The organism is Micromonospora sp. SD12 (genome assembly GCF_052068495.1).
In the GTDB taxonomy this organism is placed as follows: Bacteria; Actinomycetota; Actinomycetes; order Mycobacteriales; family Micromonosporaceae; genus Micromonospora; species Micromonospora echinofusca.
Genome location: NZ_JBQHDF010000004.1, coordinates 341,478 through 397,645, shown reverse-complemented (window position 1 = coordinate 397,645; position 56,168 = coordinate 341,478). Strand labels below are relative to the sequence as shown.

Sequence of the window (56,168 nt, the reverse complement as noted above, 5' to 3'; positions counted from 1 at the left end):
CTCGTCGAGCGCCTGCTCACCGCCCTCGTCGCGAACGGGCACTGCCTGCTGGAGGGCGTGCCCGGGGTGGCCAAGACGCTGGCCGCGCAGACCCTGGCCACCGTGGTGGGCGGCACCTTCTCCCGGATCCAGTTCACCCCGGACCTGGTCCCCTCCGACATCGTCGGCACCAGGATCTACCGGGCCTCGCGCGAGGACTTCGACATCGAGCTGGGCCCGGTCATGGCGAACCTGGTGCTCGCCGACGAGATCAACCGGGCCCCGGCCAAGGTGCAGTCCGCCCTGCTGGAGGCGATGGCCGAGCGTCAGGTCTCGATCGGCGGGCACAGCTACGCCGTACCGGACCCGTTCCTGGTGCTGGCCACCCAGAACCCGATCGAGTCGGAGGGGGTCTACCAGCTGCCGGAGGCGCAGCGCGACCGCTTCCTCATGAAGATCGTCGTCGACTACCCGAGCGACGCCGACGAACTCGCCATCCTCTACCGGATGAGCGCCGACCGGCCCGTCCCCCGGCGGGTGCTCGACCCGCAGCGGCTGCGCGAACTCCAGGCCCGCGCCGCCCACGTCTTCGTGCACCACGCGATCGCCGAGTACGTCGTCCGGCTGATCTTCGCCACCCGTGACCCCGGCCGGTTCGGTCTGCCCGAGATCGCCCCGCTGCTCGCGTACGGGGCCAGCCCCCGGGCCACCCTCGGCCTGGTCCGCGCCGCGCGGGCGCAGGCGCTGCTGCGTGGCCGCGAGTACGTGCTCCCCGAGGACGTGCGGGAACTGGCGGCGGACGTGCTCGCCCACCGGCTGGTGCTCTCCTTCGACGCGGTCGCCGACGGGGTGGCCGCCGAGGCGGTGGTCCGGCGGCTCGTGGAGGCCGTACCGCCGCCCCGCGTCGCGGCCGGCCACCCGGAACACGCGGCAGACCTGGCGGCGGCATGAGGTGGCGCGGGAGCGCGCCGACCGGCGTGCCGACCGCACCGGGACTGGCCGACCTCACCTCCGACCGGCGCCTGCGCCGGCTGGAACTGACCGTCACCCGCCGGCTCGACGGGCTGCTGCACGGCCGCTACCGTGGCCTGCTGCCCGGGCCGGGCAGCGAGACCGCCGGTAGCCGGGAGTACCGGCCCGGTGAGGACGAGGTGCGCCGGATGGACTGGGCGGTGACCGCCCGCACCACGGTCCCGCACGTACGTGAGGTCGACGCCGACCGGGAGCTGACCACCTGGCTGCTGGTCGACGCGAGCCCCAGCATGGAGTACGGCACCGCCGAGCTGGACAAGCGCGAGCTGGCCGTGGCGGCCGTGGCGGCGATCGGCTTCCTGACCGCCGGCGTGGGCAACCGCCTCGGCGCGCAGGTGCTCGGCCCGGACGGGCTGCGCCGGTTCCCGCCCCGCAGCGGGCGCACCCACCTGCTCGGGCTGCTCCGGGCCCTGCTGACCGCCCCGCGCGTCGGCGGGCACGACGGCGACGACCCGCCGCCTGCGGGCGGCGACCTGGCCGACGGGCTGGCCGCCGTGCACCGGGTGGCGCTGCGCCGTGGCCTCGTCGTGGTGGTCTCGGACTTCCTCGACGCACTGCCCGACGACCCCGGGCGGGCACCGTCCTGGGAGGCGCCCCTGCGCCGCCTCGCCGTGCGGCACCAGGTGCTCGCCGTCGAGGTGACCGATCCCCGGGAGCTGGAGCTGCCCGACGTCGGCCTGGTCACCCTGGTCGACCCGGAGACCGGGCGGCGGCGCGAGGTCTGGACCGGCGACCGCGCGCTGCGCGAGCGCTACGCCGCCGCGGCGAGCGCCCAGCGCGAGCAGGTACGCCAGGCGCTGCGCCGCAGCGGGGCCACGCACCTGCCGCTGCGTACCGACCGGGACTGGGGCGCCGACATCGTGCGGCACGTGCACGCCCAGCGGCGGCTCGCGGCGGCCCCGGCCCGGGCGGCCCGGGGAGGTGCGGCGTGATCTGGCAGTCGCCCGTCCGGCTCTGGCTGCTGCTCGGGGTGCTCGCCCTGGCCGTGGGCTACCTGCTGATGCAGCGCCGACGCAGCCGGTACGCCGTCCGCTTCACCAACCTGCGGCTGCTCGACCGGGTCGCGCCGCACCGCCCCGCCTGGCGGCGGCACGTGCCGGCCGGGCTCTTCCTGGCCATGCTGGCGCTGCTGGTGGTGGGCTTCGCCCGACCCACGGCGGAGGTGCGGGTGCCCCGCGAACGGGCCACCGTGATGGTCGCCGTCGACGTCTCCACCTCGATGCTCGCCGGCGACGTGGAACCGGACCGGCTCAGTGCCGCCAAGGAGTCCGCCCGGCGCTTCGTCGACGGCCTGCCGGACGAGTTCAACGTCGGGCTGGTCGCGTTCGCCGGCAGCGCGGCGGTGCTGGTGCCGCCGAGCACCGACCGGGAGGGGCTGCACGAGGGCATCGAGCGGCTGGTCGAGGGGGCCACCGGGGTGCAGGGCACCGCCATCGGGGAGGCCATCAGCACCTCGCTCGGCGCCGTGAAGGGCTTCGACAGCCAGGCGGCGAAGGACCCGCCGCCGGCCCGGATCATCCTGCTCTCCGACGGGGCGAACACCTCCGGCATGGACCCGATGGAGGCGGCGTCCGAGGCGATCGACATGAAGGTGCCGGTGCACACCATCTCGTTCGGCACCCCCAGCGGCACCGTGGACCGGGGCGGCCGGCCGATCCAGGTGCCCGTCGACGGGCAGACCCTGCGCGCGGTCGCCGAGGAGACCGGGGGCGGGTTCCACGAGGCCAGCACCAGCGACGAGCTGCGCGCCGTCTACGACGACATCGGCACCTCGGTCGGCTACCGCACCGAACGGCAGGACGTCTCGGCCCGGTTCATCGGCCTCGGGCTGATGTTCGCCATGGGCGCCGCGGCCGGCTCGATGCGCTGGTTCGCCCGGCTGCCCTGATCCCGTACGGCCACCGTCGAGAAGGACACGTGAGGAGCGTACGCATGGCAGTGCAGACCGGGCTGGGCGAACCGCGCGGCCCCTGGTTCATCTCGCCGGAGCTGGATCTCCACGGGCGGCCCCGGTGGGACGGGGCCGGACCGGACGGCGGTCCGGCCCGACGGCGCCCGGGGGGGCTGGCGCTGGCGGCGCTGGCGGTGGTGGCCCTCTCGACCGTCTCCGGGGCGGTGGCCGGCGGCGTCGTGGCCGGACGCGACACCGCACCCGGCCCGGCGGCGGCCTCGGCGGCCCCCGTCCCGGCGGAGCTGGTGACCGCGGCCGGCAAGACCGTGCCGGGCGTGGTGTCGGTGCTGGTGGGCGGGGCGGGCGGCGCCTCGGCCACCGGCTCCGGCTTCGCCGTCGACGACCAGCAGCACATCATCACCAACGACCACATCCTGGCCAAGGGGCGCGGCGGCTCGGTGACCGTGGAGCTGCCCGACGGGCGGCGGTTCGCCGCCGAGGTGGTCGGGCGGGAGCCGCGCAGCGACCTCGCCGTGCTCCGGGTGCCGCCGTCGGCCGGCCTGGCGGCGCTGCCGCTGGCCAAGCCGGGCGCCACGCGGGTGGGGGAGCCGGTGCTGGCGGTCGGCTCGCCGCTGGGGCTGCCCGGCACCGTCACCGCCGGGATCGTCAGCGCCCTGGACCGGCAGGTGCGCCTCGGCGACAACCGGCACACCGCCGTGCAGACCGACGCCTCGATCAACCCAGGCAACTCGGGCGGCCCGCTCGTCAACGCGCGCGGCGAGGTGGTCGGGGTGAACACGGCCATCGCCACGATCGACGGCAACGGCTCGATCGGCATCGGCTTCGCCATTCCCATCGAGCAGGTGCAGCAGACCGCCGACACGATCATCGGCAAGGGCGGCTGAGCTGCGTACGAGCCGCGCCGGCGGGCTGGGAATGTGAAAACTGTCGGATACCCGGCCCGGAATGATCGGCCAATGGAAATATTACGCTGAGTATGGATACTGGCGTGGGTGGAGCGTCCTGAAATCGTGGCCCTCCTGCTGGTGGGCCTGCTGATCGGAACCGGTGTGGGGTCGGCGTACGCCCGGGCACGACGCGGGTGGGCCGACTACCAGACAGTGAGGAAGACCGTGCCCGGCGCCCGGCGCGCCGCGTGGCTGCTGATCAAGGTGGCCACCACGAAGATCGGGATCATCGCCCTGCTGCTGGTGGGCGCGGTCGCGTACGCCGCCGCCGGCCCGGACGACGACCCCGCCGCACCGGGGCGGACCCCCGGCCCGTCCGCCACCCCGAGCGAGCGGCAGGGGCGTTAGCCTCGGGGAGTGGACGACGGACTGCGGGTGACCGACCGATGGACCGTGCCCGCCGCCGAGCTGCGGGAACGCTTCTCCCGGTCGTCCGGGCCCGGTGGGCAGGGCGTCAACACCACCGACTCGCGGGTGGAGCTGAGCTACGACCTGGCCGCCTCGCCCGGCGTGCCCGAGCCGCTGCGGGCGCGCGCCCTGCAACGCCTCGCCGGCCGGCTGGTCGACGGCGTGCTGACCGTCACCGCCAGCGAGCACCGGGCGCAGCTGGCCAACCGGGAGGCCGCCCGGGAACGACTCGCCGCGCTGCTGCGCGAGGCCGCCGCCCCGCCGCCCCCGCCCCGCCGGCCCACCCGCCCCTCGCGCGGCGCGAAGGAGCGCCGTCTGGCCGAGAAGAAGCGCCGGTCGCAGCGCAAGCGCGACCGCCGCGTCGACGGCGACTAGGCGTGTCTCAGAAGCGGTGGGGCTGATCGCACTTCTGGCGGCTCTCTGGCAGGCAGGGCTGTGCCGCCGTCGTCGAGATCCGGCGCAGCCAGTCACGGCTCATGAAGCAGACGGTAGCCGGGTGGGCCCGCTCACCCGTCGGTCGTCGACAGCAGCCGGTCGCACTCGGCGACCAGTCGCGCCCGCAGCGGCGCGGCACGCTGCGCGAACTCGCGCTGCCGCGCGACGTACTCGGCCTTGCCCTCAGGAGTCTCGATGGCTACTGCCGGTTCCCCGTAGGAGGAGAAGTCGTACGGGGACGCCTGCATGTCGAGCAGCCGGATGTCCCTCGCCAACTCGAAGCAGTCGAGCGCCAGATCCCCCGGAACCGCAGGGCCCAGCTTGGTTGCCCACTTGTGGCAGTCCATCGAGGCATGCAGGCAGCCCGGCTGGTCAAGCTCTACCTGGCTCTCCCTCGTTGGTTGGAGCCGGTTGAGGCCAACCGCGTCAGGGGTGAAGAACCGGAACGCGTCGAAGTGCGTGCAGCGGATCTGGTGAGACTCGACCACCGCGTCAGTTCCCTCTTGCCCAAGTCGCAAGGGGAGTGGATGCCGATGCTCACGTTGGCGGTACACCATCGCCCACTCATGCAGGCCGAAGCAGCCAGTGAAGGCTGGTCGTGACGAGATGGCGGACAACAGTCGATGGATGAAGCGCACCGACTCGGCCCGGTCGGCGAGGAACGCTGCGACGTCGAAGCTCACGATCCCGTCCGCGTCCGTGGCATACCAACGCCACTGCCGGTGCGGGGCAGAGCCGTGCGGTCCCGGTTCCAAGGAGACGCCCACGCCGGGGTGCCACCGTCGGAGCACGGAGGGGCGGGTGCCGTAGTAGTCGTACAAGAAGTCATCGATCGCGTGGCGTTCCCTCGTGGCCTTGCGGGCGCGGTGGCCTGCGGTAAGGGAGTCGGCGCGCTTCTCGTGAGCTTCCAGGAGGGGAAGCCAGCTTGCGGCGGGGATGCTGGTCAACGGTCCGGACCCTTGTCGTCCCGCTCGTGCGCCCGGCGCCGGGCCTGCCAGCGCGCCGCGTCGAGCACGGCGGTCGGGGCGAGGGGGGCGGTCACGGACCCCAGGGTACGACCGCCGCCCCGCGCCCGGTCAGGGCACGTCCACCCGGACCCCGGCGGAGAACACCCCGCTGCGCAGCTCCAACTGCTGCGGTGGCGCCTTCCCGTCGACGGTGAAGACCAGCGGCAGCACCGCCCGGCTACCGGCGGCCATCGGCTGGGCGAAGACGTCCCGGCCCTGGTTGGCCGCCCGGGTCGCCTGCTCGTCGGTGCTGACGAAGTTGCCGTCGGGCAGGTACGCCCGTTGCAACCGGCCGTGCCAGCTCTGCTGCTCGGGGGTGAGGTTGCGCACCCCGACCGTGGCCTGGCACTGCCGGGCCGCCGTGCCGGGCTCGCACGCCACCCGGTACACGGTGAACTCGAACGCCGACTCGCGCAGCGGCTCGCCCACCACCCCGTTGATCCCACGGCCGACCCACGCGCCGCTGGTCGGCTGGCTGTCGGGGTCGACGGAGGCGACCTTGCGGGTGGCCGTCCAGGCGGCGGTGCCCAGCGTGCCCGCGAGCACCACGGCGGCCACCGGGACGATCAACCAGACGGACGGCTTGCGGCGCAGCTGCTCCGGGCGCGGTGCGGCCGGGCGCGGGTAGACCGTCCCCGGCCCCTCGTCGGTCAGGGCCGCCGCGACCGGGCGCCGGCGTCGGCGCCACGTCCATGCCCCGCCCACCGCGAGCACCGCCACCGTGGCGAGCCCCGCCAGCAGCACCGGCGTCCGGCGCCACGGCGGCGCCTCGGTCCGCTCGGGCGCCGCGGCCGGCGCGGCCGCGCTCCAGGTCGCGGTCGCGCAGTCGTACGGCCGGCTGCCGTCGCGGGCGAACGCGCAGGCCGGCGCGGTCAGCGGCCGGGCCGGGGCGGCGGTGGTGAGCGCCGTGCCCAGGGTGGTGGTGCTGCGGGCGGGCAGCTTCAGCTGCCAGGTCACCTCGGTGGCCGACTGCCCGGCGCCGCGGGTGGCCCGGCCCCCGTCGGTGATGGCGGTCGCCGAGGCGCCGGGCGGCAGCTCCTGCCGGACCGTGGTGTCCACCGGCGTACCGCCGCTGTTGCGGACCTGGATGCGGTAGCGCGGCGCCGGCGTGTTCTCCGGCACCACCGCGACCGTGACCGGCGGTTTCGCCACCGGCGGGGCGGCCCGGGTCGGGGTGGGCACCGCCGGGGGCGCCGACGGCATCGCCGGCTCCGGCGTCGGTGCGACCACCGGTGGTGGTGGCGCGGCCGCCGCTGGTGGGGCCGCCGCGGGCAGTGCCGGCACGGCGGCGAGAATGCCGAGGCAGTGTACGAACACTGCGAGGGCCCTGTGGTGTCGTGTCGATGCAGGCATACGAACGAACCTCCGGAGCCGACGCTAGGGGCGCGGCGACGCCGGGCGGGTACGAAGTCGTGAACTCGGCCCGGCCGGGCGGCCGGCGGCGTATGGTGCACCGCCCGGCGTCCGGGGCAGGTGCTCCCGGCCTCCGGGTGCGCCGGTGGCCCGGGCCGTCAGGGTGTGCCGGTGCTCGGTCCGCGCGCCTCGTCGCGGCCTCGGCCGGGGCGCGGTTCGCCGGGGCTAGATTGGCCTGGTGCGTATCGCTCGTTTTGCTCATGCCAAGGGAATGTCGTTCGGGGTCGTCGAGGGCGAGCCGGAGGCGGGCCCGCAGGGTCTGACCGTCGCCGAGATCGAGGGCCACCCGTTCGGCCAGATCACCTTCAGCGGCGCCCGTTGGGCGCTGTCGGACGTCCGCCTGCTCTCGCCGATCCTGCCCAGCAAGGTCGTCTGCGTCGGCCGCAACTACGCCGAGCACGCCGCCGAGCACGGCAGCGAGGTGCCCAAGGAGCCGCTGCTCTTCCTCAAGCCGTCCACCTCCGTGATCGGCCCCCGGGACGCGATCCGGCTGCCGATCTTCTCGAAGCAGGTCGAGCACGAGGCCGAGCTGGCGGTGGTGATCGGCGCGCCGGGCGCCCGACGGGCCGACCGGGCCGCCGCGGAGCGGGCCATCTTCGGCTACACCTGCGCCAACGACGTCACCGCCCGGGACCTCCAGCGTTCCGACGGCCAGTGGACCCGGGCCAAGGGCTTCGACTCGTTCTGCCCGATCGGGCCGTGGATCACCACCGGGCTCGACGTCCGCGACGTGGAGATCCGCTGTGAGGTGGGTCGCAACCCGGAGGAGATGGAGGTCCGCCAGATCGGCCGGACCCGCGACATGGTCTTCGACGTGCCGGCGCTCGTGTCGTACGTCTCGCACGTGATGACGCTGCTCCCCGGCGACGTGGTGCTCACCGGCACGCCCGCCGGGGTTAGCCCGCTCCTGGACGGGGATACGGTCACCGTGCGGATCGAGGGGATCGGGGACCTGACCAACCCGGTGGTGCCCGTCGCCTGATCCGCGTCGAGGCCCTGTTTCCGCAGTTCAGGGGCGGTTTGGGGGGGCTCGATTTGGCCCGCTGGCGCCGGGAGGGTAAAGTTTGATCCCGGCACCGCAAGGGGCCAATGGGGTATGGGGTAATTGGCAGCCCGACTGATTCTGGTTCAGTTAGTCTAGGTTCGAGTCCTGGTACCCCAGCGCAGCCGAGGTTCGCGAGAGTCTCGGGCGCTGGATCTCGTAGGAGACGGCTCCGGTTCCCGACAGGGGATCGGGGTTCTCTCTGATAGAGTCCAGCGGCACCGCCCGACAGGGTGGTGCCGCGAGCAGGTTCTGGCCCCGTCGTCTAGCGGCCCAGGACGCCGCCCTCTCAAGGCGGTAGCGCCGGTTCGAATCCGGTCGGGGCTACATCTCGAACGGCCCGTTCCACTCCGGTGGGGCGGGCCGTTTCGCATGTCCCGCGCCCACGCCTCCACGATCTCCCGCGCCGGCGCCTCCCCGGGTGGCGCGACGGGGCGGGAGATCGCGCCGCTCCCGACCGGCCCGGCCGCCCCGATTTCCGTCTCCCGAGGGGACGCCGCTAGACTACAGCGGCACCGCTCGCAAGGGTGGTGGAAGCAGTGAAGTCTTGGCCCCGTCGTCTAGCGGCCCAGGACGCCGCCCTCTCAAGGCGGTAGCGCCGGTTCGAATCCGGTCGGGGCTACACCTCGAACGGCCCGTTCCACTCCGGTGGAACGGGCCGTTCGGCATTCCACCCCGCCCACCCCGCCCGGGGCTGCGCCCCCGGCCTGACCACGCCGCTGTCGGTCGTGTCGACCAAGAAGTTCGCGTCCGATCCGGCGTCGAACCCGGTCGCGAACTTCTTGATCGACACGCGGCCGACAGGGGCCGACGCGGGGCCGATGGGAGGGCGGGGCGGTGGGGGCTCAGAGGCCGGAGAGGCGTTGGCCGGCTCGGACCACGGCCATCGCGTGGCGTTCGCCGGGGCGGCGTCCGAGGCGCTCGATGGGGCCGGAGATGCTGATCGCGGCGATGACCCGACCGGTGCGGTCGCGGATCGGCGCCGAGACGCTCGCCACACCGGCCTCGCGTTCGGCGACGCTCTGCGCCCAGCCGCGACGGCGTACCTCGGCGAGGGTGCGGCCGGTGAACTTCGACCGGGGCAGCAGCGGCATCACCGCCTCGGGCGGCTCCCAGGCGAGCAGGATCTGCGCCGCCGAGCCGGCCGTCATCGGCAGCACCGAGCCGACCGGCACGGTGTCGCGCAGGCCGCTGGCCCGCTCGGCGGCGGCCACGCAGATGCGCTCGTCGGCGCGGCGCAGGTAGAGCTGGGCGCTTTCGCCCGTCGCGTCCCGCAGCGCCGCGAGCAGCGGCTCCGCCGCCGTCAGGAGCACGTCCGGCGCCGCGTTGGCGAGCTCACCCAGGCGCGGGCCGGGACGCCAGCGCCCCTGGGTGTCCCGGACCAGCATCCGGTGGATCTCCAGCGCCTGCGCCAGCCGGTGCGCGGTGGCCCGGGGCAGCTTGGTGCGTTCAACGAGTTCGGCCAGGCTGGCGCCGTCGACGCAGGCGGCCAGGATGACCACCGCCTTGTCGAGAACGCCGACACCGCTCATACTGTGTCCCACAAGCCGAAACTTACCTCCCAGAATTTAGGATGTCCAGATGGTGGGAGTCACTACTACCGAGCCGAGGACCCTGGCCGAGAAGGTCTGGGACGCGCACGTCGTACGGTCCGCCGAGGGCGAGCCCGATCTGCTCTTCATCGACCTGCACCTGCTGCACGAGGTGACGAGCCCGCAGGCCTTCGACGGGCTGCGCCTCGCCGGGCGCCGCGTGCGCCGCACCGACCTCACGCTCGCGACGGAGGACCACAACACCCCGACGGGGTACGCCGACCCGTCGTTCCGGCAGCGGCGCGGCGACCTGCTCACCATCGCCGACCCCACCTCGCGTACGCAGATCGAGACGCTGCGGCGCAACTGCGCCGAGTTCGGCGTGCGGCTGCACCCGCTGGGCGACGAGAACCAGGGCATCGTGCACGTCATCGGCCCGCAACTCGGTGTCACCCAGCCCGGCATGACCATCGTCTGCGGCGACTCGCACACGGCCACCCACGGCGCGTTCGGCGCGCTCGCGTTCGGCATCGGCACGAGTGAGGTCGAGCACGTGCTGGCCACCCAGACGCTGCCGCAGGCCCGGCCGAAGACGATGGCGGTGAACGTGACGGGGCGGCTCGCCCCGGGGGTCACCGCCAAGGACCTGATCCTCGCGCTGATCGCCCAGGTCGGCACGGGCGGCGGGCGCGGGCACATCGTCGAGTACCGCGGCGAGGCGATCCGGTCGCTGTCCATGGAGGGGCGGATGACGATCGCCAACATGTCCATCGAGTGGGGCGCCAAGGCCGGCATGATCGCGCCGGACGAGACCACCTTCGCGTACCTGAAGGGGCGGCCCAACGCGCCGAAGGGCGCCGACTGGGACGCGGCGGTCGAGTGGTGGCGGACCCTGCCCACGGACGAGGGCGCGACCTTCGACGCCGAGGTGACCCTGGACGCCGGCGCCGTCACCCCGTTCGTCACCTGGGGCACCAACCCCGGTCAGGGCGCGCCGCTGGGCGCGGTGGTGCCCACGCCGGAGGAGTTCGGCACCGAGGCCGAGCGGACGGCCGCCCGGCGCGCGCTGGAGTACATGGACCTGCGCCCCGGCACCCCGCTGCGGGACCTCGCGGTCGACGTGGTCTTCGTCGGCTCCTGCACCAACGGCCGGCTGGAGGACCTGCGGGCCGCCGCCGACGTGCTGCGCGGCAGCCGGGTCGCCGACGGGGTGCGCATGCTGGTCGTGCCCGGTTCCGCCGCCGTGCGCGAGGCGGCGGAGGCGGAGGGCCTGGACAAGGTCTTCACCGACGCAGGCGCCGAGTGGCGCTTCGCCGGCTGCTCCATGTGCCTGGGGATGAACCCCGACACGCTCTCGCCGGGCCAGCGCTCCGCCTCCACCTCCAACCGCAACTTCGAGGGCCGCCAGGGCCGGGGCGGACGCACCCACCTGGTCTCCCCGCCGGTCGCCGCCGCCACCGCCGTGGCGGGCCGGCTGGCCGCTCCCGCCGACCTGTAGAAGGGCACCCAGATGGAGAGGTTCACCACCCACACGGGCACCGCCGTGCCGCTGCGGCGGTCCAACGTGGACACCGATCAGATCATCCCCGCCGTGTACCTCAAGCGGGTGACCCGGACCGGTTTCGCGGACGGCTTGTTCAGCGCCTGGCGCGAGGACCCGGAATTCGTCCTCAACGATCACGCCCATTCGGGTGCGTCGATTCTTGTGGCCGGTCCGGAGTTCGGCACGGGCTCCTCCCGGGAGCACGCCGTCTGGGCGCTGCGCGACTGGGGCTTCCGCGCCGTGATCTCGCCCCGCTTCGGCGACATCTTCCGCGGCAACGCCCTCAAGGAGGGGCTGCTCCCGGTCGAGCTGGAATTGAAGACGGTCGAGGAGATCTGGGACCGGGTGGAGGCCGACCCGAGCACTCCGGTGACGGTCGACCTGACCGCCCGCGAGGTGCGTCTCGGGGATGCCACCTGGTCGTTCCCGATGGACGACTTCAGCCGCTGGCGGTTGCTGGAGGGCTTGGACGACATTGGACTCACCCTCCGCCACGAGGCGCAGATCAGTGCCTTCGAGGCCGCCCGGCCGCCGTTCCTGCCCTCGGTCGCATAGCCGTACGCCCGATCCCACAGCGGTTTCCGCCCCCACCGGTCTCGCCGGTGGGGGCGAATCCGTTACGACACAAGGGCTTTTTTCGACCGAATGTTTGTGTCCCGGCAGCACAGGGCATACGGTGCGCGCAGAATGGCTCGCGTCGAGTCAGTTGCACAATCGGGAGGAAGTCGTGAACAAGGCCGAGCTCATCGAGGCGCTCGCCGTTCGCCTGGGGGACCGGAAGACGGCGACGGCCGCGCTCGACGCGGTCCTCGCTGAGGTCCAGGCGGCGGTCACCAAGGGCGAGAAGGTGGCGATCACCGGATTCGGAGCGTTCGAAAAGCGTGTCCGGGGTGCCCGAACAGCGCGCAACCCGCGTACCGGCGAGGCGGTGAAGGTCAAGAAGACATCCGTCCCGACCTTCCGTCCCGGCGCCGGGTTCAAGGAGATGGTGGCCAGCGGCAAGGTGCCGAAGGCCACGGCGGCGGCGAAGAAGACCACGGCGGCCGCCGCCAAGACCACGACCGCCGCCAAGAGCACGGCGGCGGCCAAGACGACGGGGGCCAAGGCCACCGGGGCGAAGGCCACCGGAGCCAAGGCGACCGGGGCGAAGGCCACCGGGACCAAGGCGGCGGGCGCGAAGGCGACCGGGGCCAAGGCGACCACGGCGGCCAAGAAGGCCCCCGCGGCGAAGGCGACCAAGACCACCGCGGCGAAGAAGACCGCGACCACCAAGGCCGCCCCGGCGAAGAAGACCACCGCGGCGACGAAGGCCACGGCGGCGAAGAAGACCGCCACGACGGCGAGCAAGAGCGCGGCGGCCAAGAAGACCGCCGCGAAGAAGGCCCCGGCCAAGAAGGCCGCGACCAAGCGCTGAGCCCAGCGGTACGGCAAGGGCGTCCACCGGCCGGTGGACGCCCTTCGTCGTGTCCGCCCCCGACGCGTCGACGGCTTCGGCGGCACCGTCGTACTGCGGCACCGTTGACCGGGACCGTGCCCCGCCCGCAGAATCGCCGCACCCCTTCCGGTCGGCGAAAGGCAGCCCCCGGTGCGCTACCGCCATTTCCCCACCGTCACCCTCGCCCTCGGCGTCGTGCTCCTGGTCGACGTCCTGCGCGTCTTCCTGCCAGCGGTCATCACCATCTTCGGGCAGGCCGCCTCGACCCCCGCCGAACTGCTGGGGGCCTTCGCGTTCGGCTGGTTCCTGCTGGCCCTGGCCGCGCCCGCGCTGATCCGCCGGGTCGGCGCCCGCCCCGTCACGCTCGCCGCCGCGCTGCTGCTGGTCGTGGCCCGCCTCGCCGTCAACGGCCAGCCGGGCGGGCCACTCCAGCTCTGGCTCGCCACGGCCGGGCTGCTCGCCGGGCTGGTCTGGCTCGCCGGCGCCGCCGCCACCACCGACCGCCCCGTCCCCGGGCTGGCCCTCGGGCTGGCGGTCGGCGCCCTGCTGCACACGGCGCTGGACACGTACCGCTCGGCGTTCTTCGGGGACTGGCCGGCGTGGCTCGCCGCCGTCGCGGTCGCCGGCCTCTTCCTGGCCGGGCAGGCGCGGCCCGCGTCGGCAGCCGGCCCGGGCGGCGTACGGAGCTGGCTGCTGGCCGGGCCGGCGCTGCTGCTCGCCGGCATGGTGGCGCTCTCCCCGGCGGTCGCCCGGACGGCGACGTCGTACCAGTTCGGGCTCCTGCGCTCGGACCCCGCCGACGCGGTGGGGGTGGCCACGGTGCCGCTGTTCGGCGTCGCCCCGCTCGCCGTGGCGGTCGGCGGTTTCCTGCTCGCCGCGCTGGCGTCGCCCCGGCAGGGGGCCTGGCGGTGGCTCGGGCCGGTGGCGCTGGTCGCCGGGGCCGTCCTCGTCGCCCTCGAACGCGGGGAACTGCTGCTGCCGGCCGTCCTGCTCAGTGCCGTCGGCCTCGGCGCGTGCCTGGCGTCGGCCGGCGCGGCCGACGGCGGGACCCGGGGCGGCACCGACGCCACCGGCGCCCCGGGGCCCGACGGCGGCGGGCAGGACCCGGTCCAGGACGGCGGCGGGCAGGACCCGGCGCGGGCGGCCGGGCGGCGCGGGTACGCGGCCGTCGCCGGGATGCTCGTCTTCGCCGTCGCGGCGGTGGCCTACTACGCCGCGTACGACCTCGGCCACCCCAACGCGGGGGTGCCGGTGACGGTGGCGGTGCTGGTCGCCGCCGTCGCGCTGGCGACCCGGCCCGCCCCTTCGCGTGACCCCGCCCGGGCGGGTGGCGGGCCCGGTCGTCCGGCCCCGGGCCCGCTCCGCCCGTCGCTGCCGCCGGTGTGGACGGCCGCCTCGGCCGCCGTACTGACGCTGCTGGCGGCGGTGGCCAGCGACGAGCTGCTGTCCGCCAGCAACCGGGACGGGCCGCCGGAGACGGTGCGGGTGGTGGCGTACAACGTCCGGATGGGGTTCGGCATCCACGGCCGCTTCGACCCGGACGCGCTGGCGCGCGCCGCCGCGGGGGCCGACGTCGTGGCACTCAGCGAGGTGGACCGGGGCTGGCTGCTCAACGGCGGGCACGACACGCTCGACCTGCTGGCCGAGCGGCTGGACATGCCGTACGTCTTCGCGCCGGCCGCCGATCCGCTCTGGGGCGACGCCGTGCTGAGCCGGTGGCCCCTGGACGCGGCGCGGACCCGGCCGCTGCCGGCGGTCGGCGCGCCCACCGGGGCGCAGGCGCTCGGGATCACGGTCGACTTCAGCGAGGACGTCCGCCTCGCGGTGGTCGCCACCCACCTGCAACCGCCGCCCGGCGAGGATCCGGTGGTCCAGGCCCGGGCGGTCGCCGACTTCGCCGTGCGGTACGCGGCCGGCCGGCCCCTGGTGGTCGCCGGCGACCTGAACACCGAGCCGGGCGACCCGGCGTTCGCGGAGTTCACCCGGGCGGGTCTGGTCGACGCGCTGGCCGCCGCCCGTCCCCTGCCGACCAGCCCGGCCGACGCCCCGCGCCAGCAGATCGACCACGTCTTCGTCACTCCCGACCTGACGGCCGGCGAGGCGGCGGCCCCGCCCGGGACGGCCAGCGACCACCTGCCGGTCGCGGTGACCCTGACCCTGCCCCGGGGCTGACCCGCCCGCACGCGCCCGCGTCCGTGCCGTCCCGGGGCGGACCGGCCGGGTGACCCGCCTCCGCGTCGTCCCCGTCGGAGGCGGTCGAGGGCGGCCTGATCCGCGTCAGAGGCGGTCGAGGGCGAGCAGCCGGTCGCCCGCGAAGGCGAGCAGCCAGCCGTCGCCCTTCGGCGTGGTGAGGTCGTCCGACCGCCCGCTGAGGCGGGCCAGGGCGCCCGGGATCACCTTGCCCTGGCTGCACACCCCGGCGGGCTCCCCGGTGGCCGCCAGCGCGGCCAGGCGGGCGGCGGCGGCCAGCGTGCACTCGTCGGGGTGCTGGCCGGGGCGCGGCTCGTCCAGGTCGCCGTCGACCTCGATCGGCAGGTCGAGCAGCGCCGCCGCCGGGTCGAGGGTCTGTACGCAGCGGCGGGCCGACGCCGACAGCAGGCGTACCGGGCGGGACAGCGCCACCAGCGGGGCGAGCGCGTGGGCCTGCGCCCAGCCCTGCGCGTCGAGCGGCCGGGCGGTGTCGGGGCCGGACCAGGTGGCCCGCTTGCCGGCGTGGGCGTGCCGGACCAGCGTCACCGTCCCGGTGACCGTCGGCAGGGCCGCGAACGCGGCCAGCACCTCGGCGTCGTGCGGGTAGCTGACCAGCCGGACCGCCTCGTCGACGTCCAGCCAACGCACGTCGTCGACCTCGGTGGCGGGCTGGAAGCCGCCGGTGGCCGCCGCCCGCATCGACCAGTAGTCGACCACCTTCGGGCGGCCCTCGCTGCGGTAGCGCACGGTCGGCAGCCGCACCTGCGGCACCGCCCGGACGTCGGCCTCCTCGGCCACCTCCCGGACGGCGGCGAGCAGCGGATGCTCGCCGCGTTCCAGCTTGCCCTTGGGCAGCGACCAGTCGCCGTAGCGGGGCCGGTGCACCAGGCAGACCAACACCCCGCCGCGCGCGCGCCCGTCGGCCGGCCCGGGGTCGTCGGCGGGACGCCACACGACACCGCCCGCCGCCCGGATCGGCGGCCCCGCGTCGCCGCCCGCGGTCGGCCAGCTCCGACCGGGGCCGGCCGCGTCCCGCTCATCCAGCATCTGGTCAGCCTATGCGCGTACGGGTCAGCCCGCCGTGCCACCGACACGACGCAGCAACAACTCCTGGAGGTGGACCCGCGGCTCGTCGGCCGTGCCGGTACGCCGGCTCCAGGTGCCGTCCGGCGCCAGCTCGAAGGCGTCCACGTCCGGGCTCATCGCGGCGGTCAGCACGTGGTCCAGCTCGGCGCGGGCGACCGGGTCGCTCACCCGCACCAGCGCCTCGACCCGGCGGTCCAGGTTGCGGTGCATCAGGTCGGCCGAGCCCATCCAGAACTCGGCGTCGCCGTCGTTGCCGAACCGGAAGATCCGGGAGTGCTCCAGGAACCGGCCCAGGATCGAGCGGACCCGGATGTTCTCCGACAGGCCGGGCACCCCCGGGCGCAGCGTGCACATGCCCCGGATCACCAGGTCGACGTGGACGCCGGCGCGGGAGGCCCGGTAGAGCGCGTCGGTGATCTCCTCGTCGACCAGCGAGTTCACCTTGATCTGCACGAGCCCGGGCATGCCCAGCCGGACGTGCGCGATCTCCCGCTCGATGCGCTCGATGAGCCCGCTGCGGATGCCCTGCGGCGCCACCAGCAGCCGCCGGTACGCGGTCTGCCGGCTGTAGCCGGTCAGCACGTTGAACAGGTCGGTCAGGTCGGCGCCGATCTCCGGGTCGGCGGTGAGCATGCCGAAGTCCTCGTAGAGCCGGGCGGTCTTCGGGTGGTAGTTGCCGGTGCCGATGTGGCAGTAGCGGCGGATCTGGTTGCCCTCCTGACGTACGACCAGGGCGGTCTTGCAGTGTGTCTTGAGCCCGACCAGGCCGTAGACGACGTGACAGCCGGCGCGCTCCAGCGTGCGCGCCCAGCCGATGTTGGCCACCTCGTCGAAGCGCGCCTTCAGCTCGACGAGCACCACCACCTGCTTGCCGGCGGCCGCCGCGTCGACGAGCGCGTCCACGATGGGGGAGTCGCCGCTGGTGCGGTAGAGGGTCTGCTTGATGGCAAGCACGTCCGGATCCGCGGCGGCCTGCTCGATGAAGCGCTGCACGCTGGTGGCGAACGAGTGGTACGGGTGGTGGACCAGGATGTCCCCGTCGCGCAGGGTCGCGAAGACGCTGCGGGGCACCTCGCCCTCGGTGAGCCGGGGGTGGGTGGCCGGCACGAACGGCCGGTCCTTCAGGTCCGGCCGGTCCGCCTCGTTGTAGAGCTGCCAGAGCGCGGAGAGGTCGAGCAGGCCGGGCACCCGCAGCACCTCCTGGTCGTGCATGTCCAGCTCGCGGACGAGCAGTTCCAGCACGTGCTCGGAGACCGAGGTGGCCACCTCCAGCCGCACGGGCGGGCCGAACCGGCGCCGGGCCAGCTCCCGCTCCAGCGCCTGGAGCAGGTCCTCGTCGCGGTCCTCGTCGACCTCCACCTCGGCGTTGCGGGTGACCCGGAACAGGTGGCACTCGACCACCTGCATGCCGGAGAAGAGCTGCCCCAGGTGCACCGAGATCAGGTCCTCCACCGGCAGCATCCGCAGGCCCGGCAGGTCACGGTGCACCCGGACGAAGCGGGGCACGTTGTTCGGCACCTTGACCCGGGCGAAGAACTCCGAGCCGCCGTCGGGGTCGCGGACCGCCACCGCGAGGTTGAGCGACCGCCCCGAGATGTACGGGAAGGGGTGCGCCGGGTCCACCGCCAACGGGGTCAGCACCGGGAAGATCTGCTCCCGGAAGTACGCGCGCAGCCGCTCCCGTTCGGGGTCGTCCAGGTCGGCCCAGCGCAGGATCCGGATGTCCTCGGCGGCCAGCTTCGGCAGCACGTCGTCGGTGAAGCAGGCCGAGTGCCGGGCCACCAGCGTCGCGGCCTTGCCGGCGACCAGCTCCAACTGGGTACGCAGCGGCATCCGGTCGCCGCCGCGTACCGGCAGGCCGGCCTGGAGCCGGCGCTTGAGCCCCGCGACCCGCACCATGTAGAACTCGTCGAGGTTGCTGGCGAAGATCGCCAGGAACTTGGCCCGCTCCAGCAGCGGTGTGCGCGGGTCCTCGGCGAGCGCCAGCACCCGGGCGTTGAAGTCGAGCCAGGAGAGCTCCCGGTTGAGGAAGCGGTCCTCCGGCAGCGGCTCCGGCGGGGGCGGCCCGTCGACGAGGTCGGGCGTCGGCGCCTCGGCGGGCGGCGCCGCGTCCAGCACCTCCTCCAGCCCGGCGGAGGCGGCCGCGCCGCCGGTACCGGCGGCGTCGGCCGTGCCGGTCGCGGCGGGCGTTTCCCCCGGGGTCGCGGCGGGCGCCTCCGCCGGGGTGGCGGCGGCCGGGTCGGCGTGGAACCGGCCGTCGGCGCCGCGGGACCGGGCGCCGTTGCGGGGTGCGGCGGGGTCGGTGTGCGGGCGGTTGGCGGAGGGCTTGCGAGGGGTGCTCACCCGCCCATAATCACCCGGATGCGGTTAACGCAAAATGAACTTCGGCCAGCCGCTCAGGCCATCGTCGGCAATGTCACCCGGACCACCTCACCGGCGGCGTCGGTCTCGACGCGCAACCGCTGACCGAGGCGGAGCAGCCGCAGCCCGGAGGCGTCGAACGCCCGGGCCGGGAAGGCCAGCTCGGTGCCGTCGTCGAGGAGCAGCGTCCCGCTGCGGGTCGCCGCGTCGTAGGTGGCCACCGTGCCCTGCATGCCCCGCACGCTACACGCCCCTCAGGCCGCGCAGCCGGCGGCGGCCAGGGCGGCCGTACGGGGCCCCAGCCCGAGCCGGGCCGCCGCGGCCAGGTCGTCGGCGGTGTCCACGTCCCGGCGCAGGCTCGGCCAGTCCCCGGTGAGGGCGAGCGCCCCGCTCGCGGCGTGCGCGGCGGCCGAGCCGACCCCGAAGCGGGGATCCAGGGCCACGCCCGGCGGCGCGGCCAGCAGCACGGTGCCCCGGCCGGGGGCGTCGGCCACGAACCGGCGTACGCCCCGGGGCGCCGCCTGCGCCGCCCGCAGCGCCGCCGCCAGCTCGGCCGGGCGCAGCGCGGGCAGGTCGGCGGTCAGCCCGGCCACCCAGCCGCCGCCCGCGGCCGACGCGCCGTGCCGGAAGGCGGCGTTCAGCCCGGCGTCGGGGGCGTCGGGCAGCGCGCGGGCGCCCGCCCGGCGGGCGGCCTCGGCCACGCGGGCGTCGTCGGTGACGACGAGGACCCCGGCGACCGCCGGGCAGGCCCGCACCGCGGCGACCGTGTCGGCGGCCAGGGCCAGCGCCAACTCCTCGTGCGGTACGGCCGGCAGCGCCCCCCGCAGCCGGCTCTTCGCGGCGGCGAGGCGCTTCACCGGGACCACCACGGTCCACCTCGGCTGACTCACACCGCCATCCTGCCAGCCACACGGCGGTACCCTCTCTGGCCGGACCCGGGTCGAGCAGGCATGATTTCCGCTGCGGGGCGTCACCGGGTGCGGATCCGGTGCGGGGCGGGGCGGCACGAGGAGGCGCGGGTGGCACGGCCGAGGCTGGGGTTCTGGCAATGGTTCGCCGTGGTGCTGGTCAAACCGGTGATGACCGTCTGGACCCGGCGCACCTGGCGCGGCATGGAGCACCTGCGCGGCGACGGCGGTGTGATCATCGTGCCGAACCACATCTCGCACGCCGACCCGCTCGTCGCGGCCCACTTCGTCTACGACTCCGGCCGTTGGCCGCAGTTCCTCGGCAAGGCCAGCGTGTTCCGGGTCCCGGTGATCGGCTGGATCCTGCACCGGTGCCGGCAGATCCCGGTCGAGCGCAACACCGTGGAGGCGGTGCGGTCGCTGGACCACCTCGTCGCCGCGCTCGACCAGGGCGGCGCCGTGGTGATCTACCCGGAGGGCACCATCACCCGCGATCCGGAGCTGTGGCCGATGAAGGGCAAGACCGGTGCCGCCCGGCTCGCGCTCGCCACCGGGGCGCCGGTGGTCCCGCTCGTCATGTGGGGCCCGGAGCGGATGTTCGACCCGCGCCGGTCCCGACTGGACCCGCGCCCCCGGATCCCGGTGACCGTGGTCGCCGGGCCCCCCGTCGACCTGGGCCGGTGGGCCGGGTCGACTCCGACGAAGGCCGTCCTCGAGGAGATGACCGACACCATCATGCTGCGCCTTCGTGACATGCTCACCGAGATCCGGGGCGGCACCCCGCCCCCACTGTGGGAACGCCCGGCCCGTCCCGCCGGCGAGCGGCGGCGGCCGGGGGCGGCGGCGTGAGCGGGCACGTCGCGGTCCTGGGGGCCGGCTCGTGGGGCACCGCGTTCGCCAAGATCCTGGCCGACGCCGGCCGGGACGTCACCGTCTGGGCCCGCCGCCAGGCGGTCGCCGACACGATCCGGGCCGAGCGGCGCAACCCGGAGTACCTGCCGGACGTGCTGCTGCCGTCGCGGGTCACGGCGACGGGCGACGCCGCCGAGGCGATCACCGGCGCCGAGCAGGTGGTGCTGGCGGTGCCGTCGCAGACGCTGCGCGGCAACCTGGCCGAGTGGACCGCGCACCTGCATCCGGACGCCACCCTGGTGTCGCTGATGAAGGGCATCGAGCTGGGCACCACCAGGCGGATGAGCGAGGTGATCGTGGAGACCGCCGGAGTCGCCGCCGACCGCGTGGTGGTGGTCTCCGGCCCCAACCTGGCCCCGGAGATCGCCGCCGAGCAGCCCGCCGCCACCGTGGTCGCCTGCACCGACGCCGACCGGGCCACGCTGGTGCAGCGCTCGATCACCACGCCCTACTTCCGCCCGTACACCAACGACGACGTCATCGGCTGCGAGCTGGGCGGCGCGGTGAAGAACGTGATCGCCCTGGCGTACGGCATCGCCGTGGCGATGGGCTTCGGCGACAACACCCGGGCCATGCTGGTCACCCGGGGACTGGCCGAGACGGCCCGGCTCGGCGTCGCCCTGGGCGCCGACCCGCTCACCTTCGCCGGCCTGGCCGGGATGGGAGACCTCGTCGCCTCCTGCTCGTCGCCGATGGCCCGCAACCGCACCTTCGGCGAGCACCTCGGCCGGGGCGCGACCCTGGAGGAGGCCCGCATCGCGACCCGGCAGACCGCCGAGGGCGTCAAGAGCGCGCTGGCCCTGCGCGACCTGGCCCGCGCGCACGCGGTGGAGATGCCGATCACCGAGCAGGTCGAGCTGGTCTGCCACGAGGGCATGGACCCGCGACTCGCCGTCGAGGCCCTGATGAGCCGCACCACCAAGCCGGAGTGAGGGACATGACCGAAGACCGGGACGGCACCCGCTGCGTCCGCGCCGGCCTGCCCGAGCCGGCCCCCGGCCAGCCGTTCCTGCCCGGGCCGGTGTTCGCCGCGCCGTACCACCTGGACCCGTGGGCGGGGCCGGCGGCGGCGCCCGACGGCTACGGCCGGCCGGACAACCCCACCCGGCGGCTGCTGGAGGCGGCGGTCGGGGAGCTGGAGGGCGGCGACTGCCGGGTCTTCGCCAGCGGGCAGGCCGCGATCACCGGGCTGCTGTTGACGGTGCTGCGGCCGGGCGACACCGTGGTGCTGCCGTCGGACGGCTACTTCTCCGTCCGGGCCTTCGCCGCCGACACGCTGGAGGGCATCGGCGTACGGGTGCTCCTCGCCCCGACCGCCGGCCCGCACCCGGCGTTCGACGGCGTACGCCTGGTGCTGCTGGAGACCCCGGCCAACCCGGGCCTGGACGTCGCGGACGTGGCGGCGCTGGCCGCCCGGGCGCGCGCCGCCGGCGCCCTGGTCGCGGTCGACAACACCACGGCCACGCCGCTCGGGCAGCGTCCGCTGGACCTGGGCGCCGACGTCGTGGTGGCCTCCGGGACGAAGGCCCTGACGGGGCACTCCGACCTGCTGATCGGCTACGTGGCGACGCGCTCGGCCGAGCTGCGCGACGCGGTCACCGCCTGGCGGAACGCCACCGGGGCGGTGCCCGGCGCGTTCGACGCCTGGCTCGCCCACCGGTCGCTGGCCACCCTGGATCTGCGGCTCGCCCGGCAGACCGCCAACGCGCGGGCCCTCGCCGAGCTGCTCGCGGGGCGCGACGACGTGACCGGCGTGCGCTGGCCGGGGCTGCCCGGCGATCCGGCCCACCCGGTGGCGTCGGTCCAGATGCGACGGATTCCCGGGGTGCTCTGCTTCGACCTCGGCGACGCCGGGCGGGTGGCGCGGTTCCTCGACGCGGCCCGGCTCGTGGCCGCCGCCACCTCCTTCGGCGGCCTGCACACCACGGCGGACCGGCGGGCCCAGTGGGGCGACGACACCCCGCCCGGCTTCGTCCGGCTCTCCTGCGGCGTCGAGGATCCCGCCGACCTGGTCGCCGACGTGGCCGCCGCGCTGGACGCCAGCCGCTGACACCCCGCGCCGGGCCCGGAGGTCCTCCATGACCGTCTTCTCCTTCCGCCCCGACCGGCCCGCCCTCGTGCACCGGCTGCGCGCCGCGGGCTGCGTCTACGCCGAGGACGAGGCGGAGCTGCTGATCGCCGCCGCCGACTCGGCCGAGGCGCTGGCCGACCTGGTCGAGCGCCGGGTCGCCGGGCTGCCGCTGGAGCACGTGCTCGGCTGGGCCGAGTTCTGCGGCGAACGGATCGCCGTCGACCCCGGCGTGTTCGTGCCGCGTGCGCGTACCGCCCTGCTGGTCGACGCCGCCGTCGCGGTGACCGGGCCGGCGGCGGCCGTCGTGGACCTGTGCTGCGGTTCCGGCGCCACCACCGTGGCCCTGGCCCGCCGGCTCGCGCCGCGCTGGCTGGCCGCCGCCGACGTGGACCCCGCCGCCGTGGCGTGCGCCCGGCGCAACCTCGCCCCGTTGGCCGTCCCGGTCTTCGAGGGCGACCTGTACGACCCGCTGCCGGTGCGCTGGCGGGGCCGGCTGGACCTGGTGCTGGCCAACGCCCCGTACGTGCCGACGGGGGCGGTGGCGCTGATGCCGCCGGAGGCGCGGCTGCACGAGGCGCCGGTGGCCCTCGACGGCGGGCCGGACGGGCTGGCGGTGCTGCGTCGCGTGGCCGAGGGCGCGGCGCGCTGGCTGGCCCCGGGCGGGCACCTGGTGGTGGAGGCGGGGGAGACCCAGGTGGACGCGCTGCGCGCGGCGCTGACCGCCGTGGGCCTGCACCCCACCGTGCTCCGCGACGACGAGCGGGACGCCATCGCCGTCACGGCCCGCCGCCCGGGCTGACCCGCGGCCCGTCGCGGGCGGGCACCCGGCCGGCCGGCGTGCCCGCGTCGTGGCGCTGTCGAGCTGCCCCGTCGATGGGACCGCCCGGCGCTGCCTGGCGGGGCCGGGGGCGGGGCACTAGCCTCACGTCAGGCGTGGCGGCGGGAGGCGGGTTGTCGTGGGCGGTGCGGACGTGCCGGTGGTCGTCGGGCTGGACAACGGGGGCACCAGCAACAACGCCACCGTGCTCACCCTGGACGGTCGCTTCCTGGTGGACGGCCTGGTGGAGAACCCGAGCGAGGTACGCGCCGGCCCGGCGGCGGCGATCGAGGCGCTGGCCCGCGCGTTCGACGGGGTGCTGGCGCTGACCGGGGTGCCCCGCGCGGCGGTGCGCGCGGTCGGGCTGGACACGCCCGGGCCGGCGAGCGCCACCGGGGTGATCTCCTCCCGGGGGTCGACCAACTTCTCCCAGCCCGCCTGGCGCGGCTACGACGTGCGGACCGCGTTGGAGCGGCGGCTCGGCCTGCCGGTGCTCTACCACAACGACGGCAACGCCGCCGCGCTCTACGCCCACCACACGTACTTCGGCGCGGAGGCGATGCGCCGCTCGTCCGTGTCGGCCATCGTCGGCACGGGACTGGGCGGGGGCGTGGTCGAGGCGGGCCGGGTGGTCGCCGGCGCGGCGGGGATGGCCGGCGAACTGGGGCACGTGCACATCCCGCTGACCGGGCTGCTCGCACCGGACCAGCCGGTGCCCACGTGCGCCTGCGGCTTCGCGGGGGACGCGGAGAGCGTGGCGTCGCTGACCGCGATCGGGCGGAACCTGCTGCCGTACTGGCTGGGTCGCTTTCCCGACCACCCGCTGACCGGCGAGGCGCCGGAGCGGGCGGCCAAGCTGCTCCGTGGCTACGCCGAGCGCGGCGACGCGCTCGCCCGGGAGGTGTTCACCCAGCAGGCGATGGCGCTGGGCCGGCTCTTCACCGTGGCGGCCAACTTCACCGATCCGCACGCGTACTTCGTCGGTGGCGGGGTGGTGGAGGCTGCCCCCGACTTCCGGGACTGGTTCCTCGCGACGGTGCGGGAGCACACGGTGCTCCGGGAGGAGCAGGCCGCGTCGGCGACCTTCGCCCTGGTGCCCGAGCGGGACATGGCCGGCGCCCGGGGCGTGGCCATCGCGGCGCTGGAGGCGCTGCGGGCGGGTCCCGCGCCCCGCCCGGTCGTCGCGGGCTGACCCGCCCGCCTCCCCGTCGGGCGGGCGCGCTCCGGTGGCCCGGCGGTTCGGCCGGCCGGTCGTCGCGCGGGGCCGAACCCCGCCGGGCGACGGCCCCACCGGCTCCCATCGGTGGGACCGTCGCCGGCGAGGCACCGGCGCGACGTGGTCAGCGGGCGCGCCGGCGCCTTCCGGAGGAGGGGTCAGTGCCGGGGCGGCGCCCCGGCGAAGGCGGCCCACGCGGCCGGCGGGAAGAGCAGGGCGGGGCCGCCGGGGTCCTTGGAGTCGCGGACGGCGACCGTTCCCGGGAGCACCGCCATCTCCACGCACGCCCCCTCGTCGCCGCTGCGGCTGCTCTTGCGCCACCGCGCCACGGCCAGCGCCGCGCTGATCGTCGGTGTCATGGTCCTACCGTCCCTTCAACAGTTGGAGGAGCTGGTCGCGACTGGCCGCCGGGCTGAGCGCGACGGTCCGCAGGTGCTCCATGATCTTGGTGCAGGTACGCAGGTCGCCCGGCCGGTCGAGGACCATCTGCCCGGCCACCGTCTCCACCGAGGCGATGATCGGGTCCTCCGGGTCCGCGAACTCCAGGATGTGCAGCGAGCCCCGGGTGCCCCGGTGGTAGCCGGCGGCGAGCGGGATCACCTGGACGGTGATGTTGGGCAGCTCGCCCATCTTGACCAGGTGGTGCAGCTGTGCCTCCATCACCGACCGGTCGCCGACGGGTCGCAGCAGCGCGCCCTCGTCGATGATCGCGTCCAGGATCGGCGGCTGGTCGCTGGTCAGCCGCTGCTGCCGGTCCAGCCGGAACTGGACCCGCTGCTCCACCTCGTCGTCGCCGAGGGTGTGCGGACCGCCCCGCATCACGCCCCGGATGTAGTCGGCGGTCTGCAACAGCCCCGGCACCACCGACGGCTCGAAGTTGGCGATGCCGGTCGCCTCGGCCTCGAGCGCGATGAAGTCGATGGTGCGCCGGTCCAGCAGGTACGAGTACGACACCCACCAGCCGGGCTTGCGCGCGTCCTTGGCGAGCTGAACAGCGGCGGCGACCTCGTCCGCGCCGACGCCGTAGAGGGTGAGCAGGGCGCGCACGGTGGCCGGGCTGACCAGCGTCTGTGCGTTCTCGTAGCGGGACAGGGTGCTGCGGGTGCTGCTGATCTCGTCCGCCGCCGCCTCCAGCGTGAGGCCGGCGGCTTCCCGGTGGGTACGCAGCGCGATGCCCAGTCGCCGGGCACGGGCGGTCTTGGGAGCCATGCATCGATCGTCGCACATCTTTCCGGGAAGGTGTAGATGAGAGAACGCCGATGAGAGTTGCATTCATGGCTGTATACATGTCAGTCTGTCATCGCGTCCTCACCGCCGGTTGTCGTGGCGACGGTGGTGGTGAGTGACCGGAGGGGATGGGGCGCGCGGCGATCGGGTTTCTCCCCCGTACCCGATCGCCGCGTGCCACGCCCCGTGGCCCGCTCGCCGGAAGGGATTCGACGTGCGTACTGCTCGACAGACCCGCGCCGACCGCGCCGGCGGGCTCCGATGACGCGGTTCCTGGTGGTGCTCACCGACGTACGGCCGACCGAGAGCGCCGGCCGCGACGAACGCAACTGCCCCGAGCGGCGCCGTCAGGTGGTCGGGGCGAGCAGCCGGGAGGCGGCCGACCGGATCGCGGGCGCGTTCATGGCGCTCGGCATGGTGCGGGCCGGCCGGCAGCGGGTCAAGGTGATCGCCATCGGCCGGCGGCACGCGCGCGGCTGACGCCGCCCGCGGTGCGGTCGACGGAGACGGCCCCGCCGGGCGGAACATCATCCGGCAGGCGGCCCGGCCCGGCGGGAGGCGCGGCCCGGCGCCCCGCCGGGCCGTCCGGCGTCAGGCGGCGGTCCCGTCAGGCGGCGGTCCTGTCAGGCGGCGGTCCCGTTTGGGAGCCGCAGGGAGCGTCACAGCATCCTGCGCCGCTTCAGGTAGGCCACCAGATCGTCGTAGACGCCCCCCTCGTTGGCGAACATCGCCACGTTGCGGGCGGTGGCCATCCACGGCTTCGTCGACGGCCGGACCTCCCTGACCGCCCGCTCCAGGTCCCGGTGCTCGATCATCCGCACCTCGCCGGTGCGTACCGAGTCGGCCATCGCGAACTCGGCGGCCGTCTCGCAGAGGTGGGCCAGGTCGGCGCCCGAGTAGTCCTCGGTGGCCGCGACGATCTTCCGCAGGTCGATCCCCGCGATCGGCCGCTCCCGCAGGTGGTACTCCAGGATGGACCGGCGCGCCTCGGCGTCGGGCGGCAGCACCAGCACCACCCGGTCGAGCCGCCCGGGCCGGCGCAGCGCCGGATCGACATCCCAGGGGGTGTTGGTGGCTGCCAGCACGAAGACCCCCTCGTTGCTGCCCTCCATCCCGTCCAGCTCCGCCAGCAGCTGGTTGCCCAGCGTCCGCATCGAGCTGGAGCCGACCTGCGAACGCTTGTGCCCCAGCGCGTCGACCTCGTCGAGGAAGAGCACGCACGGCGCGTTGCGGCGGGCCGCCTGGAACAGCTCGTGCAGGTTGCGCTCCGAGTTGCCCATCCACATGTCCAGCACGTCCACGATGGACAGGGAGATGAACTTCGCGCCCATCTCCCCAGCGACCGCCCGGGCCAGGAACGTCTTGCCGCAGCCGGGCGGGCCGTAGAGCATCAGGCCGCCCCGCAGGCTCTTGCCGTACATCCTGCGCAGCTCCGGGTTGCGCAGCGGGCCGAGGAAGGCCAGCTCCAGACGCTCCTTGACCGCAGCCATGCCGCCCACGTCGGCCAGCCGGATGCCGGAGGACTCCACGTCGTACACCCGGTCGGCGTCGCCCGCCACCGGCTCCGGCTCGTCGCCGGCGCGGGCGAAGCGCGGCGGCACCACGTCGGCCAGCTCCTGCTCGTAGGCCGCGAGGGGATCGTGGTCGGCGGTCGCGGCGGCGCCGCCGGGCCCGTCCGGCGCCGCGCGCCGCGCCGCCGGGGGCGGCGGTACGGGGCCCGCCAGCGCCCGCTGCATCAACGCCTGCGCCTCGGCGCTGCCCGGATCCCGGGCGAGCGCCTGCCCGACCTGTGCGATCGCCTCCCCGGCCCGGCCGGCGTCGAGCAGCAGCGCGGCGAGGTGCAGCCGCAGCGGCAGGTCGTCGGGGCGGGCGTCCAGCGCCGCCGACAGGGACTCGATGAGGGGATCAGCGCTCATAGGACGTGCAGCGTAGTGGGCGCCCGGCGCCGTCACCGCCCCGCATCGCCGGGTGCGTGGTAACGCTACGTATATCCTTTGTTGACCGAATGCCGCCACGGCTCGGCTCTCCCCGGGTATCGGCATCCGGCGCCCGCCACGCACAGTAAGGTCAACCGGGTGAGCGCCACGACCGGAGCAGTCGCGTACGAAGAGGTGACGCAGTGACCACCCCAGGCAGGACCCGCGTGGCGATCGTGTTCGGCGGCCGCAGCCCGGAGCACGGCATCTCCTGCGTCAGCGCCGGCAGCGTCCTCGGCGCCCTCGACCCGGACGAGTTCGAGGTGGTGCCGGTGGGCATCACCCGGGCCGGCCAGTGGGTGCTGACCAGCGGCGACCCCGGACAGTTGGCGATCGACGCGCGCCGGCTGCCGGAGATCACCGCCGACTCCGGCACCGACATCGTGCTGCGCGCCGACCCGACCGGCAACGGGCTCATGGTGCTCGACCCCACCGAGGGGCCCCGGGCGCTCGCCGACGTCGACGTGGTCTTCCCGGTGCTGCACGGCGCGTACGGCGAGGACGGCACCATCCAGGGCATGCTGGAGATGGCCGGCATCCCGTACGTCGGGGCGAACGTCTTCGCCTCCGCCGCCGCCATGGACAAGGAGTTCACCAAGAAGCTCTGCGCCGCCGAGGGCATCCCCGTCGGCCCGTACGCCGTGCTGCGCAACGGGATGACGCTGAGCGAGGCGGACAAGGAGCGGCTCGGCCTGCCGGTCTTCGTGAAGCCGTCGCGGGCCGGTTCGTCGTTCGGCATCAGCAAGGTCGACGACTGGGCCGACCTCGACGCGGCGGTCGCCACCGCCCGGCAGATCGACCCGAAGGTGCTCATCGAGGGGGCGATCGTCGGCCGCGAGATCGAGTGCGGCGTGCTGGAGGGCGAGGCCGGCGGGGCGCCGGAGGCGTCCGTGCTCGCCGAGGTCCGGGTGGTCGGGGACTACGACTTCTACGACTTCGAGGCGAAGTACATCGACTCCGAGTCCGCCTGCGAGTACGACATCCCCGCCGGCCTGCCGGAGCGGGTGACCCGCCAGGTCCGCGAGTACGCCGTCCGCGCCTTCACCGCGCTCGACTGCGCCGGGCTGGCCCGGGTCGACTTCTTCGTCACCCCCGACCTGGACGTCTACCTCAACGAGATCAACACGATGCCGGGCTTCACGCCGACGTCGATGTTCCCCCGGATGTGGGCGGCCTCCGGCCTGGAGTACCCGAAGCTGGTCCACCGCCTCATCCGCACCGCCCTGCACCGCGGCGTGGGCCTGCACTGACAGCGGCAGCGAAAAGGGCCCGTTCCCGCACGGCGCGGGGAACGGGCCCTTTTCCGCAGTGCCCCCGGGGCACGGTGGGCCGGGGAGCGTCGGTCAGTTCCGGCAGCCGCTCGGGGCGTCGCCGCCGGAGGGTACCGAGGCCACGATGGTGTCGGAGACGGGCGCGACCCACTGCAACGCCTGCCCGTAGGAGCGCGGCACGCGGACCGTGACGGCGGTCTCCCGGTCCAGGGTGGTGAGCACGGTGGCGTCGGACTGCTCGGTGGCGTACCAGCAGACCTTGTTGACCGTCCAGACGTCGTCCGTGTCGCCGACGGCCGGCTCCGTGCCGCCGCAGGCGACGGTGAGCGCCGGATCGCCGTACGCGGCGTTCTGCTCCGGGCCGGCGGTGACGGGGCGCTGCGGCAGGTCGTTGACCGTGGCCGGCAGTTGGGAGAGCAGGGCCCGGCAGACCGTGGCGGGGCGCTCGGCCAGCGCCGGCGCGGCCATCTCGACCGGGGCGGTGGAGCGCGGGCCGACACTCGTGGCGGTCGCGCTCGGCGTGGCGGCCGGCTCGGCCCGCTCGTCGGGGGAGAGTTGGGTGAACGCGAGCGCGCCCACCAGCACGGTGACCGGCAGCGCGATCAGCGTCGCGATCAGCGCGGCGCCCCGGGTCGTCCGGTCGCGGGCCGGCCGGTCGGGGGCCACCTCGTCCGGCTGGTCGGAATCGGTCACGGGAGAGTCAGTGATCTTGTCCACTTACAGGCGCACCACCGAACACGTGAGGGTGCGGGTGATGCCGGGCACCATCTGCACCTTGCTGACGATGAGTTTGCCGAGTTCGTCGACGGTGTTCGCCTCGGTGAGCACGACCACGTCGTACGGCCCGGTGACGGCGTCGACGCGTACCACGCCGGCAAGGTCAGAGATGAGACCGGCCACGTCGCGCGCGCGGCCGACCTCCGTCTGGATGAGGATGTACGCCTGTACCACGACTCGACCTCCGTCCGTCGCCGCCTGCGGGGCGGCCCGAAGGGAGAAAGTACCTTACGGACCAGGTCTGATCCCTATCGGTGGTCGAGGAGAAGCGGTGAGCGAGCGCGGCGGAGGGCCGGTATGAGTGTCGCGGGGGTCGGCGAGTTCGGCCTGATCGACCGGGTGACCGCCCGGTTGTCGTACGGATCGACGGTTCTGCTCGGTCCCGGGGACGACGCTGCGGTGGTGGCCGCCCCGGACGCCCGGGTCGTGGCCTCGACCGACGTGCTGGTGGAGGGCCGGCACTTCCGGCGGGACTGGTCCGGCGCGCGTGACGTCGGCCACCGGGCGGCGGCGGCGAACCTGGCGGACATCGCCGCGATGGGGGCGCAGCCGACCGCGCTGCTGGTGGCGCTCTGCATGCCGCCGGAGTTGGAGACCGACTGGGCCGAGGAGCTCGCCGACGGGCTGGCCGCCGAGGCGGCGAAGGTCGGCGCGAGCGTGGTGGGCGGGGACATGTCGGCCAGCCCCACGCTGACCATCGCGGTCACGGCCCTCGGCGACCTGGGCGGCCGGCCGCCGGTGACGCGCTCCGGCGCGCGGCCCGGTGACGTGCTGGCCCTGGCCGGCCGCATCGGGTACGCGGCGGCCGGGCTGACCGTGCTCTCCCGGGGCTTCCGTACGCCCCGGTTGCTGGTGGAGGCCTGCCGGCGGCCCGAGGTGCCCTACGCGGCGGGGCCGCACGCCGCCCGGCTCGGCGCCACCTCCATGATCGACGTGTCGGACGGGCTGCTCGCCGACGTCGGGCACGTCGCGAAGGCGAGCGGGGTCGCGGTGGACGTGCGCCGGGACGCCTTCGAGGTGCCCCGGCAGATGCGCGACGCCGCCCAGGCGCTCGGCGTCGACCCGTACTCCTGGCTCCTCGCCGGGGGCGACGACCACGCGCTGGCCGCGACCTTCCCGTCGGCGGTGGCGCTGCCGCCGGACTGGCGGCCGATCGGGCGGGTCGCGGAGGGCTCGGGCGTGACGGTCGACGGGCGCCCGTACGACGGACCCGCTGGCTGGGACCACTTCCGGTAAGGGCCGACCAGCGTCGTAGCCTTTACTGCGTGAGTGAGATCGAGATTCGGGCCGAGCGCTTCGACTCGCCGGTGGCGCGGCGACTGATCCGGGCCGCCCTGGCCGACCTCGGTGCCCGGTACGGCGGCAGCGGCGACGAGACCCCGGTCGACCCGGGCGAGTTCGAGCCGCCCGCCGGGGCCTTCCTCGTCGCCCACCTCGGCGGCGAGCCGGTCGGCTGCGGCGGCTGGCGCAGCCACGGTGACGAGGGCGACACCGCCGAGCTGAAGCGGATGTACACCGCGCCGGCGGCCCGGGGCCGGGGCGTGGCCCGGGCGGTGCTGGCGGCGGTGGAGCGCTCCGCGCGGGAGCACGGGCGCAAGCGGATCGTCCTGGAGTGCGGCGACAAGCAGCCCGAGGCCATCGCCATGTACACGGCGGCCGGCTACGAGCGGATCCCGAACTTCGGCTTCTACCGCGACGCCCCGGGCTGCATCTCCTTCGCCCGGACGCTCTGACCCGCCCCCGGACGCGCTGGCCCCGTCGCGGGCCGCTCCGGCCGTCGCCGGGGCGCCGCGACCCGTCGCGCTGCACGCCCGCCGTGCGCTGCGGAGGCGTCGGCCGGCGGACGCGACAGAGCCGGCGGGCCGTGACGGCCCGCCGGCAATGACGAGTGATGAGGGGTGGGGCCTACCGCGTCAGGCGCGGGTGACCTTGCCCGCCTTGATGCAGGAGGTGCAGACCTTCAACTTCTTGGTGTTGCCGCCACCGGCCGGGGTACGCACCGACTGGATGTTCGGGTTCCAGCGGCGGTTGGTCCGCCGGTGCGAGTGGGACACGTTGTGGCCGAAGCCCGGTCCCTTGCCACAGACGTCGCACACGCTAGCCACGGGATACTCCTGGGATTGAAACGTTCATGAGGTCGCCGCCAGGCGCAGCCCGGGCAACCTGGCCAGGTTACCCGATGGCCCGGGTGCCGACCAACCGGCCCCGGACGGCGGCCCGAGCCGGCGCCCTCGCCGCGCTCCCGTGCGCCCGCCGGCCCGACGCGTCGCGCCCGGCAGGGGCGCGGCACAGGTCGGACCGTACCGGTCCCTGCGTCGTCGCCGCGCTGGGACGGGCCACGCGGACGGCGGGTGCGCGCGGACGGCCGGACACGCCGCGCGAGTGCCGGCGACCCCGGCGCGTGTCGGTGCGCGCCAGTAGGCTTCTCGCCGTGCTGGACACCCTCGACGCCGCCGCGGTCCGCCGCTGGTGCGCGGGCGGGCTGGTCGCGCTCAAGCGTCACCAGGGCGAGATCGACGACCTCAACGTCTACCCGGTGCCCGACGGTGACACCGGCACCAACATGGTGCTCACCCTCACCTCCGCCCAGCAGGCGCTCGCGATGGACCTCGGCACCCTCCCCGAGGACGGGCCGACCGCGCACGGGCACGCGCTGCGGCTGATGGCCCGGGGCGCGCTGCTGGGCGCGCGGGGCAACTCGGGGGTGATCCTGTCGCAGATCCTGCGCGGCTTCGCCGACGCCGTGGCCGCCGTGCCGGCCGTGCGGGGGCGCGAGCTGGCCGCCGCCCTGCGCGACGGCACGGCCGCCGCCTACGCCGCGGTCGCCCGCCCCGTCGAGGGCACGCTGCTCAGCGTCGTCGCCGCCGCGGCGCACGCCGCCGGGCGCGTCGACAGCGACGACCTGTGCGCGGTGGCCCGGGCGGCGGCGGGCGGGGCGGCGCACGCCCTGGCGCGCACCCCCGAGCAGTTGCCGGCGCTGGCCCGGGCCGGCGTGGTGGACGCCGGCGGCCGGGGCCTGTGCCTGCTGCTCGACGCCCTGGTCGAGGTCGTGACCGGCGAGAGCCCCGAGCGGCCCGCGCCCGCGCCGCGCCCGGTCCGTCCGCCGGCCACCGCCGTCCGCGAGACCGGTTCCGAGGAGTACGCGTACGAGGTGCAGTACCTGCTCGACGCCGGGCCGCAGGAGGTGGCCCGGCTGCGCGCCGAACTGGCCGCGCTGGGCGACTCGCTGGTGGTCGTCGGCGACGGCAGCGCCGGCACGGGCACCTGGAACGTGCACGTGCACGTCAACGACGTGGGCGCGGCGATCGAGGCGGGCGTGGTGGCCGGCCGGCCGCACCGGATCTCGGTGACCCGCTTCGCCGACCAGCTCGCACCGGTGCCGCCTGCCGTGGCCGCGGACGGGCGGGCCGCCGTGGTGGTGGCCACCGGCGCGGGCATCGCCGGGCTCTTCGCCGGCGAGGGCGCGACGGTGGTGCCCGGCAACCCGTCGATCGGCGAGCTGGTGGACGCGATCCGCGTCACCGGGGCGGCCCGCGTGGTGGTGCTGCCCAACGACCCCGACACGCAGGCGGTGGCGAGCGCCGCCGCCCGGGAGGCGCACGGGCTCGGCATCAAGGTCAGCGTGGTGCCGACCCGCTCGCCCGTGCAGGCGTTGGCCGCCCTCGCGGTGCGCGACCTGGGGCGACGCTTCGAGGACGACGTGATCGCGATGGCCGAGGCGGCCGGGGCCTGCCGTTACGCCGAGGTCTGCTACGCCCGCCGCGAGGCGCTGACCGTGGCCGGCCCGTGCCGCCCGGGCGACGTGCTGGCGCTGGTCGAGGGGGAGGTGCACCTGATCGGCGCCGACCTGGCCGACACCTGCGCCGCCGTGGTCGACCGGATGCTCGGCGGCGGCGGCGAGCTGGTGACGCTGCTCTCCGGGGCCGACGCCCCCGCCGGGCTGGCCGACGCGGTCCGCGAGCACGTCGGTCGGCGCTGGCCGTTCGTCGAGGTGCAGGCCTACCCGGGCGGGCAACCGCACTATCCGCTCCTGGTGGGGGTCGAATGACGTCCGAGCCGTCCACGATGGACACGCCGCTGAAGAAGCTGGTCGGCGAGAAGACCGCGAAGGCCCTCGCCGGGCACCTCGACCTGCACACCGCCGGCGACCTGATCTACCACTTCCCGCGCCGCTACGACGAGCGCGGCGAGCACACCGACATCCGCTCGCTCGACGTCGGCGAGCAGGTCACCGTGCTGGCCCAGGTGCAGCGCACCGCCGTACGCCCGATGCGCCAGCGCCGGGGCAACCTGCTGGAGGTCACGGTCGGCGACGGCTCGGGCGGCACCCTGACGTTGACCTTCTTCGGCAACCAGGCCTGGCGCGAGCGTGAGCTGCGTCCCGGCCGGTGGGGGCTCTTCGCCGGCAAGGTCACCGAGTTCCGGGGCCGGCGGCAGCTCAACGGTCCGGAATACGTCCTGCTCGGCGAGGGCGGCGACGGCGAGGCGGCGGCCAACGAGGAGATCGAGGAGTTCGCGGGCGCGCTGATCCCGGTCTACCCGGCCGCCGCGGCGGTGCCCACCTGGGTGATCGCCCGCTGCGTCCGGGTGGTGCTGGACACGTTCACCGCGCCGGACGACCCGCTGCCCGCGACCCTGCGGGCGAGCCGCAACCTGGGCGGCATCGGCACGGCGCTGCGCGAGATCCACCGGCCGACCAGCAAGGAGGCGCTCTACCGGGCCCGGCACCGGCTCAAGTGGGACGAGGCGTTCGCCGTGCAGCTCACCCTGGTGCAGCGCAAGCACCGCGCCGCCGCCTCGCCGGCCCGGCCCCGCCCGGCGCGGCCCGGCGGCCTGCTCGACGCCTTCGACGCCCGGCTGCCCTACGAGCTGACGCCCGGCCAGCGCGACGTGGGGGTGGAGATCGCGGCGGACCTGGCCACGGCCCACCCGATGCACCGGCTGCTCCAGGGCGAGGTCGGTTCCGGCAAGACGGTGGTCGCGTTGCGCGCGATGCTCCAGGTGGTCGACGCGGGCGGGCAGGCCGCGCTGCTGGCCCCGACCGAGGTGCTCGCCGCGCAGCACCACCGGGGCATCCTCGACCTGCTCGGGCCGCTCGGGTGGGCCGGCGAGCTGGGCGCGGCCGACGACGCCACCCGGGTCGAGCTGGTCACCGGCTCGCTGGGCGCGGTGGCCCGCCGGCGGGCGCTGGCCGAGGTCGCCAGCGGCGCCGCCGGCATCGTGCTCGGCACCCACGCCCTGCTCTACGAGGGCGTCGACTTCGCCGACCTCGGTCTGGTGGTGGTCGACGAGCAGCACCGCTTCGGCGTGGAGCAGCGCGACGCGCTGCGCGCCAAGGCCGAGCAGCCGCCGCACGTGCTGGTGATGACGGCCACCCCGATCCCGCGCACGGTGGCGATGACCGTCTACGGCGACCTGGAGACCTCCACGCTGTCCCAGCTGCCGCAGGGCCGCTCGCCGATCGCCTCGCACGTGGTCCCGGCCGCCGAGAAGCCGGCCTTCCTGGACCGGGCCTGGCGCCGGGTGCGCGAGGAGGTGGCCGCCGGCCACCAGGCGTACGTCGTCTGCCCCCGCATCGGCGAGGGGCCGGCGAGCGAGGAGGAGCCGCCGTCGGAGGACGACAACGGGCGCCGGCCGCCGATGGCGGTCACCGAGGTGGCGCCGCTGCTCGCCGAGGGGCCGCTGCACGGCCTGCGCATCGGCGTGCTGCACGGGCGGCTGCCGACCGACGAGAAGGACGCGGTGATGCGCTCCTTCGCCGACGGCGACCTCGACGTGCTGGTCGCCACGACCGTGGTCGAGGTCGGCGTCAACGTGCCGAACGCGACCGTGATGATCGTGCTCGACGCCGACCGGTTCGGCGTCTCCCAGCTGCACCAGCTGCGCGGCCGGGTCGGTCGGGGGTCCGCCCCGGGGCTCTGCCTGCTGGTCAGCGAGGCGCTGGAGGGCACGCCCGCGCGGGAGCGGCTCGACGCGGTGGCCTCCACCACCGACGGGTTCAAGCTGGCCGAGCTGGATCTGGAGCAGCGCCGGGAGGGCGACGTGCTGGGTGCCACCCAGTCGGGGCGCCGCTCGCACCTGCGGCTGCTCTCGTTGCTGCGCGACGCCGACCTGATCCGCGACGCCCGCGCCGAGGCGATCACCCTGGTCGAGGAGGACCCGGAGCTGGCCCGGCACCCGGCGCTGGCCGCGTCGGTGGCCGCCCTGGTCGACGAGGAGCGCGCGGAGTACCTGGAGAAGGGCTGACGCGGGCCACCGCCCGCCGCTTCGACCACGACGTGCTGCTGGTCACCTCCGACGAGGGCCCCGGCCCGGGTGGAGTTCGCCGCGGTCGCCGTGCGGCGTGTCCCGCAGCGGCGGTCCGTCGCCGAGCCGGGTCGGCGCCCCGAGCGCCTGACCGCCGGGTCGGCCGGCGGCGACGGGCCCCGGCCCCCGAACGGGGAGGGCGCGCCGACCGAACGGTCGACGCGCCCTCGAAGGGTCAGCCCGGTTCGGCTCAGGCGGTGAAGCGCACCCGACGCCGGCGGGCGACGACGAACAGCACCGCGCCCAGGGCGAGCAGGGCCGCCGCGCCGGCGGCGATGCCGCCGGCCGCCGCGCCGGTGACCGGGAGGCCGCCGCCCTCGCCGCCGTCGTCGCAGCCGCCCTCGGGGGCGGTCCACGCGATCGGCTTCGCCGACTCCAGGTCACCGGTGACGACGACGCTGAGCCCCTCGGCGGCCGGGAACGTCACAGTCTTCGTGCTGCCCGGCTCGAAGGTCACCGTCTTCGGCTGGCCGGTGCTCGGCGTGAACGTCGAGGTGAGGCTGACGCCGTCCTTCGGGTTGGCCACCGTGAGGATCAGCTCGTCGCAGGTGGTGTCGTAGGAGGTCTCCGGCTCCCCGACCTCGGGCTGCTGGCAGTCCTCGGGCTGCTTCCAGCCGCCCTTCCAGGTCTCCATGCCCTCGGCCGCGACGGTGATCTCCTTGGCCTGCGGGGCGGTCAGTTCGAGGGTCTCGAACTTGCCCGCCGCCACGGTGACCTTCTCGGCGAGTTCGCCGCTGCCGGTGATCGCGAAGACCGCCGCCACGTTGCCCCGGTTGACCAGGGTGAGCCGGGCGGTGCCGTCGCAGTCGTAGGTGGCCTCGACGGCGGGCTCGGCCACGCAGGTGCCCTTGCCGCCGTTGTACCAGGCGGCCGGGCCCTCGGAGCGGGCGCCGATGCCGGCGGGGCTGCCGACCTTGCGGTTGTCGTAGCGCTTGCCGCCCTCGACCAGCGGGTCGATGACCTCGCTGCCGAAGACGAAGTCGACCTGCGTGAAGCAGGTCGGTACGGCGACCTTGAACTCCAGCTTGGCGACGGTGCCGATCCCGCCGTCCGGCACCGGGGCGAACGCCTTGACGGACTTGTCGAACAGGTACTGCGGCACGGCGAACTTCGCCGAGGGCGCCACGTAGGACACCAGGGCGAAGTCCTGCTTCTCGCCCTCGCAGAGCGGGCCGTTGGTCAGCGTGATCGACGCCTCGCCCCGGGCCCCGTCGAACGTGTGCGTGTAGCGCGCGTCGGCCGCGCTGACGCAGGTCGGCTCCTGGGGGGTGGCGGACCGGGTCGGCAGGGGGGTGGGGGCGGAGGTGGTCGCGCTCGCCGAGGCCGAGGGCGACGGGTTGGTGGCGATCGCCGGCGACGAGACCGCGAACGCCGTGACGAGACCGGCCAGGGCGGCGGCTGCCACGGTGAGCGGTCGCCGCGGCGACAGCGGGGGACGGATCACGCGTACTCCCGGGGTGTGAGGAAGCGTCGGAGGACCGGCACGCAAGGGGCGATCGGGCGGCTCCACCGAGCGCGCGCGGCGATGCGGGCGCCCCCTCGTGCCGTCGGGCCGGCGGGCGACCCGCCGGCACCGGCAGACCCTAGCGAGATCACCGCGCGCGGCACAGCGCACAGCAAAGACCGAGGATGTTGTTATGAATGCGAGATCATCGATATACGGAGGGTGGTCGTCCGGGTCGGTCGGAGGCACGTACCGTGTCCGCGCCGGTCGCCCGCGCGTCGCGTAGCGTCGTGCTCATGAGCAGGAGGAGACGGTGACCCGGATCGTGGCCGGGACCCTCGGCGGGCGCCGGATCGCCGCGCCGCCCGGCGCGGGCACGCGGCCCACGTCGGACCGGGTGCGCGAGGCGCTGTTCAGCGCCGTGCAGGCCGAGGTCGACCTGGCCGGCGCCCGCTTCGCCGACCTGTACGCCGGCTCCGGCGCGGTCGGTCTGGAGGCCCTCTCCCGGGGGGCCGCGCACGTGCTGCTGGTGGAGTCCGACCCCCGGGCGGCCCGGGTGGTCCGGGAGAACGTGGCGACGTTGCTCGCCGCCCCGGCCGCCCGGCTGGTCACCGGCAGGGTGGCCACGGTGCTGGCGGCCGGCCCGGACGGCGACCCGTACGACGTGGTCTTCGCCGACCCGCCCTACGCGGTGCCGGACGCGGAGATCACGGCGATGCTCGTCGCGCTGGTCGACGGCGGCTGGCTGGCCCCGGACGCCCTGGTGGTGGTGGAACGGTCGAGCCGTACGGGCCCGGTCGGGTGGGTGCAGGGCATCACCGGCGAGCGCAGCCGGCGCTACGGTGAGACGACCCTTTGGTACGGTCGCCGATCATGAGACGTGCGGTGTGTCCCGGCTCGTTCGATCCGGTCACCAACGGGCACCTCGACATCGTCGGCCGGGCGAGCCGGCTGTTCGACGAGGTGATCGTGGGCGTGCTGGTCAACCAGTCGAAGAGCGGCCTGTTCACCGTCGAGGAGCGGATCGACATGCTCCGCGAGGTGACCGCCTCCTACGACAACGTCCGGGTCGAGTCGTTCCGTGGCCTGCTGGTCGACTTCTGTCGGGCGCAGCAGGCGAGCGTACTGATCAAGGGCCTGCGGGCGGTCAGCGACTTCGACTACGAGTTGCAGATGGCGCAGATGAACATCGGCCTGGCCGGCGTCGAGACCCTGTTCATGCCGACCAATCCGCTCTACTCGTTCCTCTCCTCCAGCCTGGTCAAGGACGTGGCGAAGTGGGGCGGCGACATCTCCGCCCACGTGCCCGACCGGGTCCGCGAGGAGCTGAGCGCCCGGCTCGTCCGGCCGCCGCGCGACTGATCGCCCGGGGCCGACCGCCCCGCCACCACCCCGCCGGCGCCGTGCCCGGCGGGGATGGCGCCGTGGCGCACCGCGACGCGCCGGGCCGGGGTGAGCGGCGCGCTGTGGTCGGGGCGCGACATGATGTGTGGAGCGGGAAACCGGCCGTAGCCCGCATCATGTAGATCGGCCCGACGAACGACAGGAGTGAGGTACCGGTGGACCCGCTCGATCGCATCGACGAACTGATCGCCATGGTGGAGCAGGCCCGCTCCGTCCCGATGTCGCGCAACAACTGCATGGTCGACCGGGGCGAGTTCATCGCGGTCCTCGACGAGCTGCGCGCCGAACTCCCCGCCGACCTGCGCCGGGCCGCCGCGCTGCTGGAGGAGCGGGACAAGATCATGGAGGCCGGCAAGCGTGAGGCCGACCGGATCATCAGCGAGGGTGAGGCGGAACACGCCCGGCTGGTCTCGGTGAACGAGATCACTGTCTCCGCCGAGCACGAGGGTGCGCGGATCATCGCCGAGGCCCGCGCCGAGGCGCAGCGCCTGCGGGAGGAGGTCGACGACTACGTCGACACCGCGCTGGCCAACTTCGAGCAGTTCCTCACCCGGGCGCTGGCCTCGATCGAGCGCGGTCGGGACAAGATGCACGCGCTGCGGGAGATCGGCACCTTCGGTGGGGAGGAGGCGGAACGCCCGCTACCCTTCTGAGCGGCACCTCACCAGCCGGCAGACGGGGCGGGCGTCGCCCCCGGTTCGACGGTCCGGCGGTCGCCCAGGTAACCTCTTTTGTCGGCCTCTCACCGGCCGGAGTCTGACTATGCCCAAACACACGCCTTCGACACTCGACCCCAGGTCGCCGCTGGTCCTCGACACGAGGGAGCTGCCGCGCCGGCCTGGAGCCTTGCGTACGGTCAAGCGGGTGGTGCCGGCACCGGCGGACCTCGGCGGCGAGATGATCGCCGTGCCGCAGGGCGCGGACCTCGACCTCGACCTGAGGTTGGAGTCGGTGTCCGAGGGCGTGCTCGTCTCCGGGACCGTCAGCGGTCGCGTCCGGGGCGAGTGCGGTCGCTGCCTACGCGAGATCGACGACTCGCTGGCCGTGCGGGTCCAGGAGCTGTACGCGTACGAGAACAGCACCACGGACTCCACGACCGACGAGGACGAGGTGGGCCGGATGCAGGGCGATCTGATCGACCTGGAGCCGGCGCTGCGGGACGCGGTGGTGCTCACGCTGCCGACCAACCCGCTCTGCCGGGAGGACTGCCCAGGACTGTGCCCCGAATGCGGGGTGCACTGGGACGATCTGCCGGCCGACCACAGTCACGAGCAGATCGACCCGCGTTGGGCGGGCCTGTCGCAACTGAACCGTAAAGAGGAGTAGGAACCGTGGCCGTCCCCAAGCGCAAGATGTCGCGCAGCAACACCCGCGCCCGCCGGGCGAACTGGAAGGCGACCGTGGTCGCGACCGTGGCCTGCCCCCAGTGCAAGTCGGCGAAGCTGCCGCACGCCGCCTGCTCCGTCTGCGGCACCTACAACGGCCGCCAGGTCCTCGAGGTCTGACCTGGACGCCGAGTGACGCCCCCGACCCCTGGTCGGGCGGCACGCGCACCCTGGCACTCGCCCGGTGTCCCGGCTCCCTCCGACGCCGGCCGGTCCGTTCCGGCCGGCGTTCCGATGGAGTCGGGCACCGCGCGGATCGCCGTTGACCTCCTCGGCGGGGACGACGCTCCCGCCGTCGTGGTTGACGGCGCTCTGCGGGCCGTGCGCGCCGACCCGGACCTGCACCTGCTGCTCGTCGGCCCGGCCGAGACCGCCGGCGAGGTGATCCGTGCCCTCGACCCGGCGCAGCGCGCCCGGGTCACGGTACGGCCGGTCCGCACCGTCGTCGGCATGGCCGACCATCCCGTGGCCGCCCGCGCCGACAGCACGGTCCGCGCCGCGGTGCACGCCGTCCGCGACGGCGTCGCCGACGCGCTCGTCTCCGCCGGTTCCACCGGCGCCACCGTCACCGCCGTGGCGCTCGGCCTCGGCCGCTGGCCGGACGTGCGTCGTCCGGCGCTGATCGCGACCCTGCCGGCCGTGGCCGGCCCGGTGGTCCTGCTGGACGTGGGCGGTTCGCTGGAGCCGCGCCCGGCCACCCTGGCCCGCCACGCCGCGCTCGGCACCGCCTACGCGGCGGTCGCGCACGCCGTCGCCGCGCCCCGGGTGGGGCTGCTGTCGGTGGGCACCGAGGCGGGCAAGGGCGACCGCGCCCGCCGCCTCGCCGATCCCGTCCTCGCCGCCACGTCGTTGCCCTGCGACGGGCGCTACGTCGGCCTCGTCGAGGGGTACGACGTCTCCCTCGGCGCGCGCGCCGATGTGGTGGTCACCGACGGGTTCACCGGTAACGTGCTGCTCAAGGCGATCGAGGGCGCGTACGCGATGGCCGGCGGGCCCCCGACGGGCGGCGGCGCCCCCCGCGCGGCGGCCCTGCTCGGGGTCGCCGGGACGGTGGTCGTCTGTCACGGCGCCGCCCGGGCCGAGGACGTCGCCGCCGGCATCGGGCTGGCCGCGCATCTCTGGCGGCGTCGCGCCACCGACCAGGTACGCGCGCTGCTCGACGGCGCCGAGGCGGGCGACCGCGAGGAACGCACCGACCGCACCACCGACACCGAGGTACCCACATCATGAGCAACGACAAGCGGCGGCGGGCGTCCGTCGGTCACCTGGAAGCCGCGTTCGGCGTCAGCCTGGATCCGGAGCTGCTCCAGCGCGCCCTGACCCACCGCTCGTACGCGTACGAGAACGGCGGCCTGCCCACCAACGAGCGGCTGGAGTTCCTGGGCGACTCGGTGCTCGGCGTGGTGATCACCACCGCGCTGTTCCACAACCACCCCGACCTGCCCGAGGGGCAGCTGGCCAAGCTGCGGGCCAGCGTGGTCAACATGCGCGCCCTCGCCGACGTGGCCCGGGGCCTCGGCCCGGACGGGCTCGGCGCCTACCTGCTGCTCGGCAAGGGGGAGGAGACCACCGGCGGCCGGGACAAGGCGAGCATCCTCGCCGACACCCTGGAGGCGCTGCTCGGCGCGATCTACCTCCAGTACGGGCTGGACACCGCGGCCATCGTGATCCACCGGCTGTTCGATCCGCTGATGGCTGAGTCGGCCGGCCGGGGCGCGGCCCTGGACTGGAAGACCAGCCTCCAGGAGCTGACGGCCGCGCTCGGGCTCGGCGTGCCCGAGTACCGCATCGAGGGCACCGGCCCGGACCACCTCAAGACGTTCACCGCCTGGGTGGTGGTCGCCGGCAACCGCTACGGCGGGGCCGACGGGCGCAGCAAGAAGGAGGCCGAGCAGCGGGCCGCCGAGGCGGCCTGGCGGACGCTGAACGAGCAGGCGGAGCGGGAGCCGGCGGGGGCGGTCGACCCGGTGGCCGGGGACGGGACGACGCAGGCTGCCGAGGCGGGCCTGGGTCGTGCCTGAGCTGCCGGAGGTCGAGACGGTCCGGCAGGGGCTGGCCCGCTGGGTCACCGGCCGGCGGATCTCCTCCGTCGAGGTGCGCCACCCCCGCGCGGTACGCCGGCACACCCCCGGCGGCGGGCACTTCGCCGACGTGCTGGCCGGCCGGACGGTGCTGGACGTGCGCCGCCGCGGCAAGTACCTGTGGCTGCCGCTGGACAGCGGCGACGCCGTGATCGGGCACCTGGGCATGTCCGGCCAGCTGCTGGTGCAGCCGGCCGAGGCGCCCGACGAGACGCACCTGAGGGTCCGGTTCCGGTTCACCGACGACGGTCCCGAGCTGCGCTTCGTCGACCAGCGCACCTTCGGTGGCCTGTCGGTCTCGGCCGGGGGCGCGGAGCTGCCGGCGGAGATCGCACACATCGCCCGGGACCCGATGGACCCGCAGTTCTCCGACGCGGCGTTCGCCGCCGCGCTGCGCCGGCGGCGTACGGAGGTCAAGCGGGCGCTGCTGGACCAGACGCTGATCTCCGGCGTCGGCAACATCTACGCCGACGAGGCGCTGTGGCGGGCGAGGCTGCACGGCGCCCGCCCCACCGACGCGCTGACCGGCCCGGCCGCGCTGCGGCTGCTGGGCCACGTCCGGGACGTCCTCGCCGAGGCGATCAAGTCCGGCGGCACGAGCTTCGACGCCCTCTACGTCAACGTCAACGGGGAGAGCGGCTACTTCGACCGGGCGCTGAACGTCTACGGGCGGGAGGGGCTGCCGTGCCCCCGCTGCGGCGCGCCCGTGCGGCGCGAGGCGTTCATGAACCGCTCGTCGTACAGCTGCCCGCGCTGTCAGCCCCGCCCCCGGGCGGCGCTTCGGGGTTGACCCCGCCGCCGCTCAGGGCGCCGGGCAGGGGATCCGCCACGCGTCGAGCTCGCGTTCCTTGCGGATCGAGGAGAGACCGTAGCCGACCGTGGTGACGCAGAACTCCGTCGTCGAGCCGGCGTACTCCACGTGGAACACCGGTTTGCCCGCCTCGACGAACGGCAGCAGCCGGGCGCACTGGTCGCGCCGTACGCACTCCTCGTTGACGGCGAAGTCGAAGTCCGGGGCCAGCGCGGCCACCTGCCCCAGGTCGTTGATCAGGCCGGGGGAGAGGCTCAGCGAGCGGGCCAGCCCGGCCAACCGGCGGTTGAACAGCAGTTGGTCGTCGAAGCCGAGCGGGAAGCCGGACCGGTTCGCGTACCCGTCGGCGTCGGCCAGCGCGACGGCCCCGAAGCCCTTGCCCCGGCAGAGCCGGAACCGGTCGGCCAGCACCGGGCGTAGCGCGTCCCACTGCCGTACGTCGAGCCAGCGGCTCTGCGGCCGGCGGGACGCGGCACCCCGTACGGTGGCCGGGAAGCGGTCCGCGTCCGGGTCGCTCGGCAGGACCGAGCCGACGTGCACCTGGCAGACCAGCCGGCGGTCGCGGGAGCGCAGCTCGGCGGTCTGCGCGGCGGTGGTGGCGACGGGGTCGAGCAGGAAGACGTCGGCGTCGACGGTCGGGTCCAGCACGCCGCTGAGCTGCCACTGCCACTGCCACCGGCCCGCCGACGGGGCCGGCCAGGTGGTCGGGGCCCCCGGCGCGGTGAGGCCCACCCGGCAGGCGGCGACCACGCTCAGCAGCGCGAGCGCGACACAGGCCGGCAGGGCCCGCCCCACGGCGCGCGTACGCGGCCGGATCCGCATCGGCAGCTCCCGGGTCGCGGGCGGCGGCACACCGCCCGGAGCGGGTACGCCGTGTCGGCGTACCTCACCCGGTCAAACGAGCGCGGACCCGGCCACGACTCGCGTTCAGCGTGGCGCGGCGAAGACCTGCGTCCAGTACGGCCCGTTGCTGTTGGCGACGCCGACGCCGATCTCGGTGAAGGCGCAGTTCAGGATGTTGGCCCGGTGCCCGGGGCTGTTCATCCAGGCGTCCATGACGGCGGCGGGCGTCTTCTGGTTCCAGGCGACGTTCTCGCCGTAGGTGCGCCAGGAGTAGCCGACCCGGTCCAGCCGGGTCCCGACGTTGCTGCCGTCGCTGCCCGTGTGCGACATGTTCCGGTGGTCGGCCTGGTCCTGGCTGTGCCGCTGGGCCGCGGTCATCAGCTTGTCGTCGACGCCCACCGCGCCGCAGCCGGCCTTGGCGCGCTCGGCGTTGACCAGGGCGACCACCTGGCTGGCCTGGCTGCCGGTCGCGGCGCTGCCGGCCGGGGTCCTCGTACCGCCGCCGGCCGGCGCCGTGCTCCGCTCGGCGGTGCGCCGCGAGGGCGCGGTGGTACGCGACGGCGCCGGCGTCGGCCTCGCGGTCTTCGAGGCCGACGGGGTGGGCCTGGCGGTGGTCGGCGCGGTGCTCGGGGTGGGCGGGACCAGCGCGTCGCCGGGGGTCGGCTCCGTGTCGGGCAGCACCGGGGCGGCGGCGATCGGTTCGTCGACGGCGGCCGGATCGGTCGCCGGGCCGTCGCCGGTCAGCGCGACCGCGCCCACACCGAGGCTCACCACCAGCGTGGCGGCCGCGGCGGCGCCACCGATCAGCAGCGGGCGGGGGATCCGCCGGCGCGGGCGGTGGCGGCCCTCGGCGACGGCCGGCGTCGCCTCGGCCGGGGCGGCCCGCAGCGCGGCGAGGTCGACGGGAGCGGTCGGGGCGTCGGCGGGCGCGGCCTGCCAGCGCGCGGTGGGGGCGTCGTCGTACGCGGGCTGCCGGTGCGCGGGCCGGGCGTCGACGGGTTCGGCCTGCCAGCGCGCGGTCGGCTGGTCGCGGTGCCACTCGTCGGCGGGCTGCTGCGGGTCGTCCCCGAACAGGTAGGCCGACCTCGGCTCCGGACGGTCGGTGAGCCAGGCCGGCGGCTCCTCGCCCAGCGGCTGCTCGTGGCGCCGGGGGGCGCCGGCCGGGTCGTTCGGATCGGTCCAGCCGTACACGCCTGTGCCTCCAAGGGGTCGCTTGCGGGCCGGGGTGACGCTACGTGGCGGGCGCGAACAGCGGCAATGTGGCTAAGGAAGAGTTAAGGGGAAGCCGGACGCCAGGGTGGGGACTTCCCGGGATCCGAGGCGTAGAGTCAGGGTGTCCGGACAGAGTGTGTCCGCGCCTTGTGGCAGCCCCCGGCAAGTGGTCAGGTCGACGTGGGAATGATCTACGGCCTGCGAGAACTTGACGAAAGAGGGGGTGTCGGCTCAATATGTAGGTGTCGCCAGTCGCGCCCGGTCATGCCCAGAATCGTCTGGGATGACAGCCGCGTACACATTTGGGCGCGCGTTGGCCGGCCCTTCCGGCAGCGCATATCAAGGAGTCAACATGGCTAAGGCCCTGTACGGCCACGTAGGTGCGGCGTCCGATCGGCGCCTGCTCGACGAGGTCACCCGACTGCGTGCCACGGTTCGGTCTCTGGAGTTCGAGATCACGCGGCTGCGTGCCGAGAACGATCGGCTCGCGGCGGCTGCGGCGGAGGCGGACGACCTGCTCCGTCTGGCCGAGCCCGCGCTGACCTGATCTCCGGATCGCACAACTGAATCGCACCACGCAAAAAGAGCGCGCCGACACTTCCGTGCCGGCGCGCAGCTCTGTCCGCGCCTCTTTTCCGCCACCTCGGCCCGCGTCAGCCGGATGAGCACCCGCCGGTCGCCAGGCGGGTCGCGTGCCCGGCGGTTCCCCGTCCCGGGTTAGTCTGCGGGTTCACCCAGGTCCGCGCAGCCGGCGACGGTACGGCGGCCACCGGACGAGGATCGAGAAGGTGCATCTCAAGAGCCTGACGGTGAAGGGCTTCAAGTCCTTCGCCTCCGCGACGACGCTGAAGCTGGAGCCGGGGATCACCTGCGTGGTCGGCCCCAACGGCTCCGGCAAGTCCAACGTCGTCGACGCCATCGCCTGGGTGCTCGGCGAGCAGGGCGCCAAGGCGCTGCGCGGCGGCAAGATGGAGGACGTCATCTTCGCCGGCACCGCCGGCCGGGCACCGCTGGGCCGCGCCGAGGTGACCCTCACGATCGACAACACCGACGGCGCGCTGCCGATCGAGTACACCGAGGTGTCGATCACCCGTCGGATGTTCCGCTCCGGCGAGAGCGAGTACGAGATCAACGGCGACACCTGCCGGCTGCTCGACATCCAGGAGCTGTTGTCGGACTCCGGCATCGGCCGGGAGATGCACATCATCGTCGGCCAGGGCCGCCTCGACGGGATGCTGCACGCCAAGCCGGAGGACCGGCGCTCGTTCATCGAGGAGGCGGCCGGCGTCCTCAAGCACCGCAAGCGCAAGGAGAAGGCGCTGCGGAAGCTCGACGCGATGCAGACGAACCTGAACCGGCTCACCGACCTCACCGCCGAGCTGCGCCGCCAGCTCAAGCCGCTGGGCCGGCAGGCGGAGGTGGCCCGCCGCGCCGCCGCCATCCAGGCCAACCTGCGCGACGCCCGGCTGCGGCTGCTCGCCGACGACCTGGCCACCCTGCGGGCCACCCTGGACCGGGAGATCGCCGACGAGACGGCGGTGCGTGAGCGGCGCGAGCAGGTCGAGGCCGAGCACACCGAGGTGCAGGCGCGGCTGGCCGAGCTGGAGGCGGCCCTCGCCGAGGACGCGCCGCTGCTGGCCGCCGCCCAGGACACCTGGTACAAGCTCTCTGCCCTCTCCGAGCGGTTCCGCTCCATCGAGCAGCTCGCCCGGGAGCGGCTGCGGCACCTCAGCGCCACGCCCGACGACGAGCGCCCCGGTCGCGACCCCGACCAGCTGGAGGCCGAGGCCGAGCGGATCCGCGAGCAGGAGGAGGAGCTGCGCGGCGCGCTCACCGACGACCAGATCAGGCTGGCCGAGGCCGTCGAGCACCGCCAGGAGCTGGAACGGCAGCTCGCCGCCGCCGAGCGCGAGCTGGTCGCCGCGGCCAAGGCGATCGCCGACCGCAGGGAGGGCCTGGCCCGGCTGACCGGCCAGGTCAACTCCGCCCGGGCCCGCACCACCAGCGCCGGCGAGGAGATCGAGCGGCTCGCCACCGCGCACGCCGACGCGCTCGCCCGGGCCGACCAGGCCCAGGCCGAACTCGACGCGGTCGCCGAGCAGTCCACCGAGGCGGACCGGGACAACGCCGACCTCGACGCCCGGCACGCCGAGGCGGTCGCCGCCCAGGAGCGGGCGCAGGCCACCGTACGGTCGTTGACCGACGCGGAGCGCGCGGCGGAGAAGGACGCCGCCACCTGGAAGGCCCGGGAGGAGGCGCTCGCCCTCGGCCTGCGCCGCAAGGACGGCGCGGGCGCGCTGCTGGCCCGCGCCGACGAGGTCCCGGGCCTGCTGGGCAGCCTGGCCGGGCTGCTCACCGTCGCCCCCGGGCAGGAGGCCGCGCTCGCCGCCGCCCTCGGCGGGCTCGCCGACGCGGTCGCGGTCAGCGGCGTCGACGAGGCGGTCGAGGCCATGCGGCTGCTGAAGATCTCCGACGCCGGCCGGGCCGGCCTGCTGGTCGGCAGCCCCGCCGGGCCGGGCATGGACGCCCCGGTCGACGCGCTGCGGCCGAAGCTGCCCGACGGCGCCCGCTGGGCGCCCGACCTGGTGGAGTGCTCCCCGCAGATCCGCCCGGCGGTGCACCGGGCGCTGCGCGACGTGGTGCTGGTCGACGACCTCGCGGCGGCGGCCGAGGTGGTCGCCGGCAACCCGGAGCTGCGCGCGGTCACCCCGGACGGCGACGTGGTGGGGGCGTACGCGGCGGCCGGCGGGTCGGCCAAGGCGCCCAGCTTCATCGAGGTGCAGGCCGCCGTCGAGGAGGCGCGGTCGAACCGGCTCGCCGCCGAGCAGACCGGCGCGGAACTGCGCGAACAGCTCGTCGACGCCCGCGCCGAGGTGGCCGCCGCCAAGGAGACCGTGCAGCACGCCGCCGCCGCCAAGCGGGAGGCGGAGAGCCACCGCAACGCCGCCGCCCGCCGGCTGGCCGAGCTGGGCGCGGCGGCCCGCTCCGCGAAGGCGGAGGCCGACCGGCTCGGCGAGGCCCGGGCCCGCGCCGAGGCGGCCCGGGAGCGGGACCTGCTCACCCTGGCGGAGCTGGAGGAACGGCTGCGGCTGGCCGAGGAGACCCCCGTCGACGCGCAACCTTCCACGGAGGAACGCGACCAGCTCGCCGCGATGGTGCCGCAGGCACGGCAGAACGAGATGGAGGTCCGGCTCGCGGTGCGTACCGCCGAGGAGCGGGTCTCCTCGATCGCCGGCCGCGCGGACTCGCTACGCCGGCAGGCCACGGCCGAGCGGGCCGCGCGGGAACGCGCGGCGGCCCGGCGGGCGGCCCGCACCCGGGGCGCGGGGATCGCCCGGGCGGTGGCGGGCGGGGCCCGGGAGGCCCTCACCCGGCTGGCCACCTCCATCGCCGCGGCCGAGGAGCACCGCGACGCCGTGGCGCGCGAACGCGCCGCCCGCGAGGCCGAGCTCCAGGAGGTACGCGGCGCCGCCAAGCGGCTCGGCGCGGAGCTGGAGCGGCTGACCAGCCAGGTGCACCGCGACGAGGTGGCCCGCGCCGAGCAGCGGATGCGCATCGAGCAACTGGAGGCGAAGGCCGCCGAGGACTTCGGGCTGGACGTGGAGACGCTCGTCGCCGAGTACGGCCCGACCCAGCCCGTCCCGCCCACCCAGGCCGACGTGGCGGCGGCCGAACGCGACGGCCTGCCGGTGCCCGAGCCGGTGCGCTACGAGCGGCCGGTGCAGGAGAAGCGGGCGGCCAAGGCGGAACGGGAACTGGCCCTGCTCGGCAAGGTGAACCCGCTGGCCCTGGAGGAGTTCGCCGCGCTGGAGGAGCGCTTCAAGTTCCTCTCCGAGCAGCTGGAGGACCTCAAGGCCACCCGCCGCGACCTGCTCACCGTGGTCAAGGACGTCGACGACCGGATCCTGGAGGTCTTCGCCAGCGCGTTCGAGGACACGGCCCGGGAGTTCCAGCAGGTCTTCACGGTGCTCTTCCCCGGCGGCGAGGGGCGGCTCGTGCTCACCGACCCCGACGACCTGCTCACCACCGGCGTCGAGGTCGAGGCCCGCCCACCGGGCAAGAAGATCAAGCGGCTGTCGCTGCTCTCCGGCGGCGAGCGTTCGCTGACCGCGGTGGCGATGCTGGTGGCCATCTTCCGGGCCCGGCCCAGCCCGTTCTACATCATGGACGAGGTGGAGGCGGCGCTGGACGACGTCAACCTGGGCCGGTTGATCACGCTGCTGGCACAGTTGCGGGAGAAGAGCCAGCTCATCGTCATCACGCACCAGAAGCGGACGATGGAGGTCGCCGACGCCCTGTACGGCGTGACCATGCGCAACGGGGTGACCCAGGTGATCAGCCAGCGGCTCAACCGGGCCGACGGAGACGAGCGGCGTGACCGCGGCGAGGAGAACGAGTAGTGGGTCGGGAACGGGCGACGGCGCTCCTGGTGGACTTCGACGGCGTACTGCGCCGGTGGGACCCCGCGGTGGCCGCCGGGGTGGAGCGGGAGTACGGCCTCTCCGAGGGCGTGCTCACCGAGATCGCCATGCAGTGGGGGCGGCTCCAGCCGGTGCTGACCGGGCGGGTCAGCCACGCCGACTGGATGAGCAGCGTGGCCGACGCGCTGGCCGACTCCGTGGGCGGCCCCGAGCGCGCCCGGGCCGCCGTGGAGCAGTGGCAGCGCTACCGGGGCGAGGTGGACCCGGAGGTGCTCGCCTTCGTCCGCGAGGCGCGGGCCGGCGGCATCCGGATCGGGCTCGGCACGAACGCCACCGACCTGCTCGACGCCGACCTCGCCGCGCTCGACCTGACGGACGAGTTCGACGCGGTGGTCAACTCGTCCAGGATCGGGGTGAACAAGCCGGCGAAGGAGTACTTCCAGGCCGCCTGCGCGGCCCTGGAGACCCCGGCGGCCCGGGTCCTCTTTCTCGACGACGAGGACTGGGCGATCCGGGGCGCGCGCGTCGCCGGCCTGTCGGCGCTGCGCTGGAGCGGCCCGGCCGACCTGCGGTACGCGCGGGCGGCGCTGGCGTACTGACCGGCTGAGCCGTCCACCCCGGCGCGGGCTACTCGCCTGTGACGCCGTCGATGCGTTCGCGGATCAGGTCGGCGTGGCCGTTGTGCCGGGCGTACTCCTCGATCATGTGCACGTAGGCCCAGCGGAGGTTGAACGTGCGGCGCTTCGGGCCGACCTCGGTGAAGGTCTCGTCCAGCGACCGGCCGGCGGTGGCGGCGCGGGCCAGCGCGACCTCCCGGTGGAAGGTGGCGAGGTCGGCCTCGGCGTCGGCGGTGCTGACGTCGTGGTCGGCGTCCGGGTTGTCGGGCGTGAAGTAGGGGTAGTCGACCTGCTGGCCGGCGAAGTTCTCCCGGAACCACCAGGCCTCCACCTCGGCCAGGTGCCGGACCAGGCCGAGCAGGGTGAGCCCGGAGGGCTCGACGCTCGGCGTGCGTAGTTGCTCGGCGGTCAGCCCGGCGCACTTGAGCAGCAGGGTCTGCCGGTGGTAATCCAGCCAGCCCTCCAGCATGGTGCGCTCGTCGCCGACGTAGGGCTCGGGGGTCCGGGTGATCTCCGGTGCTCGCCAGGTCATGCCGGTCATCCTGGCGGGCACCCCCGACAGTCCGCGACCGCTTATCGAGGCGCCAGGCCGCCCGCTCACCCGCCGGAGGTGAGGCGCTGGCGCATCACCTCGCGCAGGTGGCCCTCGCTGGTGGTGCCCTCGATGGTCACCTCGGCCGTCCGGCCGGCGTGCACCAGCGTGGCGACGGCGTTGCCGAAGTACGGCCCGGCGAGCCGCTTCCACCGCAACGGTGGGCGGCGCACCCCGGCGGTGCGGGCCAGCGCCCGGGTGGCCCCGGACGGCCCGGACGACCAGCCGAGCTTCATCAGCGGGCGCATCCCGGCCGGGACCTGGTTGTGGATGGGCGAGCAGGTGAGCTGGTGCACCGGGGTGACCACGCTCCGGTCGTCGAACCAGGCCCGCGCCACGTACGAGTGATGCACGTCGCCGGAGAGCACGCTGATCGACGCCGGTGGCGCGTACGCGGGGCCGGCCCCGACGCGCTCGCCGGGGGTGCCGGGGGTGCCGCTGCCGAGGCGGGCGAAGAGTGCGCCGAGCGCCTCGAACGAGCGGCGGAACGCGGCCCAGTGCTCCAGGTCCAGCCCCCGGCGCAGGTTCTCGGCCAGCCGGGCCACCCAGCGCCGCCGGGAGTCGGCCAGCTTCTCGTTCCACGCCTCCACGTGGTGGATGCCCGGCGGCAGCAGCCAGGGCAGGGACGCGCCGACCACCAGGTGGTCGTAGACGCCGTGGGCCCGGTCGAGGAACCACGACCACTCGCCCGGGGGCAGCATCGCCCGCTGGCCCGGCTCCAGCACCCGGCTGCACCGGTTGTCGAGCATGACCAGCCGGGTCCGGCCCAGGTCCAGCGCGTAGCTCCACTGGTACTGCACCGCGCGCCACCGCTCGGTGTCGTGGGCGAGGTCGGCCTCGGTGTCGACCCGCTGCCCGAACTCGCGCAGCACGCCGGTGGCGTCCTCCGCCGCGACGACCTTGGCGTAGACCGGGTCGGCGGCGATCTCGTCGGGGGAGAGGTTGCCCAGGTGCTGGTAGACCCAGTACGAGGCGAGGCCGCTGGTGATCCGCTCCGCCCACCACGGCTGCTCGCGCATGTCGGAGCGCCAGGAGGCGGAGGTGTTCCAGTCGTCGATGACCTCGTGGTCGTCGAAGATCATGACGCTCGGCACGGTGGAGAACAGCCAGCGGATCTCCGGATCCCGCCAGGACTCCAGGTAGAGCTTCGTGTACTCGTCGAAGCTGACCACCTGGTCGCTCGGCGCGCCCTTGGGCCGCCGGCGGCGCCGCTTCAGCAGCCGCCGGACGGTGGGCGACGTCACGTCCGCGTAGACCTGGTCGCCGAGGAGCACCAGCAGGTCGGGCACCTCGGTCGCGTCCGGGTCGGCCATGAGCCGCCGGGCGTACGCGTCGAGCGCGTCCGGGGGCAGCCGCCGGGTGGTGGCGTGCTGGGTGGTCTCCCGGCAGGAACCGAAGACCAACCGGACCGGCTGGTCGAGGTCGTCGGCCGCCCGGGTACGGATCACGCTGGGCGGGAAGTTGCTCTTCGGCACCGGCCAGGCGACCTCGTCGTCGATCAGCACCTCGTAGGTGGTGGCGCTGTCGGGGGTGAGCCCCTCCACCACGACGAGCGCGTAGTGGTGCTCGTACGCCGAGAAGGTGGGCGCGGTGCCGCCGGCGCCGTCGGCGGTCCGGACGGTGACCACCGCGGGCGCGCTGGTCTCGACCCAGATGGTGGCCCGCGTGTCCACCACTCTGCGAAGCAGCGGGCCGATGAGCAGGTGTGCCGCGGGCATGGTCGACCTCCAGATGAGCGGACTTCATCCTTACTACCCGGCCGGCGGTCGCACCACTGCTGGCTGTGACCGAGCCTACCGCCGGCTTTCCGCACGCGGCCGGGAGCGGTGGCTGGGACAGCTTCGCCGGCATCTGACAGGATTCCGGCATGACCGAATACCTCCTCATCGCGCTCGCCCTGCTCGGCGTGCTGATCCTTGGCGGCATCGGGCTGGTCGTGCCGCGGCTGCGCCGGCGACCGGAGCCGCCGCTGCCCGAGACGGAGGTCGAGACCCGGGCCGAGGAGGATCTCGCCGGCCCGCCGGTGGAGGCGCCGGAGGCCGAACTGTCCACCGGGATCCTGGTGGAGCCGCCGGTCGTGGAGGCCCCGGCCCCGGTGCTGGAGGTCCCCGAGCCGACCGCCGGGCGGCTGGTCCGGCTGCGCTCGCGGCTGTCCCGCTCGCAGAACGCCTTCGGCAAGGGCCTGCTCGGCCTGCTCAGCCGCGACCACCTCGACGAGGACGCCTGGGAGGAGATCGAGGACAGCCTGATCACCGCCGACGTCGGCATCGACGCCACCCGGGAGATCGTCGACCGGCTGCGCGAGCGGACCCGGGTCCTCGGCACCCGCTCCGCGGGCGAGCTGCGCGCCCTGCTCGCCGCCGAGCTGGTCAACGCGCTCGACCCGACCCTGGACCGGTCGCTGCGGACCGCGCCGAAGGAGGGCGTGCCGGCGGTGGTGCTGGTCGTCGGCGTCAACGGCGCGGGCAAGACCACCACCTGCGGAAAGATCGCCCGGGTGCTCGTCGCCGATGGGCGCACCGTGCTGCTCGGCGCCGCCGACACCTTCCGGGCCGCCGCCGCGGACCAGTTGGAGACCTGGGGCGGGCGCGTCGGCGCGGAGACCGTCCGTGGGCCCGAGGCGGCCGACCCGGCCAGCGTGGCGTTCGACGCCGTCAAGCGGGGCATCGACACCGGCGTCGACACCGTGCTGATCGACACCGCCGGCCGGCTCCAGAACAAGATCGGCCTGATGGACGAGCTGGGCAAGGTCAAGCGGGTGGTGGAGAAGCACGGCCCGATCGACGAGACGCTGCTGATCCTCGACGCCACCACCGGGCAGAACGGGCTGGAGCAGGCCCGGGTCTTCACCGAGGTGGTCAACGTGACCGGCGTCGTGCTCAGCAAGCTCGACGGCACCGCCAAGGGCGGCATCGTCATCGCCGTGCAGCGCAAGCTGGGCATCCCGGTCAAGCTGGTGGGGCTCGGCGAGGGCAAGGACGACCTGGCCCCGTTCGACCCCGCCCAGTTCGTCGACGCGCTGCTCGGTACCGAGCCGCTCGCCCGGGACGCGTAACCTCGCAGTGACGACCGACGATCGCGCCTACGCCGGGTGGCGCGACCCCAGCCACCCGTCGCCGCGCCTCGGGAGACCGTACGTGACTTCGCAGGAGATCCCGCTGCACGGCGGGAACGTCAGCACTGTCGTCCGGGTGGGCGACACCGTCCGGCGCAACGCCGGGCCGTGGACGCCCTCCGTGCACGCCCTGCTGCGCCACCTGGAATACGTGGGCTTCACCGGCGCCCCCCGCGCGCTCGGCATGGACGAGCGCAACCGGGAGGTCCTGTCGTACCTGGAGGGGGAGTGCGGGGAATATCCGCTGGCCCCGCACTGGGTCACCGACGAGGCGCTGGTGACCGTCGCCACCATGCTGCGGATGTTCCACGACGCCCAGTACGGCTTCGTGCCGCCGCCCGGGGCGGTGTGGCGCTCGTTCGGCCCGCCGCCGCCGGACACCGAGGTGATCTGCCACCACGACGCCGCCCCGCACAACGTGATCTGGCGGCCCGACGGCACCCTCGGGCTGATCGACTTCGACCTCGCCTCGCCCGGCGCCCGGATCTACGACGTGGCGTACGCGGCCTGGACCTGGGTGCCGATCTTCTCCGACCGGGACTCGATCACGCTCGGCTGGAAGCAGCCCGACCGCCCGCGCCGGCTGCGCCTCTTCGCCGACGCGTACGGGCTGATCCCCCGCGACCGGCACCGGCTGATCCGGACCATCCGCAAGCGGATCGTGGACCACGTGGAGGGCATCCGCCGGATGGCCGCCGCCGGTGAACCAGCCTTCGTCCGGATCGTGCACAAGGGGCACCTGCGCCGGCCGATGCGCGACCTGCGGCTGCTCGACTACGAGCGCAACGCCCTGGAGTACGCGCTGCGCTGAGCTGAGCGGTTCGTGCCGCCGGCCGGTGAGGATTGCTTCACACGTCCGAAACAACCCGTCACAGCATGGAAATCGACGGGTGACGCTGGGGGAAACAGGGAGCGAGCAGGCTTCCGCGCATCCGGCGTACGGGCGACGCTGCCCCGGAAGCCGTGAAGGAGGGAACTTCACCTTTAGGAGGCCAGCGTGCCTGAGGCACCCACGATCGATTCCGGCAACACCGTCTGGTTGCTGGTGTCGACGGCGCTCGTGCTGCTCATGACGCCCGGACTGGCGCTGTTCTACGGCGGCCTGAACCGGGCCAAGGGTGTACTGAACATGATGATGATGAGCTTCTCCGCGATCGGGCTCATCTCCGTTTTGTGGTGGTTCTACGGTTTCAGCATCGCCTTCGGCAGCGATGTCAACGGGCTCTGGGGCGACCCGGGCGCCTACCTCGGCACCAAGACCTTCCTCGCCGAGACCGACCTCTGGGGTGCCACGGCCGACAACCCGAGCGGCATCGGCGTCCCGCTCTACGTGTTCATGGCCTTCCAGATGATGTTCGCCGTGATCACCGTCGCGCTGATCAGCGGCGCGGTCTCCGACCGGGCGAAGTTCGCCGGCTGGCTGCTGTTCGCGTTCGGCTGGGCGACGCTGGTCTACTTCCCGGTCGCGCACTGGGTGTGGGGCGGCGGCATCATCGGCGCCGACCTGCACGCGCTCGACTTCGCCGGCGGCACCGCGGTGCACATCAACGCCGGCGCGGCGGCCCTGGCCCTGGCGCTGGTGCTGGGCAAGCGGCTCGGTTGGCCCCGGGAGGGCATGAAGCCGCACAACATCCCGCTCGTCGCGCTCGGCGCCGGGCTGCTCTGGTTCGGCTGGTTCGGCTTCAACGCCGGTTCCGAGCTCACCGTCGACTCGGTCGCCGGCCTGGCCTTCGTCAACACGCAGCTCGCCACGGCCGCCGCGGTGCTCGGCTGGATCGTCGTCGAATGGATCAAGGACAGGAAGCCGACCCTGGTCGGCGCCTCGTCCGGCGCCGTCGCCGGCCTGGTCGCCATCACCCCGGCCTGCGGCTTCATCGCGCCCTGGGCGGCGGTGCTGCTCGGCCTGGTGGCCGGCGCGGTCTGCGCGCTGGCGATCAGCCTCAAGTACCGGCTCGGCTACGACGACTCGCTCGACGTGGTCGGCGTGCACTTCGTCGGCGGCTGGATCGGCTCGCTCTGGCTCGGCCTCTTCGCCACCAACTCCGTCAACGGCGCGATCGGCGACGTGATCGGCGCCTCCGACGGGCTCTTCTACGGTGGCGGGGTCACCCAGCTCGGCCGGCAGGCCCTGGCCGGCCTGATCGTCACCGCCTGGTCCTTCGCGGTGGCCTGGGTGCTGGCCTTCGCGATCGAGAAGACGATCGGCTTCCGCCTGCGCGCCGAGGACGAGGTCGGCGGGATCGACATCGCCGAGCACGCCGAGAGCGGCTACGACCTGTCGCCGGCCGCCGGCAGCGGCGGGGGCAGCGCGTTCGCCATGGCCGGGCTGACCGGCGCCAAGCCGCCGACGGCACCCGCGCCCGCGGAGTCGACCGAGCCGGCCGCACCCGCCGCGCCGGTCGACGAGAAGGTCGCCGGTTAACGTTCCTGGGATGGAGGG

At 74.6% G+C, this 56,168-nt stretch carries 55 protein-coding genes and 3 tRNA genes (1 of these 58 only partly in view); 39 read left to right on the top strand and 19 right to left on the bottom strand.

Going from position 1 to position 56,168, the window contains the following annotated elements; translation table 11 throughout:
- The 6 genes from ACTMS2_RS11720 to arfB all read left to right on the top strand — a co-directional run.
- Positions 1–930 carry the 3' portion of an AAA family ATPase gene (locus tag ACTMS2_RS11720; RefSeq protein ID WP_441175404.1) on the top strand. The gene continues 120 nt to the left of window position 1, outside the view, so 930 of the gene's 1,050 nt are visible here — the last part of the coding sequence; the start codon falls outside the window, past its left edge; it ends in the stop codon at positions 928–930.
- 26 nt (positions 931–956) lie between these two features.
- Positions 957–1,943, top strand: a complete 987-nt coding sequence (locus ACTMS2_RS11715; protein WP_441175493.1) for a DUF58 domain-containing protein — start codon at positions 957–959, stop codon at positions 1,941–1,943.
- On the top strand, positions 1,940–2,899 hold the full coding sequence (locus ACTMS2_RS11710; RefSeq protein ID WP_441175403.1) for a VWA domain-containing protein: 960 nt from the start codon (positions 1,940–1,942) through the stop codon (positions 2,897–2,899). The genes ACTMS2_RS11715 and ACTMS2_RS11710 overlap by 4 nt, the downstream gene beginning before the upstream one ends.
- Positions 2,900–2,943: 44 nt before the next feature.
- Complete coding sequence (locus ACTMS2_RS11705; protein ID WP_441175402.1) at positions 2,944–3,807, top strand: S1C family serine protease; 864 nt, start codon at positions 2,944–2,946, stop codon at positions 3,805–3,807.
- A 108-nt stretch (positions 3,808–3,915) separates the two neighbouring features.
- Entirely contained in the window at positions 3,916–4,218 is a 303-nt protein-coding gene (locus ACTMS2_RS11700; protein WP_144082355.1) for a hypothetical protein, read from the top strand.
- A gap of 9 nt (positions 4,219–4,227) precedes the next feature.
- On the top strand, positions 4,228–4,653 hold the full coding sequence (gene arfB / locus ACTMS2_RS11695) for an alternative ribosome rescue aminoacyl-tRNA hydrolase ArfB (RefSeq protein WP_089001601.1): 426 nt from the start codon (positions 4,228–4,230) through the stop codon (positions 4,651–4,653).
- A 131-nt stretch (positions 4,654–4,784) separates the two neighbouring features.
- Here the strand turns inward: arfB and ACTMS2_RS11690 are convergent, their stop codons facing one another.
- Entirely contained in the window at positions 4,785–5,660 is an 876-nt protein-coding gene (locus ACTMS2_RS11690) for a 3-methyladenine DNA glycosylase (protein ID WP_441175401.1), read from the bottom strand.
- Positions 5,661–5,789: 129 nt separating this feature from the next.
- Positions 5,790–7,073, bottom strand: a complete 1,284-nt coding sequence (locus tag ACTMS2_RS11685) for a hypothetical protein (protein WP_441175400.1) — start codon at positions 7,071–7,073, stop codon at positions 5,790–5,792.
- Between the two features lie 238 nt (positions 7,074–7,311).
- On the opposite strand from ACTMS2_RS11685, the gene ACTMS2_RS11680 reads away from it, so the two are divergent.
- The 4 genes from ACTMS2_RS11680 to ACTMS2_RS11665 all read left to right on the top strand — a co-directional run bounded on the left by ACTMS2_RS11680 (position 7,312) and on the right by ACTMS2_RS11665 (position 8,797).
- A complete protein-coding gene (locus tag ACTMS2_RS11680) occupies positions 7,312–8,115 on the top strand; it encodes a fumarylacetoacetate hydrolase family protein (protein ID WP_441175399.1) in 804 nt (267 codons plus the stop codon).
- Positions 8,116–8,223: 108 nt separating this feature from the next.
- Positions 8,224–8,295 (top strand) — tRNA-Gln (locus ACTMS2_RS11675).
- A gap of 134 nt (positions 8,296–8,429) precedes the next feature.
- Positions 8,430–8,502, top strand: a tRNA-Glu gene (locus tag ACTMS2_RS11670).
- Positions 8,503–8,724: 222 nt separating this feature from the next.
- A tRNA-Glu gene (locus ACTMS2_RS11665) sits at positions 8,725–8,797 on the top strand.
- On the opposite strand, the gene ACTMS2_RS11660 is transcribed toward ACTMS2_RS11665, so the two are convergent.
- Complete coding sequence (locus tag ACTMS2_RS11660; RefSeq protein WP_441175398.1) at positions 8,795–8,968, bottom strand: hypothetical protein; 174 nt, start codon at positions 8,966–8,968, stop codon at positions 8,795–8,797. The genes ACTMS2_RS11665 and ACTMS2_RS11660 overlap by 3 nt on opposite strands.
- Before the next feature lie 52 nt (positions 8,969–9,020).
- Positions 9,021–9,707 (bottom strand): IclR family transcriptional regulator, encoded by a 687-nt coding sequence (locus ACTMS2_RS11655; protein ID WP_013284529.1) that lies wholly within the window; start codon positions 9,705–9,707, stop codon positions 9,021–9,023.
- Positions 9,708–9,756: 49 nt separating this feature from the next.
- On the opposite strand from ACTMS2_RS11655, the gene leuC reads away from it, so the two are divergent.
- The 4 genes from leuC (at position 9,757) to ACTMS2_RS11635 (ending at position 14,857) form a co-directional block, all read left to right on the top strand.
- On the top strand, positions 9,757–11,205 hold the full coding sequence (gene leuC / locus ACTMS2_RS11650; protein ID WP_441175397.1) for a 3-isopropylmalate dehydratase large subunit: 1,449 nt from the start codon (positions 9,757–9,759) through the stop codon (positions 11,203–11,205).
- A gap of 12 nt (positions 11,206–11,217) precedes the next feature.
- Complete coding sequence (leuD, locus tag ACTMS2_RS11645; protein WP_441175396.1) at positions 11,218–11,805, top strand: 3-isopropylmalate dehydratase small subunit; 588 nt, start codon at positions 11,218–11,220, stop codon at positions 11,803–11,805.
- A 172-nt stretch (positions 11,806–11,977) separates the two neighbouring features.
- Positions 11,978–12,664: an HU family DNA-binding protein gene (locus ACTMS2_RS11640; protein WP_441175395.1), complete on the top strand. Its 687-nt coding sequence runs from the start codon at positions 11,978–11,980 to the stop codon at positions 12,662–12,664.
- Between the two features lie 171 nt (positions 12,665–12,835).
- A complete protein-coding gene (locus ACTMS2_RS11635; protein WP_441175394.1) occupies positions 12,836–14,857 on the top strand; it encodes an endonuclease/exonuclease/phosphatase family protein in 2,022 nt (673 codons plus the stop codon).
- A gap of 105 nt (positions 14,858–14,962) precedes the next feature.
- Here the strand turns inward: ACTMS2_RS11635 and ACTMS2_RS11630 are convergent, their stop codons facing one another.
- Genes ACTMS2_RS11630 through cofC form a run of 4 tightly spaced genes read right to left on the bottom strand, consistent with a single transcriptional unit; the run spans position 14,963 to position 19,212 of the window.
- Positions 14,963–15,922: an NUDIX hydrolase gene (locus ACTMS2_RS11630; RefSeq protein WP_441175393.1), complete on the bottom strand. Its 960-nt coding sequence runs from the start codon at positions 15,920–15,922 to the stop codon at positions 14,963–14,965.
- A 24-nt stretch (positions 15,923–15,946) separates the two neighbouring features.
- Positions 15,947–18,304, bottom strand: coding sequence for an RNA degradosome polyphosphate kinase (locus ACTMS2_RS11625; RefSeq protein WP_441175392.1), 2,358 nt, complete (start codon positions 18,302–18,304; stop codon positions 15,947–15,949).
- Between the two features lie 53 nt (positions 18,305–18,357).
- Positions 18,358–18,555, bottom strand: a complete 198-nt coding sequence (locus ACTMS2_RS11620; protein WP_199184673.1) for a cold-shock protein — start codon at positions 18,553–18,555, stop codon at positions 18,358–18,360.
- 21 nt (positions 18,556–18,576) lie between these two features.
- Complete coding sequence (gene cofC / locus ACTMS2_RS11615) at positions 18,577–19,212, bottom strand: 2-phospho-L-lactate guanylyltransferase (RefSeq protein ID WP_441175391.1); 636 nt, start codon at positions 19,210–19,212, stop codon at positions 18,577–18,579.
- A 129-nt stretch (positions 19,213–19,341) separates the two neighbouring features.
- On the opposite strand from cofC, the gene ACTMS2_RS11610 reads away from it, so the two are divergent.
- The 5 genes from ACTMS2_RS11610 (at position 19,342) to ACTMS2_RS11590 (ending at position 24,222) form a co-directional block, all read left to right on the top strand.
- On the top strand, positions 19,342–20,079 hold the full coding sequence (locus ACTMS2_RS11610) for a lysophospholipid acyltransferase family protein (RefSeq protein ID WP_441175390.1): 738 nt from the start codon (positions 19,342–19,344) through the stop codon (positions 20,077–20,079).
- Positions 20,076–21,074 carry an NAD(P)H-dependent glycerol-3-phosphate dehydrogenase gene (locus ACTMS2_RS11605; RefSeq protein ID WP_441175389.1) on the top strand — a complete coding sequence of 333 codons (999 nt, stop codon included), beginning with the start codon at positions 20,076–20,078 and terminating at the stop codon, positions 21,072–21,074. The genes ACTMS2_RS11610 and ACTMS2_RS11605 overlap by 4 nt, the downstream gene beginning before the upstream one ends.
- A gap of 5 nt (positions 21,075–21,079) precedes the next feature.
- The gene (locus tag ACTMS2_RS11600; protein ID WP_441175388.1) at positions 21,080–22,192 is read left to right on the top strand and encodes a cystathionine gamma-lyase; all 1,113 of its coding nucleotides are present in this window, start codon (positions 21,080–21,082) and stop codon (positions 22,190–22,192) included.
- A gap of 28 nt (positions 22,193–22,220) precedes the next feature.
- Positions 22,221–23,012: a putative protein N(5)-glutamine methyltransferase gene (locus tag ACTMS2_RS11595; protein ID WP_441175387.1), complete on the top strand. Its 792-nt coding sequence runs from the start codon at positions 22,221–22,223 to the stop codon at positions 23,010–23,012.
- A 157-nt stretch (positions 23,013–23,169) separates the two neighbouring features.
- Positions 23,170–24,222, top strand: a complete 1,053-nt coding sequence (locus ACTMS2_RS11590; protein WP_441175386.1) for an ROK family protein — start codon at positions 23,170–23,172, stop codon at positions 24,220–24,222.
- A gap of 182 nt (positions 24,223–24,404) precedes the next feature.
- Here the strand turns inward: ACTMS2_RS11590 and ACTMS2_RS11585 are convergent, their stop codons facing one another.
- Entirely contained in the window at positions 24,405–24,605 is a 201-nt protein-coding gene (locus tag ACTMS2_RS11585) for a DUF397 domain-containing protein (RefSeq protein WP_363621348.1), read from the bottom strand.
- Positions 24,606–24,609: 4 nt separating this feature from the next.
- Entirely contained in the window at positions 24,610–25,455 is an 846-nt protein-coding gene (locus tag ACTMS2_RS11580; RefSeq protein ID WP_089001584.1) for a helix-turn-helix domain-containing protein, read from the bottom strand.
- 279 nt (positions 25,456–25,734) lie between these two features.
- On the opposite strand from ACTMS2_RS11580, the gene ACTMS2_RS11575 reads away from it, so the two are divergent.
- Positions 25,735–25,953, top strand: coding sequence for a hypothetical protein (locus tag ACTMS2_RS11575; protein ID WP_101414550.1), 219 nt, complete (start codon positions 25,735–25,737; stop codon positions 25,951–25,953).
- A 179-nt stretch (positions 25,954–26,132) separates the two neighbouring features.
- On the opposite strand, the gene ACTMS2_RS11570 is transcribed toward ACTMS2_RS11575, so the two are convergent.
- Positions 26,133–27,389 (bottom strand): ATP-binding protein, encoded by a 1,257-nt coding sequence (locus ACTMS2_RS11570; RefSeq protein ID WP_441175385.1) that lies wholly within the window; start codon positions 27,387–27,389, stop codon positions 26,133–26,135.
- Between the two features lie 203 nt (positions 27,390–27,592).
- Between ACTMS2_RS11570 and ACTMS2_RS11565 the strand changes: the two genes are divergently transcribed.
- Positions 27,593–28,699, top strand: coding sequence for a D-alanine--D-alanine ligase family protein (locus ACTMS2_RS11565; protein ID WP_441175384.1), 1,107 nt, complete (start codon positions 27,593–27,595; stop codon positions 28,697–28,699).
- A 93-nt stretch (positions 28,700–28,792) separates the two neighbouring features.
- Here the strand turns inward: ACTMS2_RS11565 and ACTMS2_RS11560 are convergent, their stop codons facing one another.
- Together ACTMS2_RS11560 and ACTMS2_RS11555 are read right to left on the bottom strand one after the other, a co-directional pair.
- A complete protein-coding gene (locus tag ACTMS2_RS11560; protein ID WP_441175383.1) occupies positions 28,793–29,437 on the bottom strand; it encodes a DUF3515 family protein in 645 nt (214 codons plus the stop codon).
- Positions 29,438–29,671, bottom strand: coding sequence for an Lrp/AsnC ligand binding domain-containing protein (locus ACTMS2_RS11555; protein ID WP_089001579.1), 234 nt, complete (start codon positions 29,669–29,671; stop codon positions 29,438–29,440).
- 123 nt (positions 29,672–29,794) lie between these two features.
- Here ACTMS2_RS11555 and ACTMS2_RS11550 point away from each other — a divergent pair, with 123 nt between their 5' ends.
- Both ACTMS2_RS11550 and ACTMS2_RS11545 read left to right on the top strand, forming a co-directional pair.
- Positions 29,795–30,733 carry a thiamine-phosphate kinase gene (locus ACTMS2_RS11550; protein WP_441175382.1) on the top strand — a complete coding sequence of 313 codons (939 nt, stop codon included), beginning with the start codon at positions 29,795–29,797 and terminating at the stop codon, positions 30,731–30,733.
- A gap of 29 nt (positions 30,734–30,762) precedes the next feature.
- Positions 30,763–31,230: a GNAT family N-acetyltransferase gene (locus tag ACTMS2_RS11545; RefSeq protein ID WP_089001577.1), complete on the top strand. Its 468-nt coding sequence runs from the start codon at positions 30,763–30,765 to the stop codon at positions 31,228–31,230.
- A 180-nt stretch (positions 31,231–31,410) separates the two neighbouring features.
- On the opposite strand, the gene rpmB is transcribed toward ACTMS2_RS11545, so the two are convergent.
- The gene (gene rpmB / locus ACTMS2_RS11540) at positions 31,411–31,602 is read right to left on the bottom strand and encodes a 50S ribosomal protein L28 (protein WP_011905179.1); all 192 of its coding nucleotides are present in this window, start codon (positions 31,600–31,602) and stop codon (positions 31,411–31,413) included.
- Between the two features lie 326 nt (positions 31,603–31,928).
- On the opposite strand from rpmB, the gene ACTMS2_RS11535 reads away from it, so the two are divergent.
- Both ACTMS2_RS11535 and recG read left to right on the top strand, forming a co-directional pair.
- Positions 31,929–33,545 carry a DAK2 domain-containing protein gene (locus tag ACTMS2_RS11535; protein ID WP_441175381.1) on the top strand — a complete coding sequence of 539 codons (1,617 nt, stop codon included), beginning with the start codon at positions 31,929–31,931 and terminating at the stop codon, positions 33,543–33,545.
- Complete coding sequence (gene recG / locus ACTMS2_RS11530) at positions 33,542–35,743, top strand: ATP-dependent DNA helicase RecG (RefSeq protein WP_441175380.1); 2,202 nt, start codon at positions 33,542–33,544, stop codon at positions 35,741–35,743. Before ACTMS2_RS11535 ends, recG begins: the two co-directional genes overlap by 4 nt.
- 250 nt (positions 35,744–35,993) lie before the next feature.
- Here recG and ACTMS2_RS11525 read toward each other — a convergent pair whose 3' ends face one another.
- Complete coding sequence (locus tag ACTMS2_RS11525) at positions 35,994–37,247, bottom strand: hypothetical protein (protein WP_441175379.1); 1,254 nt, start codon at positions 37,245–37,247, stop codon at positions 35,994–35,996.
- Positions 37,248–37,560: 313 nt separating this feature from the next.
- On the opposite strand from ACTMS2_RS11525, the gene rsmD reads away from it, so the two are divergent.
- From rsmD to mutM, 8 genes are all read left to right on the top strand, one after another.
- A complete protein-coding gene (rsmD, locus tag ACTMS2_RS11520) occupies positions 37,561–38,124 on the top strand; it encodes a 16S rRNA (guanine(966)-N(2))-methyltransferase RsmD (RefSeq protein WP_441175378.1) in 564 nt (187 codons plus the stop codon).
- On the top strand, positions 38,121–38,609 hold the full coding sequence (gene coaD / locus ACTMS2_RS11515) for a pantetheine-phosphate adenylyltransferase (protein WP_089001572.1): 489 nt from the start codon (positions 38,121–38,123) through the stop codon (positions 38,607–38,609). Before rsmD ends, coaD begins: the two co-directional genes overlap by 4 nt.
- A 197-nt stretch (positions 38,610–38,806) precedes the next feature.
- Positions 38,807–39,304 (top strand): hypothetical protein, encoded by a 498-nt coding sequence (locus tag ACTMS2_RS11510; RefSeq protein WP_357876005.1) that lies wholly within the window; start codon positions 38,807–38,809, stop codon positions 39,302–39,304.
- A 109-nt stretch (positions 39,305–39,413) separates the two neighbouring features.
- Complete coding sequence (locus ACTMS2_RS11505) at positions 39,414–39,977, top strand: YceD family protein (protein WP_089001570.1); 564 nt, start codon at positions 39,414–39,416, stop codon at positions 39,975–39,977.
- Positions 39,978–39,982: 5 nt separating this feature from the next.
- Complete coding sequence (rpmF, locus tag ACTMS2_RS11500; RefSeq protein ID WP_018786309.1) at positions 39,983–40,156, top strand: 50S ribosomal protein L32; 174 nt, start codon at positions 39,983–39,985, stop codon at positions 40,154–40,156.
- Between the two features lie 114 nt (positions 40,157–40,270).
- A complete protein-coding gene (locus ACTMS2_RS11495; RefSeq protein WP_441175377.1) occupies positions 40,271–41,266 on the top strand; it encodes a phosphate acyltransferase PlsX in 996 nt (331 codons plus the stop codon).
- A complete protein-coding gene (gene rnc, locus ACTMS2_RS11490) occupies positions 41,263–42,057 on the top strand; it encodes a ribonuclease III (protein WP_441175376.1) in 795 nt (264 codons plus the stop codon). The genes ACTMS2_RS11495 and rnc overlap by 4 nt, the downstream gene beginning before the upstream one ends.
- Positions 42,050–42,907 carry a bifunctional DNA-formamidopyrimidine glycosylase/DNA-(apurinic or apyrimidinic site) lyase gene (mutM, locus tag ACTMS2_RS11485; RefSeq protein WP_089001568.1) on the top strand — a complete coding sequence of 286 codons (858 nt, stop codon included), beginning with the start codon at positions 42,050–42,052 and terminating at the stop codon, positions 42,905–42,907. Before rnc ends, mutM begins: the two co-directional genes overlap by 8 nt.
- Positions 42,908–42,919: 12 nt before the next feature.
- Here the strand turns inward: mutM and ACTMS2_RS11480 are convergent, their stop codons facing one another.
- Together ACTMS2_RS11480 and ACTMS2_RS11475 are read right to left on the bottom strand one after the other, a co-directional pair.
- Positions 42,920–43,750, bottom strand: coding sequence for an endo alpha-1,4 polygalactosaminidase (locus ACTMS2_RS11480; protein ID WP_441175375.1), 831 nt, complete (start codon positions 43,748–43,750; stop codon positions 42,920–42,922).
- Positions 43,751–43,855: 105 nt separating this feature from the next.
- Complete coding sequence (locus tag ACTMS2_RS11475; protein ID WP_441175374.1) at positions 43,856–44,962, bottom strand: CAP domain-containing protein; 1,107 nt, start codon at positions 44,960–44,962, stop codon at positions 43,856–43,858.
- Between the two features lie 373 nt (positions 44,963–45,335).
- Between ACTMS2_RS11475 and ACTMS2_RS11470 the strand changes: the two genes are divergently transcribed.
- The 3 genes from ACTMS2_RS11470 to ACTMS2_RS11460 all read left to right on the top strand — a co-directional run bounded on the left by ACTMS2_RS11470 (position 45,336) and on the right by ACTMS2_RS11460 (position 50,003).
- Positions 45,336–45,530: a hypothetical protein gene (locus tag ACTMS2_RS11470; RefSeq protein ID WP_101414566.1), complete on the top strand. Its 195-nt coding sequence runs from the start codon at positions 45,336–45,338 to the stop codon at positions 45,528–45,530.
- 241 nt (positions 45,531–45,771) lie between these two features.
- Positions 45,772–49,383, top strand: a complete 3,612-nt coding sequence (gene smc / locus ACTMS2_RS11465) for a chromosome segregation protein SMC (protein ID WP_441175373.1) — start codon at positions 45,772–45,774, stop codon at positions 49,381–49,383.
- Entirely contained in the window at positions 49,383–50,003 is a 621-nt protein-coding gene (locus ACTMS2_RS11460; protein ID WP_363621318.1) for an HAD-IA family hydrolase, read from the top strand. The genes smc and ACTMS2_RS11460 overlap by 1 nt, the downstream gene beginning before the upstream one ends.
- Positions 50,004–50,031: 28 nt before the next feature.
- Here ACTMS2_RS11460 and ACTMS2_RS11455 read toward each other — a convergent pair whose 3' ends face one another.
- Positions 50,032–50,553, bottom strand: coding sequence for a DinB family protein (locus ACTMS2_RS11455; RefSeq protein WP_089003632.1), 522 nt, complete (start codon positions 50,551–50,553; stop codon positions 50,032–50,034).
- A gap of 65 nt (positions 50,554–50,618) precedes the next feature.
- Entirely contained in the window at positions 50,619–52,331 is a 1,713-nt protein-coding gene (locus ACTMS2_RS11450; RefSeq protein ID WP_441175372.1) for an alkaline phosphatase D family protein, read from the bottom strand.
- Between the two features lie 149 nt (positions 52,332–52,480).
- On the opposite strand from ACTMS2_RS11450, the gene ftsY reads away from it, so the two are divergent.
- The 3 genes from ftsY to ACTMS2_RS11435 all read left to right on the top strand — a co-directional run bounded on the left by ftsY (position 52,481) and on the right by ACTMS2_RS11435 (position 56,150).
- Complete coding sequence (ftsY, locus tag ACTMS2_RS11445; RefSeq protein WP_357719704.1) at positions 52,481–53,668, top strand: signal recognition particle-docking protein FtsY; 1,188 nt, start codon at positions 52,481–52,483, stop codon at positions 53,666–53,668.
- 7 nt (positions 53,669–53,675) lie between these two features.
- Positions 53,676–54,539 carry an aminoglycoside phosphotransferase family protein gene (locus ACTMS2_RS11440; RefSeq protein WP_357662355.1) on the top strand — a complete coding sequence of 288 codons (864 nt, stop codon included), beginning with the start codon at positions 53,676–53,678 and terminating at the stop codon, positions 54,537–54,539.
- Positions 54,540–54,725: 186 nt separating this feature from the next.
- The gene (locus ACTMS2_RS11435; RefSeq protein ID WP_441175371.1) at positions 54,726–56,150 is read left to right on the top strand and encodes an ammonium transporter; all 1,425 of its coding nucleotides are present in this window, start codon (positions 54,726–54,728) and stop codon (positions 56,148–56,150) included.
- Positions 56,151–56,168 lie beyond the last annotated feature (18 nt).

Bases quoted from the DNA above. Each gene is read 5' to 3' on its own strand.
- ACTMS2_RS11575 (WP_101414550.1), top strand. From the start codon at position 25,735: ATGACGCGGTTCCTGGTGGTGCTCACCGACGTACGGCCGACCGAGAGC.
- leuC (WP_441175397.1), top strand. From the start codon at position 9,757: ATGGTGGGAGTCACTACTACCGAGCCGAGGACCCTGGCCGAGAAGGTC.
- ACTMS2_RS11455 (WP_089003632.1), bottom strand. From the start codon at position 50,553: ATGACCTGGCGAGCACCGGAGATCACCCGGACCCCCGAGCCCTACGTC.
- leuD (WP_441175396.1), top strand. From the start codon at position 11,218: ATGGAGAGGTTCACCACCCACACGGGCACCGCCGTGCCGCTGCGGCGG.
- ACTMS2_RS11600 (WP_441175388.1), top strand. From the start codon at position 21,080: ATGACCGAAGACCGGGACGGCACCCGCTGCGTCCGCGCCGGCCTGCCC.
- ftsY (WP_357719704.1), top strand. From the start codon at position 52,481: ATGACCGAATACCTCCTCATCGCGCTCGCCCTGCTCGGCGTGCTGATC.
- ACTMS2_RS11705 (WP_441175402.1), top strand. From the start codon at position 2,944: ATGGCAGTGCAGACCGGGCTGGGCGAACCGCGCGGCCCCTGGTTCATC.
- ACTMS2_RS11505 (WP_089001570.1), top strand. From the start codon at position 39,414: ATGCCCAAACACACGCCTTCGACACTCGACCCCAGGTCGCCGCTGGTC.
- ACTMS2_RS11495 (WP_441175377.1), top strand. From the start codon at position 40,271: ATGGAGTCGGGCACCGCGCGGATCGCCGTTGACCTCCTCGGCGGGGAC.
- rnc (WP_441175376.1), top strand. From the start codon at position 41,263: ATGAGCAACGACAAGCGGCGGCGGGCGTCCGTCGGTCACCTGGAAGCC.
- recG (WP_441175380.1), top strand. From the start codon at position 33,542: ATGACGTCCGAGCCGTCCACGATGGACACGCCGCTGAAGAAGCTGGTC.
- ACTMS2_RS11630 (WP_441175393.1), bottom strand. From the start codon at position 15,922: ATGCTGGATGAGCGGGACGCGGCCGGCCCCGGTCGGAGCTGGCCGACC.
- ACTMS2_RS11570 (WP_441175385.1), bottom strand. From the start codon at position 27,389: ATGAGCGCTGATCCCCTCATCGAGTCCCTGTCGGCGGCGCTGGACGCC.
- ACTMS2_RS11480 (WP_441175375.1), bottom strand. From the start codon at position 43,750: ATGCGGATCCGGCCGCGTACGCGCGCCGTGGGGCGGGCCCTGCCGGCC.
- ACTMS2_RS11685 (WP_441175400.1), bottom strand. From the start codon at position 7,073: ATGCCTGCATCGACACGACACCACAGGGCCCTCGCAGTGTTCGTACAC.
- ACTMS2_RS11595 (WP_441175387.1), top strand. From the start codon at position 22,221: ATGACCGTCTTCTCCTTCCGCCCCGACCGGCCCGCCCTCGTGCACCGG.
- ACTMS2_RS11620 (WP_199184673.1), bottom strand. From the start codon at position 18,555: ATGCAGGGCACGGTGGCCACCTACGACGCGGCGACCCGCAGCGGGACG.
- ACTMS2_RS11550 (WP_441175382.1), top strand. From the start codon at position 29,795: ATGAGTGTCGCGGGGGTCGGCGAGTTCGGCCTGATCGACCGGGTGACC.
- ACTMS2_RS11470 (WP_101414566.1), top strand. From the start codon at position 45,336: ATGGCTAAGGCCCTGTACGGCCACGTAGGTGCGGCGTCCGATCGGCGC.
- coaD (WP_089001572.1), top strand. From the start codon at position 38,121: ATGAGACGTGCGGTGTGTCCCGGCTCGTTCGATCCGGTCACCAACGGG.
- ACTMS2_RS11580 (WP_089001584.1), bottom strand. From the start codon at position 25,455: ATGGCTCCCAAGACCGCCCGTGCCCGGCGACTGGGCATCGCGCTGCGT.
- ACTMS2_RS11585 (WP_363621348.1), bottom strand. From the start codon at position 24,605: ATGACACCGACGATCAGCGCGGCGCTGGCCGTGGCGCGGTGGCGCAAG.
- ACTMS2_RS11655 (WP_013284529.1), bottom strand. From the start codon at position 9,707: ATGAGCGGTGTCGGCGTTCTCGACAAGGCGGTGGTCATCCTGGCCGCC.
- ACTMS2_RS11450 (WP_441175372.1), bottom strand. From the start codon at position 52,331: ATGCCCGCGGCACACCTGCTCATCGGCCCGCTGCTTCGCAGAGTGGTG.